Origin of the sequence: Aquidulcibacter paucihalophilus (assembly GCF_002105465.1) — a bacterium.
In the GTDB taxonomy this organism is placed as follows: domain Bacteria; phylum Pseudomonadota; class Alphaproteobacteria; order Caulobacterales; family Aquidulcibacteraceae; genus Aquidulcibacter; species Aquidulcibacter paucihalophilus.
In genome coordinates this window covers 1-43,973 of the sequence record NZ_NCSQ01000012.1, presented here as the reverse complement: position 1 = coordinate 43,973, position 43,973 = coordinate 1, and the positions used below count along the sequence as shown (strand labels likewise).

Below are 43,973 nucleotides of genomic sequence, written 5' to 3'. Positions count from 1 at the left end.
TCACAACCCCATTTCTGTGCCATAGGTGCTGACGGGGAACAACCTGTGGTTACCTGAAGAAAAAGCGGTAGAGGGCAGAAATTTGATTCGCTGCCCTTGTTTCGTGACTTGCCCACAGAACTTATTGTATAGATAAAATTTATTGAAAAAAGTTATTTAATCGATTTGCTTTTGCTGAAAACGCCCCTATATGGCCCTCATGCCGTTGCGATGATGAAACGGCCTTGGAGAAGAATAATGTTAACTGTTGGCGATACCCTCCCAGAATTCACCGTCACCGGCGTAAAGCCTGGCTTCAAAGCTCATGAAGAAAATGGCGAAAGCGCTTTCTTCGAAATCAACCAGAACAGCTTCGAAGGTAAGTGGAAGCTGATCTATTTTTATCCCAAGGATTTCACCTTCGTTTGCCCAACCGAAATCGTTGGTTTTGACAAATTGGTGGGCGAATTTGCCGACCGCGACTGTGTGGTGCTTGGCGGTTCGACCGACAATGAGTTCTGCAAACTGGCTTGGCGCCGTGAGCACCCAGATTTGGCCAACATGAAGCAATATGCATTTGCTGACACCAAGGGCACCTTGGTTGACGGCTTGGGCGTTCGTGAAAAGGACGCTGGCGTTGCTTTGCGCGCCACCTTCTTGGTCGACCCAAACAATGTCATCCAGCACGCTTCGGTCAATAATTTGAACGTCGGTCGCAACCCAGACGAAATCCTGCGCTTGCTCGACGGTTTCCAAACTGACGAATTGTGCCCCTGCAACCGCCCAGCCGGCGGCGCAGTGCTCTAATTCAGTTTTACGGCGCGTCGGATGGTGGGCTAGCCTGTCCATCTGACGCCCTTTTTGTATCTACCTCCCCGCAACTTGCTGCCCCAAGGATTGTTGCCATGACGCTCGAACACTTGCGCGAACTCATTCCCGACTATGCAAAAGACATCCGCTTGAACCTCGGTTCATTGACCAATGAAACAACCTTGACCGACCAGCAAAAGTGGGGGGCCTTTTTGGCTTCTGCGGTTGCGATTGGTCAGCCCCAAGTCGTCAAAGCGTTTGAAGCCGAAGCGGCTGCGCGCTTGACCCCTCAAGCAATGGATGCGGCGCGTGCGGCGGCCGCCATCATGGCGATGAACAATGTCTATTATCGCTCACTCCACTTGCTCTCCAATCACGAGTATCAAACCTTGCGGGCTGGTCTGCGCATGAATGTGCTCGCCAATCCAGGCGTTGAGAAAGTTGACTTTGAATTGTGGAGCCTCGCGGTTTCGGCCATCAATGGATGCGGCATGTGCCTCGACAGCCATGAAGTGGAATTGAAGAAGCACGCTGTTCCGGCCCTCAACATCCAAGCTGCTTTGCGCATTGCCTCGGTTGTCGCGGCAGCAAGTGCCGTTCTGCGCTCGATCCACTAAGCGCACGTCTCCACTTCTGTTTAAGGGCGCGCTGGCTTGAGGCTGGCGCGCCTTTTTTGCTCCTAAAAGTCGAAGCTGATCTGATCGCTTTTGGGCGTCGTCTTCTTGCGCGCTTTGGCTCTGGCTTCGCTGACTTGTTTAATGCCAGACTTGCGGCTGCCATGCTGTTCCTGGATGACATGGGCCAGTGCCCGGTGGCCATCGCCTTTGCGGACACGGTGGATTTCAGCCCGCGCAAACGCCCCTGCCGCAACATGGTCAACCAAGCGGGCAGGATAGGATGGTGGAAGGTCCTCGGCGGCTGCCTTCCAAGGTTCATGGATCAAAGCCGGTGGCAAATGGGCAAGCTCGGGCACCCAACGTCGTATGAAATTGCCATCTGGGTCCTGATCGAGCGATTGTTTGACGGGATTATAGATACGCGGTGTGTTGATGCCGGTGGTACCCGATTGCATTTGCGCTTGGCTATAATGAATGCCGGGTTCAAAATCAGTGAATTGTCGGGCTAGTAGCGTTGCCGGCAGCCGCCAGTCCAGCCACAGGTGGTAGCTCGCAAAGCTCATGACCATGGCGCGCATGCGAAAGTTCAGCCATCCGGTCGCGGCCAGCGACCGCATACAGGCATCGACAAAGGGAAAGCCCGTCCGCCCCTCAATCCACGCTTGGGCTAGGTCCGCCTCTCCCGGTCGCGTAGGCCGCAGGCCATCATAGGCGCAGTGCATATTGCGCAACTCGATCTCCGGTTCATCCTCGAGCTTTTGGATGAAGTGGCAGTGCCAATGCAGGCGCGCCAAAAAGGAGGAGAGGGAAGCCGCATAGACTTTGTCCCCGGTTGCCAAGTGGCGGGCCTGGGCGCGACTGGCAGCTTGATAGGCCTCCCGCATCGACAGCGTGCCAAAGGCTAAATGGGGCGAGAGGCGCGAGCAGGCTTCCGCGCCCTCTGCCGGGTTAGACATCGCCTTACGGTAGGTGCGCCCGCGCGCGGTCAGAAAGCTTTTCAAGAGCCCGATGGCCTCGCGACGTCCACCTTTTTGCCGCTGTGGGCATGGATCAGGGGCAATGCCCAAGTTCTCTGCCTCGGGGAAGGCTGCACTTTGATGGTCAAGCAGGTTTAGGGCGTCGGGTGCGTCCACGGGCGGTGCTGCCATCATGGCATCCCAGCGCTTAGCCCAACCAGTGCGCGTACTGGGGCCGCGCCACACGCCATGCTGGCGATGTTCGATCACAGAAACGCCGGCACGCTTCGCCCAAGCCCGCACCGCTTTATCGCGCTGATAGGTCCATAACACGCCTGTTTCCTCATGCGCATGAATGGCGGATATGCCATAAAGGCCATGCAAGCGGGCAAAGACCTCGCACGCCGCACCCACCTCCACAACCAGACCCGCCCCACGCGCCTGTAGCGCTTCATTCAAGTCTGCCAAGCATTCACCCAAAAAGGCAAAGTGACGGCCCGATAGCTCCGGCTGGGCCCAAAGCTCTGGTTCGACAATATAAAGCGGGAGGACGCGATTGCCGCTTTGGTGGGCAGTGCGCAAAGGCGCATGGTCGTGGACGCGCAAATCGCGCTTAAACCAGACGATATCGATCATATCCGACCCAAATCACGCACCAGATTGGGCAATTTCTCTTTCAGCTTAAAAAAGCCGCCCGTGGCCAAAGGCCAGGTCCGGCTATCCCAAGACCGGCGCAGCCGCACAAGTCTTATACCATGCTCTGCCAAAGCACGTTTTAGGTCGGCCAAATGCCAAGCAATCGGGCCCACCGGCGCATAGGGCGTCGCAATCTCTGTCACGCCCAAACCGACTGCCCACGTAAGCGCCTCTTCGAGGCTAGCCATAAGTGGGGCGGCGACATCAAACTTCGCCTCGAGGCGGGTGCACGCATCTTGCTCGGCCCGGTGCAGAAACTTATTCTTGGGCCCATCCACAGGGCCAATTTCAGGCGCGCGCAACAGCCCTGCCCCAACCACCTTGGCTGTCAGGGGTAAGGATTCTGGGTGCAGGTCGTCGCTGTGTAGCAACAGCCCAACCCGATCTTCAAACAGGACCTCGCCAACGGGCAGGGCACTTGGGCCTGTTTCCAAAAAGGGCTCGCTTAAGGGCACGGCTGTTTCGGCCAATTGACCCAGAGGGTTGAAGCGACCCAAGGTATGGGTCTCAATATTGCTGGCGCGCGCCACATAATGCTTGCCCTTTGTGTGCAAGCCCGCCACCCATCGCCACGACAACGTGTTGGAAGCGACATCGGCGTCCAGCAAATGCTTGAAAAAGAAGTCTGCCCCCAATTGCCAAGGCAAATCGAGGGTAAAGATCCAAATGCTGGCAAACCACATGCGGGCATGATTGTGCAGCCAGCCCAAAGTTGTCAGCTCACGCACCCAGGCGTCAAAGCAAGCAATGCCCGTCTCACCTACTTTGGCGCGCCGAAGCCGCTCGGCAAGGGCACCATCTTCTGCCACCACCTGTTTGAGGGCGAGGCGGTCTTGGTTAAAGCGCGTCAGCACCTGTGGCCGCATCTCCAGCCAGCCCTTCCAATAGCTGCGCCAATAGACTTCTTGGATGAATTTCTCCGCCTTCACAAAGCCATGCGTGGCCATCACGCGGGTCACGACTTCTTCTTCCGTGATCACACGGCGGGCCAGCCATGGCGACAAGGCTGAGACATTGGAGCGGTCATCTGGGCCCAAATCGGTGTTGCGCGTGCGGCTATAGGCCTGTCCGGCGGCTGGCAAAAACGCCTCCAGCCGCATCAACCCAGCCGCCCGTGTGCCTGTCCAATGAATTCGCCTTAAGGCTTGCGGTGCGGGGTCAAAGGGTAAAGACGACATGGGGTAAGATACGCAACAGGAGAAAGGATAGATCAGATCGCTTTCTTTGACAGATTGTTTATCCTAACCCAACTGTCGCGTCATGCGCCAAAAGGTCCATCGCGCTCGGTCCTTCTGCCGGATCTTACTTCCCACAATAATCGCTCTCGCTGGCATTGGCTTGAAATACTGGCTTCAAAATTTGGCGGACATCAGGTGGGTTCATGTTTAGCGCCACATCTAGGGCACGACCGGGCTCAAACAGCCCATTGTCGCCACACACTAAGACATCCGGCATAACTGGCCCACTTGTTCGTTGGCCAGAGACATCTAAGAATTCAGCCGAGGGCGAAGCAAACACAAGCTGGCTATTCTCGAGCCGAAAGAAGGCGATTTCACCAAGTTCGCTGGTGGAGCTCGAGGTCGGTGCCCCAATCAACTCGCCTAGTTTGAAAAACTGGATCGCGCGCGCAAGCTGTGTCGCCGACGAGCCCGTATTGTGATCTATCAAGATACGCACGCGATTGGAGGGTAAAATGGAAGTGACTTTGGGCAGTCCATTGCTTCCAAAAAGGCGCGTCTCACCCATCGGGATGGAATCTAGGGCAGCGACACCGTCTGCGCCTAAGATGGCTCGTCGCCAGGGTGCAAAGCGCAAAAGAGGGGGAACGAATTCGGCTAGGCCATCCTCATAAGCTTTGGACCTCTTCCAGCGCTTTCCCCCACTCATAGGGACATCTGTCCCTGTCAAAACTTTGAGTAATCCGACGGATAGGCGTCCAGCACCGCCACGATTGCCACGCAGATCGACGATGAGGCTCGTGACTTTGCCCTGGGCGATTCCCGCTTGGAGCTCAGACATCAACGCCTCCCACTCACCCACAAAACGCTGATCCAAAGTCTCGATGTCTAGCCGGGCGATAGTCTTCTCGATCAAGAGCGAAAAGGGCGCTTGACTGGTTTGGGTTTGGCTTGTTGGCTGGGACTGGCTTGCAAGCGGGTGTTCGCGCCGGGACATGGCCACCCCTTCGATCACTTCCTGTGACCCGTCGCGAAAGACAATGGTGAACGGCCCATCAATCCCCCAGAGCCACAACATTTCTGCGCCCCCTTCTCGGACACGCTGGGGAAGACGCAGCGGATTGAAGCGACCATAACTGCCCTTTACCCAATCGACGAAGTCGGTTGCGGCTCGACCATTAATGGTCTGCACTGGACGGTTGTCGATCAAGAGTGCGTCGTCAGGTGCGAGTGCGACCGACCTGTTGAGTCTGCGGCCGCCACGATCAGCATCCAAGTTCCAATTTTCAAACGGAAACAGCAGATAGATATGCGAAGAGCTGTAGCTGCCAGCAAGCTCCATCGTGATAGCCGCCATCTGTCGCCGCGATAGCGTTGCGGGAAGAGATGAGGCGGCTCGGCTTAGAAAGGCGTTCGTCTCGTCTTGAGCCGGGATTAAAGCTCCGTCCGGGACCATTGCTCGAATTGTTTGGTCGAGTGATCTCAGATCTTCCAGCGCTGCGCCGCGACTTATTTGTGCTTGAACAACCTTTGTGGGGGCGTCCAATAAGATCGGTCCACGGGGTGCCTTTGCCATAGCCACCCCGGCTACAGCCCACACACTCAAGCCAATGACGGCAATCCTTATACCCCTAATCATTGAAGTCTCCGAACTCGATCATGCGCTCAGGTAGCGGTGACCAGCCGGATTGGTCTTGTAAAAAACGACATTGGAGCTGCCGCGATCACGATCATGCTTGGGCGTGGCACCGCTCCACAAGCGATAGGCCGAAGTAAAGTGGGCCTGATCATAAAAGCCATGCTCCAAGGCGATCTCAACCAAAGATTTGGCGCTGTTAAGTACGTCACCGCGTGCCGCCTGTAAGCGGCGCAATTGCATTGCCGCAGCTCGTGTGAGGCCAGTTTGGGCGCGGGCAATTCTTTGCTTTTGCCGCAGGGATAACTCGCGATTGAAGGCCGCGTCATGTTCTGCGCTTGGTACTTGTCGTGCAAACACCTCCGCGGCATGGCTATCTGAAATCAAGACCAGCTTCTGGGCGATTTTAGACAAAGGGAGGTCAATGCGGTCTAGGCTTTGGGGTGATAAAGACACCACGGCCACTGGTCCGTTGGCCCTGATCTGGCAGGTTGCCGCAAACCGATGTGGCCCTGCGATCACGGGCCCAGTTATGGCGGCTTCGCCCGGTCGCTGGAACGAGGCGGTTACACCTGATAAAGGGATGAATGCTTGAACCCCACCTTGTGCGACAACAGAAAAAACGGGTCCCGAAACTGCTGATCGATCCGGTCTCAAAACCAAATAGCTTGCCATATCTGTCAGCAAAGCCCCTGAAATTTTGGTCCATTAGACCTGTTTCCATAAAGTAGATGAGGGCATTGCCAGAATGTCAACTCCCTGCTGAGCTCGCAGCCCGAGACGGCCTCTGACTTGCAAGGATGTTGGCTTGAAAAGCGGCACTTTAAGGATAAATCGCGGTAGTGGCCTGACCACGCCCAAGAACGGACCTGAACATGAAAGAATTCATCCTGCTGATGCATGCCGATGCGACCGCGAGTGAGCGGGAAGCCGATTGGGAGGGCTATATTGGTCGCTTAATGGAAGAAGGCATATTGCAAGGCGGCAGTTCGATCGGCGAGGGGCAAGCCTTCCGTAAACAAGGGGGCCCCGCCGCCCGAACCCACCCGCTTGCAGGCTATCTCAGAATCAAAGCCAGAGACTTTGAGGCCGCCAGCGCCTGCCTTTCGGGTAATCCAACCTATGAGGCGGGCGGCACAGTCGAGATTCGGGAATTGGTGGTTTCTTAGAGAAACTGGTGCGTTTCTGTAACTGCAGTGATTACCTTAAAGTGATAGCTGTTGAAAAGTAATTGACCGCTCTTCTCCTTATGGTAGTGCGGAATTATGACTTTTTTTACGAAATTGATTCCGACCCTCTCGATTTTTTCGAGCCTTTTAATCCCCGCAGCCGCTTTTGCGACTGAGCCTGTCTCCCAAGCACCAGCGCCTTTGGGCCAACCCGCTGCCTCTCCTGTCGCCAGCGTGGCCTCCATTCCCGCTGGCACGTCCATGGATATTGAAATCACCGATATGCTGTCGACCAAGACCAGTAAAGTCGGCGATAAATTCGCGCTCAAGCTTGCCCAGCCCCTTAAAATTGGCGACACGATTGTCATTCCAGCAGGCACTACGGGCATGGGTGAAGTCATTGATGTTGGTAAGCCCGGCATTGGCGGCAAACCCGGTAAGCTGGTGATTGCCGGGCGCTATTTGACTTTCAATGGAGCCAATATCGCCATTCGCGGCCTGCAGTTACGCCCTCTTGGGGGTGAAGACCGCAGCAATGTCGTCATGGCTACCAGCTTTGTCCCTTATGTGGGCATGGCCAGCTTTCTAATCACAGGTGGGCATGTCGAGATACCGGCTGGTTCTTGGGCCATCGCCAAACTTACAGCGCCATTTGTACCGCCGGTGGCAGCCCCCGCACCCTGAGTGAGCCGAAATCATCGTCAGATATAAACGTCTTTTTCCTCATCATAGCTCTTGGAGATTTTTGCTATGAAATCTGTAGATACGACTAAGCCTCTTTTTGACATGCGGGGCCTCGTCGCCACCGTCAGTTTAATGGCCTTCTCCATGTCTGGTTCGTCCGCCTTTGCGCAAGCCGCCACGGCGACACCGCCTGCTGAACCTGCCCCAGCTGCTGCTCCACCAGTTTCAGAAGCCCCGCCCGCACCTCCGGCGGCAGAGCCTGCACCGACGCCACCAGCTGAAGCCGCGCCTGCACCTGCACCAGAAGCGCCTGCGCAGCCCGTCGTTGCCTTCCCAGGGCCAAACCCAATCATGGCCCCCCCTGAGGGCAAGGGCCAAGTCGTGTTCTTCCGGCAGTCAAAATTGACCGGCGCGGCCCTTAGCTTCTCGATCCGCGAAGGCGATACAGGCATCGGTAAGTTGCAAAACGGCAGCTATTTTGTGCATGTGGTCGATCCAGGCCCGCGCGAATTCAACATCCAATCGGAAGTCACAGACACGCTGCGCCTAGAGATCGAGCCCGGCGAGACCTATTTTGTGGTTCAGTCCATCACCATGGGCATTATGATTGGCCGTCCAATCTTGACGCCATCGGATGCGCAAACCTTCCAAAACAAGAAGATGAAAGTCACGACGGCTGTCGCGACTGACCGCAAGCCGCGCAAGTAATCTTTTGAGGTGCCGATCTAAGGCGACGTGAACGCAGGGCGCATTCCAGAACCGGGATGCGCCCTTTGCTTTTGGCGGGCGCTGCTCCCGCATATAGGCCTTCCAGATGGAAGACCCTTCTCAAAGACGCCCTCCCGCACCGTGTTTTCCGGCCCCTAAAACCTGTGCCGTTAAGTCCAAGGAGGCTCCGCTCTTCGCAGCGCTGCGGCGGGCATGACATGGTTTTGATGGTTTTTGTCTGCTAGCGTTTTGGCACCCCTGCTGGTTCCCCAACCGGTGGCTTTAGGTAGAAGACAAAGCGGTCTTGATGAAGAAAACACTGTCATTGGACAGCAGTATCAACCCTATCCTAGGATTTACGTGATAACAGAGGCGTGAAATTCAGAGCGCGATGTGCCCTGAAACACGGAGCCCGAATTGAAGATAACCACCATCTCTGCTGACGCTCTGACCGACGGCCAGATCGCGCGGTGGGCGGACCTGCAAAAGCAGACGCAGGAATTCGGGTCGCCCTTGGTCGGGCCCTATTTTGCACACTTGGTTCAGAAGCATCGTGGCGATGTGCATGTGGCGATTGCCTCACAAGATGGCCGCGACGTGGCGTTTTTTGCATTCCATCGCGCCAGTCATGGCTATGTGCGCCCCGTTGGCGCGCCTTTTTCGGATTATCAAGCCGTCGTCAGCGAGCCGGGCGTTGCGCTTGATGGCACCGCATTTTTGGCCGAAGCGGGCATCGCGCGCATGGCTGTATCGGGTTTGATGGACCCGCATGGATTGTTTGCCGGTTCTGTCCTTGAGCCGGTTCTGGGCTATCGCATCCGAATACATGATGGTGGCGCGGCTAAAATGGAGCGCCTGCGCCAAGCCAATCCCAAATGGGCGAAGAATTTGCGTCGCTTGGCCAATAAAATGGACCGCGAATTGGGGCCGATCCGGTTTGTCACGGGCGATCAGAACCCCGATGCACTTGAGGCGGTTTTGCAGCTCAAAGTCGATCAATATCGTGAGTCAGGCCTTACCGACGTCCTGCGCCCTGTTTGGGTAAAGGCGATGATGAACGATCTGTTTAGCCGCACAGATCCCGCCTTTGGTGGTTGTTTGATGACGCTTTATGCCGGGGATTACATGGTCTCTGGGCAATTTGGCGTACGCCAAGGTGGCTGGTTCCACCCGTGGATTGCCTCTTCATGTCCCAAGGCGCACCCCTATTCGCCGGGCATTGTGTTTCTAGGCCAGATGATCCGCTTTGCCGAGAATATTGGCATTGACACCATTGATTTGGCCCAAGGGCATAGCAATTACAAATCGCAGTTTTCGCGTAACCCGGTGACGGTTCAGGCCGGCCAAATCGGGCGGCGCGCCATTCCGGCTTCTGCTATGGGGCAAGGCCCAATCGGCATGATCCAAAAGCGCCTGGACTTGATCGCCAGTGTCGAGCCAGACTTGGCAGGGCGTTTGCATGCAGGCTGGGCTGCCGTAGCCTCTGCCCCGCGTCGCCTCATGGCGCGGGGCAAGGCGCAACAACCAGATAGAGTGTCCTCGGATGACTAAACCAGCTTCGAATATTTCTTGGCCAAATGATGTGTCTCAACGCTTTGGGCGTGAGACCCTTGTGGTACAGCATGAGTTGCACACCCGACCCATGTTTTCCGATGCCGGTCTTGCAAAGTTATTGGATACCTATCCGCGCGAGAAGCTGGGTGTGTTCACCATGGGCCATGACCCGGTGGACTGGCAGTCTTGGCGGGTTGGCAAGGCTGGTGACATGAGTGGCGCAGAGTTGCTGCAGGCCGTGGAAGATGGCCGGATTTGGCTGAATTTGCGTGCCGCCAATGCGCATCTGCCTGAATATGCTGCTTTATGTGACGAGATTTTCCGCGACAAAGAGGCCAATGTGGCCGGCCTGAAGACCATGAAGCGCGACCTTGGCGTCTTGATCTCCTCACCCAATGCGCAGGTCTTTTATCATCTCGACTCCCCGCTTGTTTCGCTCTGGCAAATTCGCGGCACCAAGCAAGTGCGCGTCTATCCGCCAAAAGCCCCCTATGCACGGCCTGAACAGATTGAAGCCGTCGTGTTGCGTGAAACCGATGAGCAAATCCCATTTGATTTGGCTTGGGACCAAGATGCCCAAGATGTGACGCTGGAACCGGGTATGATGGTGACGTGGCCGCAAAACGCCCCCCATCGCATCGTCAATGGGCCGATGGTCAATGTCTCGCTATCGGTCGAATTCATGACCCCAGCAGCCTTGCTGCGAGCGAACGTCATTTATGCCAATGGGGTGCTGCGCCGCAGACTTCAGATGAAGCCGGAGATTCAAGCAGGTCTTGATCCCCGAGCACTGGGTAAGCTTGCTCTGGCCCGGGCCTTTAAGGCCATCCAGATTCAAAAGGCCCATGAGCATAAATTGACGCCCAGTTTTGACTTGCGCGAAGCGATCCCCGGTGTGCGCGAAAAGGCCGATGCTTAGCTTAGTTTAGCTGGCGGTTAAGAAGCGGTACGCCCCCTCAAACTCGCGCGCCCAAAAGCCTTCAGAATGGGTGCCATCTTCGACAATGCGCGAGCGTATGTCCCGCTCCGGCCGATAGCCGACGGCGACCAAGGCTTCGACCATGGCAGGTTGATCCTTGGCGAAAATGCCCTTGGGTTCATCGCCCACCTTTTCATCGCGACCGCTCACCAGAAATACACGCGCGCCGGGTCGATAGGGCTTTTTGGTCCGAGCTAATTGATCCAAACGAGGCTCAAGCCATAAAGGTGTCGAGAAAGCCCCCACGCGGCCAAACACATCCGGCCGCATGATGCCGGCATAGAGCGAAACGGTCGCGCCAGAGCTTGATCCCATGATGAGGGTTGATGCGGGCCCCGCTAATGTGCGGAAGCGGCGGTCCATGATCGGCTTTAACGTGTCGATCAAAAAGCGAAGATAGGCATCGGCCTGACCGGGCAAGCCCGACCAAGGCAGACGGGGATGATATTCTGCCGTGCGGTTCCTGCCGCCATTGTCGATCCCCACCACGATTGCGCCTGGATCACCAGAGGCCGCCAGTCGATTGAGGGTTTCGTCTACCTGCCACTCGCCAGCATAAGAGGTTGCGCGATCAAACAGATTTTGCCCGTCCTGCATATAAATCACGCGATAGCGACGACGGGAGGCCTGATAATCGGGCGGCAGATAGATCCAGATGCGCCGTGTCCGCCCTAAACTGGGCATCGCCATCGCTTCGTCGAGGATGGTTACATTGCCGCTTCGGGTCGTTTCGGCTCCTTGGCTCTGTGCAATCGATGGCACTGCGAGGCAAGCTGCAAGGCTGTTTCCAATCATATGTCGTCGACACAGATGATCAACGTAAGTTGATCCAATCAGCCTCTGTTTCATTTGGTAGATCACCATTCCTGTGCTAGTTACTCGCCTGATCGACGAAACTGGTACTGCCGTCGCATGGTCCTTTTTGCCCGCTTTTGCAACAAGTCCATGCGTGCTTCCATTGTTCTAAGACGCCGAATGCTGTGCCGGATAACGCACGGTCACTATGGCTGTAAGCATGCGAAGCGGCCAAACTATGAGAAAGGGTCCCACAATGGCGACCGGAGTTGTTAAGTGGTTCAACGCAACCAAGGGCTATGGCTTTATTCAACCTGATGCAGGCGGCGGCGACGTGTTCGTGCACATCAGCGCGGTTGAGCAATCTGGCTTGAACGGCCTCAATGACGGCCAAAAAGTCAGCTATGAGCTGAAGACTGAGCGTGGTAAGACCGCTGCGACTGAATTGCAATTGATCTAATCGATTTGCATTGTCACATTTTAGGGGCAGGGACTTGAGTCTCTGCCCTTTTTGCTGGCTGAAGCTTAGTCCTCGCCCACCCGGCCTCGCAGCTTTTTGACCGTGCTGCGAATGGCCTTGCCTTCTAGACGTTTCTCGCGCGCCGCACGGCTTGGCCGGGTCTTTTTGCGGGGCGGGGGAGGTGGCACACTGGCGCGATTAATCAGGCTTTGCAGCCGTTCGCGCGCATCTTGGCGGTTGCGCTCTTGGGTGCGAAAAGTCTGGGCCAAGAGTATGATGACCCCATCCTTGGTTGCCCGTGATCCTGCAAGCTGGATCAGGCGGTCGCGCACCTCTTCTGGGAAAGACAAGCTCGCCGCCGCATCAAAGCGCAATTCAACGGCCGTGGAAACCTTATTGACATTTTGGCCGCCGGGGCCAGAAGCGCGCACAAAGCTCTCGCTGATTTCGTCCTCATCAAAGGGATAAAGCGTCGGTGGGGTCATCGGCAGACCCTAGACCCACGCATAATTGAAACTGATCGACACCCGCTTAGACTTCGCCCGATTAAGCACCACTTCGTGGCGCAACCAACTCTCCCACAAAATCACTTCGCCAATTTGCGGGGTCAGAAACACAAAGGGTTGTAAGTCTTGGGCCGCTTCGGGCAAGCGGGTTGGGGCGGCCATCATCATCGCAAGACGTGGGTCTTCGAGCTTGAGAGCTGACGCCCCATCTGGCAGCGTGACATAGAAGGTCCCTGATATGACGCTGTGGGGGTGGATATGGCCGGTATGGACCCCGCCCGGTGGCAGTACATTGACCCAGAGGCTATCAAGCTTCACCTTGCCACCGGCCAAATCAAAGCCAACCTCCTTCGCAAAGGCCGCAGCATGCTTGTCGAGCAGACGCTTGAGCTCGCCAAAGGCACTGATCCGGGTCGGCAAATCATGGAGCGAGGCATAGGAGGTATAGCCCTTATAGCCGTTCTCGCGACACCAACGCCGCCCGGCTGCATCCTCTTGCTCCAGCATATCGCAAGCTTCAGCCAAGTCTTGCCGCAACCCGTCTGGCGCGCCCCCCCCTAGGGGTGCACGATATAGTCGCGTGGCGAAAAGAGAGAGGGTCTGAGCCATGGCTGCTCTTAGCCTGAACAGGCTAGGAAGGGAAGTTTGCAGGAGGACAGTTACGCCGACAGCACCCAAGCTAATCTTTGATTAGCCCAAGGCACTGATTTGTTTCTCGGCTTGACCGATGGATGCAATCGGGCAGCTTACGCCGCACTAAATGGAGTAGCTGGGCAATTCTGGCTGTACCTGCCTGACGCCGAAATCAAGGCGTAGGACACCAATCCGCCAAGGCCACCTACTGCGGCAAGGCCAATCCGTGTGCACGTCGGCGGGCAGGTCGAAGGGTGGTTCTCCAGCTTTGAGAAAGCGGATATTTGGGCAAGCGGCCGTTTGCCTTCTAACCCGAATTTGGTTCGCGTCGTGTGTGCAAAACCCCCATTTTCGCCCCTTTGGCTTGCGGGGTAAGCGCCAGATTTTTCCTACGTCAAGCTGGCGCAGAAGCGTTGGATGCGGCGGCAGGCTTCTTCCAAGGTCTCGGTCGCGGTAGCGTAAGAGATACGGAAAGCGGGGCTGCCGCCAAAGGCTGCGCCATGCACGACGGCTACACCTTCAGCTTCGAGAAGTTCGCGCGCGAAATCCTCATCATTTCCAATCACCGCACCAGACGCCGTGGCCTTGCCAATCAGGCCAGCGCAAGATGGATAGACATAAAAGGCACCTTCAGGCTTAGGGCAAGAAAGGCCCGCGGCTTGGTTTAGCATGGAGACAACCAGATCGCGGCGATCTTGAAAGACTTTGTTGCGGGTTGGCAAAAAGTCTTGCGGGCCATTGAGGGCTTCGACAGCGGCATATTGGCTGATGGAGGTGGGGTTAGAAGTCGATTGGCTCATGATCCCTGCCATGCCTTTGATCAGCCATACAGGTCCTGCCGCATAGCCAATGCGCCAGCCCGTCATCGCATAGGCTTTGGAGACCCCATTCATCGTCAAAGTGCGGTCATAAAGCGCCGGTTCAACCGCGGCGATGGTGGCAAATTCAAACCCGTCATAGAGCAAATGCTCATACATATCGTCGGTCAGGATCATCACATGGGGGTGGCGTAACAACACGTCTGCCAAAGCGCGCAAATGGGCTGCGCTATAGGCAGCACCGGTTGGGTTGGACGGCGAATTGAGGATCAACCATTTGGTTGACGGCGTGATGGCGGCTTCGAGCTTTTCCGCTGACAGGCGGAAGCCTTCCTCGGCGGTGGCTTCCACGATCACGGGCGTCGCACCCGTCAGGTGGACAATGTCAGGATAGCTCACCCAATAAGGGGCAGGCACAATGACTTCATCGCCGGGGTTCAAAGTGGCCATGAAGGCGTTATAGATGATCGGCTTGCCGCCTGGGGCAACGCTGACTTGCTCTGGCGTGTAGGTCAGATTGTTTTCCCGCTTGAACTTGGCGCAAATGGCCGCCTTCAGCTCAGGTATGCCGTCAACATTGGTATATTTCGTTTTGCCCGCGCGGATCGCGGCAATGGCAGCTTCCTTGATATTGTCCGGCGTATCAAAATCGGGCTCACCAGCCCCTAGGCCAATCGTATCGCGCCCTGCCGCTTTCAATTCGCGCTCCTTTTGGGTCACCGCCATAGTGGGCGATGGCTTGATGCGGGTAAGGGCGGCAGACTTAAACGGGGTCATTGGGAAACATCCTGTGGATGGGCAGAAAGGCAGGCCTCTTTTACGGCGCTCTCCCGTGCGTGCAAGGGCAAGCGATGCGTCTTTTCAGCATGAGCGGTCTGCAGCGCGGGCCAGCCGGTCGGCAATCGCCTCGCCAAGGCCTGTCTTGGGGACGGGGGCGATCACAATGGCTGCGGGGCTTAGGGCGTCGGCGGCGCGCAGCATGGCAAACAAGTTCGCCGCCGCTTCGGTAAGTTCTCCGGTAGGCGACAGGTTGAAGGCTGCCCCTTCATAGCCCGAACCAAAGCCGATCATGACCTCGCCCGGTTGAGCGCTGGTTGCATTCAAGCGAACCGGTGCCTGTGGCGCATAGTGACGCAAGATCATGCCGGGGGAGGCGGGGGCCGCTTTGGCTGAAGCGTCAGCGGTCAGAAGTGGGCCTACAACCGCTTCTAACGCTTCCCGCGTCAGACCGCCCAGACGCAACAGAGTTGCTTGATCTCCCGATACCGCCACGACTGCGCTTTCAAGCCCCACGGCACTGGGCCCGCCATCCAGCACCAAAGCCAGCTTATCGCCAAATTCCGCGCGCACATGATCGGCAGTTGTGGGAGAGGGCCTGCCAGAAATATTGGCCGAAGGGGCAGCCACAGGCTTACCAAAGGCGCGCAGGACCTCTTGCATCAAAGGATGCGATGGCACCCGCAGGGCAAGGGTATCAAGGCCCGCACATGCCAGATCGCACACCGCACAATCACGCTGTCTCGGCACCACAAGGCTCAAAGGTCCGGGCCAAAAAGCATGCGCCATCTTTCGGGCAAGCGGGGAAAAAACCCCCAGCGCTTCTGCCGCTTCAAGGCTTGCCACATGGGAGATCAGTGGATTGAAATGCGGGCGACCCTTGGCAGCGTAAATCTTGGCCACGGCTTCAGGCTGGGTAGCGTCGGCGCCTAGTCCATAGACGGTCTCGGTTGGTAGGCCCACCAAATCACCGCGCGCGAGGGCGGCGGCGGCTGAAGCTGCGGGTTCCAAAGGCGTCTGTTCCATGGCCTGTCCTGTGACAGCTTGAGCTCAAAAGTCAAAAAGCCGACGCAGCGCCAATTTATCGTTCACGAAAAGGTAACGCTCACATCAATTTGATTAAACCGACCTTGTGACACCTGTCTGCCGCCGACATATGCAGCCCGACAGCACTGAATGGAGGTCGTCATCATGAAAAGTATCGCTTACCTAGCCGCCTTAACATCCGTCGCCGTGTTGGCCGCTGCAGCGCCTGCGCAGGCCCGCGATGGTAAAATGAAGTGCGCTGCTGCGACCCCAGCCCAAGTTGAGGGTCTGTTCTCGCAATTCAACGCGGCCTGGGCAACCAAAGACCCAGCCAAAGTGACCCCCTTGTTCGCCAAGGACGCTGTCTTGTTGGCAACCGTCTCCAACACCCCACGCACCACGCCAGAAGCAATCAACGATTATTTCGTTGGTTTCTTGAAGAACAGCCCAGTCGGCACCATCCAGACCAGCACCGTGCAAGTTGGCTGTAACATTGCAACCCGTTTGGGCACTTGGGATGTGGCGTTGACGAACCCAGAAACCAAAGCCGTGACCGTGGTGAAGGCACGCTATTCCTTCATTTACAAGATTGAAAACGGTGCGTGGAAAATCTACCACTTGCATTCGTCAATGATGCCAGAGCCAACCAAGTAAGTTTGGCTTGGTGGGTCAACAAGGTGAGGCTGGAGCTCTCGGGCTCCAGCCTTTTTTCTTGGCTATTTCCGTGTAGCGCGCACAGCGACATTGACGACTGTTTCGCGCGCAACCCATTCAGCACTCGCATCAGACTCAAGGCCCAGTTTCAACGCCATACGGTCTAGTTTGACCTGGCCAGACATGGTGGCGACATTGCCTGAAATCGCGACGGTAAAGGGTAAGGGAACCCGGTAATTCATACCTTTGACGGTTAAGATGCCATCGGCAACATACCGGCCTGGCCCCACAGAGCGGATCGATTGGGTGACATAGCGGGCGGTGGGGAATTTGCGCGCGTCAAACCAATCCGCCGTAGCCAGATTATCATCGGGCTCTTTCACGCCGGTCAAAGCGCTGCCCGTCATGATCGTGATTACGGCTTGGCTGCCGGCCAAATTAGTGGGATCAAACTTAATGTCGCCCGACCACTGACGGAAGGTACCATTGACGGCATTGCCGGCCCATTTGGTGGAAAAGGCAATGCGGCTCTGGCGGGGATCAATCGTCCAACCGGCTGCTGCCGCTGCTTTGCTGGCGGGTGCCTTCTTGGCTGGTTGCGCGTCGGCGAAACTAAGGGGCACACTTAAGGCTGCGAGCGCCACACTGGCGACCGTGAGAACCTTTAACATGGGTTTGTTCCTTGCTTATTTCGGCCGCATAAAGGGGAGCATGCGGGCCATCACATCATCTTCATTGATAAACATATGTTTGAGTGCGGCACCCACATGGATGACAAACAGAACAATCACCCCCCACGCAGCCACACTATGGCCCGCTTTGGCCATTTCGTTCAGTTCCTTGCGGAAAGGCAGATCCGCTAAAGGCAAGCGGGGCCACTCAAACAAGCCCCACCAATGGGTCGCGATATTGTAAGGTGAGGTGGAGATAATCACCCACCCACCCAAAGGAATGCCAATCATTAAGGCATAAAGGGCGATGTGGGTGAACTTGGCGGCGGCGACTTCCCACCCCTTCATACCTTCCGGCAGAGGGGGTGGGGGATTGGCAAGCCGCCAAAACAGACGAAATAGCGAGAGCAAGAGAATGGTCAGACCTGCACTCTTATGTACTTGGAAAGCCTCAAACTTTTCAGGGCCTTTGAGGTCTTCCATCGCCCAGCCACCCAAGATTTGCACCAGGATTGCCGCAGCGATCACCCAGTGCAACACGATGGCCACAATTGTGTAGGATTGGCTTTCTTTAGCCCCTGACCAAGTCTCGCCCGCCATGATTTAGTCCTTCTTCAGAAACTCAGCTTCGATGATCAGATCTACTTGATCACCAATTCCAAAATTAATCCAGTTGTTCATGCCCCATTCGGAACGTTTAATAGAGCCAGTCGCAGAGAAGCCCACATTTTGAACACCGCGGAAGGGGCTCTTGCGGCCGGTGTTGTATTTCACGTTCAAAGTAACTGGCTTGGTTACGCCAGCAACAGTCAAATCGCCGGTCATCGTGCCCGTGGTGGCAGAGGTGGCGGTCAGCTTGGTGGATTTGAAGGTGATGGTGGGGTTTGTCTCGGCCTTGAAGACTTGCTTGGCGATTTCCGCGTCAAACTTGGGTAGACCCGTATTCACCGAGGTCGCATCAATCGTAATGTCAGCGCTCGATGCAGTTGGGTTTTGTGGGTTGAAGTTAATGGTACCCGAAATCTTGTCAAAGCGGGCCGTATAGGTCGACAGGCCGCTGTGATCGAGGCGCCAGTGGACCGACGTATGGGTGGGTTCAACTTCATAAATGCCAGCAGGCTGTGCCGCGAGATTGGCAGCTCTTGCTGCGTCTGGGGCTGGTGTCGCAGCAGTCGCCGTCATGGCGGCGAAGGCGAGCAAAGTGGCAGGGGCGGCGAGTGCGAGAATAAACGTGCGACGCATGTCAAATGTCCTTTTAGCTGATTGTCTTGGTCAGCTTGCATCATGGCAAACCGTCTGACACTGCGTTAGATAGTGCGTATCGGCAGTCTTGCCGAGTGGCAAAACCCAAAATATCTGAAACAGTCCGTTGCTTGGATTGATGAAGTTCGTCACTGAGTAGCTAACAACCGCCTCTGGGAAAACGTTCCATGACCTATACTGCCCCCGTTCGCGACATCCGCTTTTCGCTGGAAGAGATTGCTGGGCTTTCGGCCTTGCGCGAACAGGGCATGTTTGTAGAGGCGAGCTCGGATCTGGTTGAGCAAATCTTGGTAGAGGCGGGCAAGCTTGCCAGCGATGTTTTGGCCCCACTCAATGCGCCCGGGGATCGGGCGGGCACCCAGCTTCAGGCCGATGGGACGGTGGTTTCACCAGAAGGTTTTGCCGAAGCCTATCAGCAATTTGTTGAAGGTGCCTGGCTGTCGGTGCCGTTTGATCCGGCGATTGGTGGAATGGGCCTGCCCAAAGGCGTGGCTTTGGCCGTGCATGAAATGGTGCATGCCGCGAATATGAGTTTTGGGCTTTGCCCGATGCTGACTTTGGGGGCGGTCGAAGCGCTGTCGGCCCACGGCACCGCCGAACAGCAGGCGCTTTATCTGCCCAAGCTGGTTACTGGCCAATGGTCTGGCACGATGAATTTGACCGAGCCGCAAGCAGGCTCTGATGTTGGGGCGCTGACCAGCCGCGCTGTGCCGCAGGAGGATGGCACGTATAAGATTTTCGGCCAGAAGATTTACATCACTTGGGGTGAGCATGAGATGGCCGAGAATATCGTCCATCTGGTTCTGGCGCGCCTGCCCGATGCGCCCGCGGGCGTAAAGGGCATTTCGCTTTTCCTCGTGCCGAAATTTATCCCCGATTCAGACGGCAATCCCGGTATCCAGAATGATGTGCGCTGTATCGGGCTTGAGCACAAAATGGGTATTCATGCCTCTCCTACCTGCACCATGTCCTATGGGGATCAGGGTGGGGCAATCGGGTGGATCATCGGAGAGCCCAATAAGGGCTTGAGCTATATGTTCACCATGATGAATTCGGCGCGCCTCAATGTGGGCTTACAAGGCGTCGCGATCGCCGATGCCGCGTTCCAAAAGGCCTATGCGTATGCGATGGACCGCAAACAAGGTCGTGCGGAGGGTTGGACCGAGGCGGGGCCCAGCCCGATCTTCCACCATGCCGATGTTCGCCGCATGTTGATGACGATGAAGGCGAAAGTCTCTGCCGCCCGCTCTATCTGCCACATGACGGCTTTGGCCGCAGATGTTTCCCAACTGGGGCCAACCCCCGAAGCGCGGAAACTTGCCAAAGCTCGTGAGGAATTATTGACCCCCATCGCCAAAGGCTGGTCCACCGATATGGGGGTGGAAGTGGCTTCCTTGGGTGTGCAAATTCATGGCGGCATGGGCTTTGTCGAAGAAGGCGGTGCCGCCCAATTTTACCGTGATGCCCGGATTGCTGCGATTTATGAGGGCACTAATGGCATCCAAGCCATTGATTTGGTTAGCCGTAAGCTGACGATGGATGGCGGCGCACCCATTGCCGCTTTGATCGAAGAAATGCGCGCGACGGCCCTGGCTTGCGAGCAAGCCGGCAATGAGCAAGTTAAATGGATTGGCAAGCGGTTGAGCGAAGCCGTCGATATTTTCTCTGATGCCGCCAATTGGCTGATCCGCGCCCAATCTGGCAATGCTAAGCGCGATGCTTTGGCCGGGGCAACGCCCTTCTTGAAACTTGCTGGCGACGTTACCGGTGGCTGGACATTGGCAAAAGGCGCGCTGGCGGCTCTTGGCCACCTTAAGGCCAAGTCAGGCGATGCAGCCTATATGACAGCGCGCATCTCGCTTGCAGGCTTTTTTGCCGAAAACGTGCTGGCGCAAGTGCCGGGCCTCTTGGCTTCGGTCACCGCAGGATCGGACGTTTTGTTTGAACCCGAAATGGATGCTTTGGCCGGCTGATTAGGCTGCAGCCTTTGCCCCAAGCTTGCTGGGGTCTTGTACATAGAGACCGCGGCTGCCGGCCACTGGCTTAAAGCTATCGGTGACACCTAGAACGGTTTCTGCCGCGCCAAGCAGCAGATAGCCCGGGCCTTCGACCTGTTGGGCCATGCGTTCGAGCACCATTTTCTTGGTTGGCATGTCGAAGTAAATCAATACGTTACGGCAAAAAATCACATCGAATTTGCCAAGGGCCCGGAAGTCGTCGAGCAAATTCATCGTCCGGTAGCGGATATTGGTTTTCAGCCGGTCATCGATCTTCCACGCATCGCCTTCCTTCTTGAAATGCTTCAAAAGCATTTGCACGGGCAGGCCGCGTTGGACTTCGAACTGGGTGTACATGCCGGCTTTGGCCTTCTCCAAGCAGCGCTCAGAAATGTCGGTGCCGAGGATCTCCAACTTACAGCCACCCAGTTTCGGGCCCATAGCTTCTGCGATCATCGCCAAGGAATAGGGTTCTTGACCGGTAGAAGCCGCCGCACACCACACTTTGATCGTGCCGCCCCGCTTGCGGGCGACTAATTCTGGCAGGATCGACTGCTCGAAAATGTCAAACGGAGTCTTATCGCGGAAGAAGAAGGTTTCGTTCGTGGTCATGGCGTCGACCACTGCATCAATAAGCTTCGCATCACGACGGACGCGGATGGCGCTGATCAGATCATCGATCGAAGCAAAGCCGTCTTTGCGTGCAATTGGGGCCAGACGGCTTTCAACCAAATAGGTCTTATCGGCTGACAGGACTAAGCCTGAACGTTCCCGCACCATGGTCGAAACAAACTCAAAATCGGCGGGCTTCATACACTTACTCCACGCATAACGTTCAAGATCGCCGGAGCAATCTGTTGAATTGGCTTACAGGCTGTAGCAAGGCCTGCGCGGGCGATGGCACCGGGCATACCCCAGACTACGCTGGTTTCTTCATCTTGGGCGATCAGTTGCGCCCCTTTGCTGACCAAAGGCTTGGCCCCAAGCAGGCCATCCTGACCCATGCCAGTTAGAACAACGGCCAAAGCTTTTTCGCCATAGGTCTCTGCCGCCGACCGGAACATGGGATCGACTGCCGGGCGGCAGAAGTTTTCGGGCGGGGCGTCGCTCAAGCTAATGCGGGTGACAGTCAGGTTACGGCTGATGATCATGTGGCGATCACCGGGTGCAATGTAGAAGACGCCGGGCTGGGCTTGCAGGCCATCCGTTGCTTCCACAACCGTCGCTTTGGTCTGCTTGGTCAAATGGTCAGCCAGAATCTTGGTGAACATCGGCGGCATATGCTGGGTAATGAAGACCGGCACGCGGACTTTGCCGACCAAACCTTCAATCACTTCCCGCAGTGCTTCTGGGCCGCCTGTGGATGAGCCGATAAAGATGGCTTCCGGGATAACTTTTTGTGTCACCGCGCGCAGCGTGGGGCCGGCAGGTGCGGGAGGGCGTCCCGCAGAGGAACTTGCTGCCGCAGCGCCATAGGCGGGGCTAGGGTTGGCAGCGGAGACCGCCCGCGCACCCAGACTGCGAACCTTTGCCAAAAGCTCCCGCTTATAGTCGGCCGCGCCTGCCAATTGGCTCGCATCGGGTTTGGGAATATAGTCAGATGCCCCTGCAGCCAAGGCTTTGATGGTCACTTCCGCGCCGCGCTGGGTCAGGGTAGACGCCATAATCACACGGGCATTTGGCGCGACTCTGCGGATGGCTGGCAGGGCCGTAACCCCGTCCATCACCGGCATTTCGATGTCGAGAATGATCAGGTCAGGCTTGTGCTTCTCGGCGTGATCAACGCCATCCTTGCCATTAACAGCGGCACCAACAACCTCAATATCAGCCTCCCCCGACAGCCAGCGGGTCACAAGTCCGCGGATCACCGCGGAATCGTCAACAACCAGCACCCGGATTTTGCGGGCGGGGGCTTGGCCAGTTAGGGGGTGGGCGGAGGACAGGCTCATACGGGCGCGACCAAACCGACTTCAGCAAATTTGGACTGCACAATCTCGCTGTCAAACGGCTTCATAATGTACTCGTTTGCGCCCGACTCAATGGCTTGGGCGATGGCGCTAATGTCATTTTCGGTGGTGCAAAAGACCACAACTGGCCGGTCACCACCTGGGTCCGCACGCAGATGACGCAGGAAGTCAATGCCGTTCATGACGGGCATATTCCAGTCGAGCAAAATCGCGTCAGGCATCGAACTGCGGCAGAAGGACAAAGCTTCTGATCCGTCGCCCGCTTCTTCGACGCGGAACGACAAGTCTTCTAGAATACGGCGCGCGACTTTGCGGATTACGCGGCTATCATCGACAACAAGGCAGGTCTTCATGATCTCATTTCCTGTTTCAGGCGGTGGCGACACAGAGGAGTTGGTCGATATTCAAAGTCATCAATAGGCGGCCATCCAATCGATAAACGCCTTGGCTGACATCTTTCCAATTCGGGTTTAGATTGACTGGATTGGGCTCAAAGTCAGAGTCTGACAGACGCAGGACTTCGCCAACGGAATCCACAAGAATGCCGTAAGCTTCGCCCTGATATTCAACGCCCACCGCCATCATTCCGGCAAAGCCTTGCGGCCGGGAGGGCAGGCCAAGACGGCAGCGTGCGTCAATTGCGGTTACGATACGCCCGCGCAAATTCAACACGCCCGCAATTTCCGGGCGGGCACCAGGAACTGGGGTTAAGCCTTTGAGGGAAAAAACATCTTGGATGTCAGTAACCTCAACGCCGAACAATTGGTCAGCGACATGAACGGTCACAAACTCCTTGGTTCCAGCCTTGGCTAAAGCCAATTCGCTTTCTTGGCGCGAAGCAAGGGCGGTCATGCGGCAATCTCCAATTTGGCGGCGTGTTCGATAGCGGCAATCAGGCTCTCCCGGTCTGACTTGCGGACGAGGGAGGCAAAGCCTGTCGCGTCTGCATCCGGCGAACCCGAAAGGGCCACAATGCTGGTGCCAGCCAAGCGATCATCGCTCAACAAGCGACGGGCAGAGGCGACATCGACGTCAATGTCGGTCAACACCGCGGCGGGCTTACGATATTCAGCGCAGACCAAAGCGGCAGAGACTGTCTCAACGGCTTCCACTTCATAACCAGCCGAGCGCAACAGCGGCGACAACAGGTTGCGGAAGAACGGATTACGCTCCACCAAAACAATATGTTTGGCAGGCTTATTGACGCCTGGATCGTCCCAATTGGTCAAAGCAAGGTTCAAATAGTGGCTGACGTCGAGAACTTCGGTCGCTTTGCCCTTGATGACGGCCACGCCTAGGAGGCCAGGGCGGTCGGCAGCCATTTCAATATCGAGGGCTTCTTCGACAATGTCGACAATCTTGTCGACAGCCATACCTGCTGCCAAGCCATTATAGGTAAAGACCAAAACAGGCTGAATGCCGGTGGTGGCAATCGGGGCATAAGGGTCGGCCGCCACGATTGGCATCAACTCGCCACGATACTGCACCAAGGTGCGGCCATCGCCTTGCTCGAAGCTGGTCGCATCCAATTCCTCAAGGCGCGTCACCAAGGAGAGCGGCACGGCCTTTGGTTGTTCACCACCGGCTTGGAAGACGATCATGGACGTGGTTTCAGGGCGCTGGCCGCGCTTTTTCTGAACCGCTTCAACAACTTCTTCAACGACTTCTTCGGCCTGTCCAACGCGGCGATACACAGCACCTGGGTCAATAATCATGATTACAGAGCCATCGCCTAGAATGGTTGCGCCTGAGAAGGTGCCCACATCTGCCAAGGCTTTAGAGAGCGGCTTCACCACAATTTCTTCGGTGTCGAACACTTCATCGACGACCACGCCAAACAATTGACCCGAGTGCTGCATCACCACAACAAAGGCTGAATGCGACTCGTCAATGACCGGGTCACGTGGCGGCACGCCCAAGACTTCAGAGAGATCAACCAGCGGCAACAAGCGGTCTCGCAAGCGCAGAACGCGCGCGGAATTGAGGATTTCGACTTTGTGCTCGGAAGCCCCGCCCGCACCGACCAATTCGACAATCGACAATTGCGGGATGGCAAAGCGTTGCTGGCGCGAACCCACGACCAGAGCCGATACAATTGCCAAGGTCAGCGGGATTTTGATGAAGAATTTGGTGCCCCGACCCTCGGTGGATTGCAGATCAATCGTCCCGCCAATCAGTTCAATATTGGTGCGCACCACATCCATGCCGACCCCGCGGCCAGAAATGCTGGTGACCGCAGCTGCGGTTGAAAACCCAGGGGCAAAGATAAAGCGATGGATTTGCGCGTCCGACATGGTCCACGCTTGCTCTTCGCTAACAAGGCCATTTTTGATAGCTTTATCGCGAATCCGCGATGTCGACAGACCTGCGCCGTCATCGGAAACTTCGATCACAATATGACCGCCTTCATGATAGGCGTTCAGGCGGATCGTTCCCGTCTCCGATTTCCCCGCCGCAACGCGTGAGGCCGGCGCTTCGAGACCATGATCACACGAATTGCGGATCATATGGGTCAGAGGGTCTTTAATCAGCTCCAAGACTTGGCGATCCAATTCGGTCGCCTCCCCATCCATGACGAGGTCGATCTTCTTGTTCAGATCGCGAGCCGCATCGCGCACAATCCGGGGAAGCTTCTTCCACGCTGAGCCAATCGGCTGCATGCGCGTCTTCATCACGCTGTCTTGCAACTCAGCCGTCACCGCAGATAAGCGCTGCAGCGGGCCCTTAAACTCGCTATCGGTGGCGTTGCGCACCATTTGCATGAGCTGGTTGCGCGTCAGCACCAGCTCGGAAACCATGGTCATCAGGGTTTCAAGCACTTCCACATTGACGCGAATGGTTTGGTTGGACGAGACCGTGCCACCTTTGGCGGCTGCATCATCATCTTCGTCCTTAATCGCGCGCATTTCTGGGGCGGCACGGCGCTCCACTGCGGGGGCGGCAGACGCTGTGACTTCGGCATTTGCAGCGGCGGGGGCAGGTGCGGCGGCAACAGGCTCTAGGTCATCGTCTGGCGTTGCAGCCAAGAATGCTGCTTCAAGTTCGGCCAAAGAGACTTCGCCGGGGCGGAGTTCGCGGCCGAGGTCTGGATCCCAGCGAAGACCAGAAGCTGAAACGGGGGCGGGTTCTGGGGCGGGGGCAGCAGCAACAGGCGCTGGCTCGGGGGCAGGTGCGGCGGCTTCCACTGGGGCAGCAGCGCTCGGGGCAGGATGGCCTTCTGCGGCCAATTCCAAAGCCCCAATCAAAGCGCTATCGTCACCCTCGGGCTCCACGCCCGTGGCTTCAAGCTCTGCCAAAATTTCTTTGATGCGGTCGATGCTTTCCAAGACCAATTGCACTTGGTCGGGTGTTGCCACCAAAGTTCCGTCACGGAATTTGCCTAAGAGGGTTTCACCCGCATGGGCAACAAATTGCAGACGTGGCAAACCTAAAAAGCCACACGTTCCCTTAATCGTATGAACCAGTCGGAAAATACTGTTAAGTGTATCACCGTCCGTAGGATCGGCTTCAAAAACAACAAGCTGAGTATCGACGGTTTCGAGGAATTCATTTGTCTCGGTTATGAATTCGCCAAGTAGTTCATCCATAAAACTAGCCCTTTGCCGACGCGTTGAATTTGACGCTTGACGTCAATCATCTGCACACAATGACGGCGGACGGTTAAGACAGGACTAAATTTTGAGCAGAAGTGCAGTATTATGCCGCTATACGAGCAATTAGTTCAACGCGTTCTTCACTTTCGCGGGCGGCCAGTTCGGCACGCGCGCCTGATGCGGTGATAAAGGCGAGATAGGGCTGGACAGAGCGCCCATCAAAACCCCCTTCCGGCATCTCGCCGGCTAAGCCCGCACGCACGGCGGGCTTCAAGCTGGCGCGCGGGCCAGTGGCAATGACATTCATGGTCAATTTGTCGTCTTCTTGCCCACCCGTGACTTCCAATTGCCCGCCACGGGGCAAGCAATCAAGGCCAACAAGGATCAGATTCATCAGGATTCTTGCGGCCGCCCGTGGTGCTGTCTGTACCGGCAGTGTCCAAACCAAAGCGGGCTTTTGGCTTTCAATAAAGCGGCGAGCTAATTCTTTGAGTTCACCTAAATCCGCCGTGCCAGGCCCGGTTGTACCAGCGCCAAAAGTGGCGCGCATAAACTCTAGCTTCACTGCCGCTTGTCCGGCCGAGTTGCGGATAAGCTCCATCGCTTGCTCGCGCATATCTGCACCGTGGTCATCATCCAAAATGTCTAGCGCCGTTGTGAGCGCCGAGATGGGCGACACAAGGTCGTGGCAAATACGTGAAGAAATTAGCGCAACGAGAGTGGAGGCATCCATAAGCATAGACCCTCTCTGCCCCGATTCGGTAACTTGCGGTCAGAAGAGCGCATTAGATGGCACAAGTTCGTGTTTTTGGCCCAGTTCAGCAGCCACAATATCTGGTGTTATCAACATGTAGAGGGGAGCCCATATTTGTGGAAAACCCTATCACTAGCCCTTGTGTTAAAAAGTCGTGAAGCTACTATGGGTGGGCACACAGATAGTCGGCCTTGAGGGCTGGGCACAAGATATGGGGATATTCATGACCAACGGCTGGACAGATGATCGCGTCACCCTACTCAAGAAGTTGTGGACAGATGGGCTGTCGGCCAGTCAAATTGCAAAGCAATTGGGCGGTGTGACGCGCAATGCCGTCATTGGTAAAGTGCATCGCTTGGGCCTTGCCGGTCGGGCGGCACCATCGCGTCCCATTAAGCGCATTCCTGTGCCAACCGCGCGTCCGCGTCCAGTGTTGGTGGTGCCGCCACATGTCGCAGCCAAGGTCGAGTCTGCCGTAAAGGCTTTGGCCCCGGCAGCCCCCGCTCCAATCGTCAAGCCAGTCGCCAAGCCAGTCCCACCCCCGCAAAAGCGTGGCGACCTCATTGGCGTTCTGCAATTGGGCGCCAATATGTGCAAATGGCCCATCGGCGACCCCGGCGATCCTGACTTTGGTTTCTGTGGCGCGCAATGCAGCTCTGGTGCCGTTTATTGCACCGAACATGCGGCGATCGCCTTCCAACCCGCGCTCAGCCGTCGCCAAAGCGGCAGCAAAGAAGATCGCGCGGCGTCAGAAGTCCGCCGCCTTGCCCGCTTGGCCAATTTCTAGGTCATCTAGCTTTGACTACAGGCGTGTAGCGCTCTCGCCAGAGGGCGCTACTTTTTTTTAGCACCATGCGCCCAAAGCACGCGCTGGCAACCGCGAGTCCGGTCGCGGTGAAGGCTCGGTTCCTCGAAGAAACCAAAAAAAGCCGCGCCCTCAAGTGAGGGCGCGGCTCTTGTGTGTCGATGGCATCGCTAAATCTTAGTCTTCAAGCAGACGACGGGCGATCACTTGGGCTTGGATTTCGCCAGCACCTTCAAAGATATTGAGGATACGCGCATCGGCCAATACCCGGCTGACGGGATATTCCAGCGCAAAGCCGTTGCCGCCGTGGATTTGAAGCGCATTGTCCGCCGCTGCCCAGGCCACACGTGCGGCCAACAGCTTGGCCATGCCTGCTTCCAGATCACAGCGCTTGTCTTCATCCTTTTGGCGGGCTGCAAAATAGGTGAGTTGGCGTGCGCCCAAGATTTCGGCGGCCATTTGTACCAATTTGTTGTGCACGCGCGGGAACACAAAGATTGCGTCGCCAAATTGCTGCCGGTCGAGTGCATAGGCCAAGCCCAGATCAAGCGCATTTTGTGCCACGCCAATGGCGCGGGCGGCGGTTTGGATGCGCGCACTTTCAAACGTGGCCATCAAATGCTTGAAGCCCATGCCCTCGACACCACCGAGCAGGTTTTCAGCAGGTACTTTGAACGCATCAAAGCCCAGCTCATATTCCTTCATACCGCGATAGCCCAAGACCTCAATTTCGCCCCCGGTCATGCCCTCCGCAGGGAAGGGGTTTTCATCGGTGCCGCGCGGTTTGGGGGCCAAAAACATGGAGAGGCCCGAGAAATTGGTGGTTTCTGGCTTGGTCCGCGCCAACAAAGTCATCATGTCGGCCCGGGCTGCATGGGTGATCCAGGTTTTGTTGCCCGTAATCTCCCAATGGCTACCTTTATTCTCGCCACGTGTGCGCAGCGCTCCAAGGTCTGAGCCAGTGTTCGGTTCGGTAAAGACAGCGGTTGGCAGGGTCTCAGCCGAGGCAATTCGGGGCAGCCAATAATTCTTTTGTGCATCGGTGCCGCCGGTCAGAATAAGCTCTGCCGCGATTTCAGAGCGGGTGCCCAGTGAACCCACGCCAATATAGGCACGCGACAATTCTTCCGAGACAACGCACATCGCCGTCTTGCCCATGCCAGAGCCGCCAAACGCCTCAGGAATGGTTAGGCCAAAAACCCCAAGCTCTGCCATCTCTGTCAGGACCGACATGGGGATCAATTCATCGCGCAAGTGCCAGCCATGCGCGAATGGGGCGACCTTTTCCTGGCCAAAGCGGCGGAACGTGTCGCGCACCATTTCATAAGTCTCATCCAGACCGGTGACTTCAATCGTGCCCTTACCTTGGGCTTGGGCGACAAGATCCGCCGTCCGGGTTTTGAGGTCTTGGGTGGCTGCTGCCAGTAGGGCCGCCGTAGCCGGACCAGACAGGGCCTCCTCCACACTGGCTTCAAGACCCAGCTCAGCCGGGCGGATGGTTTCGCCCTGATTCATGGAAATCCCGCCTTTAAGGTCTCCCAGATAGCTGGCAAACAACAGGCAGGAGAGAGCAGATTCTGTCTCGCCGAACAGGCCTTCGTCTTGCAGTTTAAGTGCCCAATTGGCGACTTCGCGCAGGGTCTCCACATAGGTCGCGATCCACGCAAGCCCGTGTACGATATGCTGCTCTTGGTCGATTAGCTTGCGGTCAATCTTGCCTGCTGGGGCCACGCGCTTGCGCACAAAAGCCAAAGCCGCCGTTTTGATCGGTGCAAGGGCTGCCGCACTTTCCGCCAAAAGGGCAGGAACGGTCTGAGGGGATAGGTCCAAAGCAAGCGTTGGCATGGCAGCGTTCATGGTAAGACTCTCTGATTTCGCATCTGCAGCATGACATAGCGCACACGCGGCAGAAGGCAAAGGCTAAATTTAGCCCTATCTGCGCAGTATTTTTCTAATTTGAGAGCTAACATCCCCAAATTGGGGATATCATTTTCCAGAAGAGCGCGGTCTGCCGTAAAAATAACCCTGTTGGCCGATCACGCCGATCTCGCGCAGGGCCTCTGCCTCTTCGGCCGTCTCGACCCGTTCAGCCACCGTTTCCATGCCAAGGCCGCGCGCCAATTGGTCGATCGCCACGACAAAGGCGCGACTATCTTCTCGCGATTCAATGTTCTTCACATAGGCACCGTCGATTTTGATTTCGTCCAGTGGCAGAGCGCGGATCGAGCGGAAAGACGTATGGCCTTCGCCAAAATCATCGAGGGCCAAGCGGGCGCCCGCAGAGCGAACAGATTGGCCAAAACGCGCTGCCGCGTCCAAATCATGAATGGCAATGGACTCGGTTATCTCCACCGTCAAACGGTCAGAGATCGACCGATTATAGGCCAAGATGTCGAGATAATCGCGACAGGCTGAGGAATCCGCAATTGTCCCGGCCGAGACATTAATCGCCAGCTTGATCGTATCTTCCCGTGTCAGAGCGCTGAGCGCGAGATTGAGGGTCTCAATATCTAATTCCCCGACCAAGCCAGCTCGCTCTGCCGCCGGAATAAAGTCGATGGGCGCGACAACCCGTCCATCGACTTGGATCAGTCGAGACAAACATTCCCACCGCACCACTTGATTGTCAGCGGTGGAGATGATGGGCTGGCGGAACAGGCACATGCGATTGTCCGCTAGCGCAGACCTCAGCATAAGTGTTTCAGGGTCATTGGCCGCCCGTGGTTTCGGCGGCACATATTCTGGAGCAAGCGCCATAATCTCGCGGAACACGATGATCTGGTGGGCCACGTTAGCAATTACTTCCAGATTGCTGGGACGTCGGATCGTTACCGGATGGCCGCGGCGCATCGCTTGGAAAGCGGCCCCTTCGACCGCTAAGTCCAATTCATCAAAATGACTGGGCGGCCTGTCCACTTGCAGGAAGACCGCCGCCTTGACGGGATCTACCCACGACAAGCCGCCTGTCGCGTCAATCTTGCAGGCTGTCGCGTGCAAGAGGCTCAACGCATCTTCCGCCGGGCTTAGTGTGGCGTGTTGCAAGGGCTCAAGATGGATCGAATGGACCATTCGAATACCTCTGACCTATTTCCCCTCAAAAGAGAAGTCCTAAAATGCCCCGTAGCAGGCCCTATCGTTTGGGGCGTCCGCCCGCGCGTTCTGCCGCCTTTGCAGAGACTTGGCTGGGGAGAGGCACAAAATCGAGGGCCGTTTCAATTGCCGCCAAGGGCGCTTCAGGCGGTGTTATCCAAGGAAGGCCAGTCTTTTTAACGCTTGCACTTGTTGCTTCCAGGTCAGACGGCTTCAGATTGCCGGTGATGGCGGACAAAGCGATGGTCGCAGCTTGCAGGTCGCGCACGGCCCGGGCTTGGGCCAATTGGGCTTCCAACAATTCCTGCTGTTGGATCAGCACGTCCAAAGTGGTCCGCAGCCCAACCGATTGTTCAAGCTCTGCCCCTTCAAAGGCAATCTGGGCCGCCTTGACTTGTTCAGCTGAGGCGGTCACCGCAATACGGGCCACGCGGGCTTGGTGCCACGCATTGGTGGTGCGCTCTGAAATCTGGCGCTCTCCATCTACAGCAGAAAAGCGCGCGGCATTGGCATTACCCAAAGCCTCGGTAATGCGGGAACTGGCAAGGCCACCGGTGAAGATGGGCACCGATAGACGCGCTGTCACAGACGTATTGCCACTGCGATTGCCGTCAAAGCTTGAATCAACGGCCCAAGCTTGGCTGGCTTGGATGGTGATTTTGGGACGGTTCTCGGCCTCAATCACTTTGGCCCCCGCCATGGCAATCGTCTCGCCCAAGCGGATCGCTGCAAGATCAGGATTATTGGCCCGTGCTAGAACAAGCGCTTGATCAAGGCTGGCTGGCCCTGCAACTTCCTTGATTTCAGGCGTGAGTTCGGTGGGTGCTTGGCCGATGAGGCGTTCAATGGCCGACCGGCTGGCATCAACGGCTGCTTCGGCGGCGGCCAAAGCGGTTTTGCTCGCCGCTTGGCGGGCTTCAACTTGGGCGACATCGGTCTTTGTCACGTCGCCAACTTCAAAGCGCACACGGACGGCTTCTAGCTGACGGTTCAAGGCCGCCAAATTCTGGCGACGAATTTCAACGGTTCGAATGTCGCGGCGCAGGTCTGCATAGGCGATGACCACATCCCGCATCACGGCCAGTTCGCTGGCTGCTAAACGTGCATCGGCTTGGGCGATTTGGGCGTCAGCCAAGCTCATCGCTGCCTTTACCCGACCCGCCAGCCAGATCGGTTGGGAAGCCGAAATGCCATAGGTCGTCGGCGTTGTCTCATTGGCCAAGCGGCTTGAGATCACGCCGGTTGAGCTGATGGATCGGGTCCAGGATTCTTGTTGTCCATAGGTGGCCTCGCCCCCAATCTGCATCCGTCTTTGCGCAACGGCTTGGACACGGCGCTGGCCAAGGGCGCGTAGATTGGCGCGCTGGCTTTCAAGGCCTGGATTGGTTTGCAAGGCCAGTGTGACGGCTTCGGGCAATGATTGTGCGAAAGCTGGGCTGGTCATCACAGCTAAAATGGCCAAGGATATGCTGAAGCGGGCGGCGTTTTTTACGGTGTTCATTGTTGGAGCATCTTTGTGTTTGTGCACCACAGCATGTGGCAGGGGAGGGAACTCACGCGGCTGGTTTTTGTGCCTGAGATTAGATTGGTAGTGGCGTGACAAAAGCGCTTGTCATGCTTTAACCTTATTCGATGAACAAAAGAGGGGGGTGGCAGATATCCTTCCGTAAAGTTCACAACTAATTGAGCGCAAAATGACTCGTTTGGCTAGATGGCAATTGACCTTCCGACCGGTGTGGTCACACAATACGGCTGTGCGGGGTTCAAAATGGTTTGTGGAAACAAAGCGAGCCGACGTTGAGACGTCTATTAAGGGCAGATTGTGATCCATGAAGGATGATGCGACTTTGAGCCAAGGCACCCCCCTCAACACGCGGGAAACGGGGGACAATCCCACCCGCTTTAACCTTCGTCGGCGGGATATGATGGGCGGGTTGGTTTGGCCAAGTCTGTGTGCGACGGGCTTGTGCAGTGCTGCAGCAAGTCCTGCTTTAGCCCAAGCCAAAAGCAAAGCGCCGCCTGCTGAGCGCGGCATAAACCCTCTGACCTGGCTCAATCGCGGCCGGGATAGTTTTGATACGGTCTATGAAGCCTCCACGGGCGTGGTTGCGGCACGCCTGCGTGACTTTTCGATTCGCGCGCCGGACGGAAATCTTTGCCAAGCCCGTCTTGCCTATCCGGTGACTGTCTTTGACCGCATGCCTCTGATCCTGTTCTGCCCCGATGCGGGGTGCAAGGGGGCCATGTATGATCCTTTGATCGGTGCTTTGGCGGCGAGCGGCTATTTCGTCATCGCCTTGGACGATCCCCGCGCGGTGAGTCTCAAAGCCAGCGACGGCAGTACGTTGGTGGCGAGTTTGCCAGATCAACGTAAGCCCAGCCTCGCCGAAGCCCGCTTCCTAATGGATATGTCTTCGGAGGCGGCCCAAATATTGGGGCCGCATGCCAATCGGGTGGATGCGTCACGCATTGGCGTGGCAGGCCATGGAGAAGGCGCTTGGATGGCGCTGAATTTGGCGGGTTGGGGGTCTAGCGAGTCCGATGTCGCCATTACCCGCGACGGCCGCGTCATGGCAGCCTTTGTGCTGGCCCCATCGGCTTTAGAAGCCAATAGGCGGATTGTGAATGGCGTTGCCGACGGTGGCGCCTTGGCCCTTTTGGCCGGTCCGAAGGGCACTTTGCCACAAGCTTTGCCCGGCAGTGGTCTGATCGCCCTTGGTTTGCCTGCACGGTCGGCCACCTTTGGCGGCTTGATTGGAAATCCGGCCGTGGAGCGACGTAAAGGTTCGCGGCAAGTGATGGAACAAAAGCCATTGGCCGCAGCCGTTGCAGCCGCCTCGATCTTCTTTGATTGGGGCCTGAAACGACAGGGAGACCGCAAACGCACCTTGCTTGGCCTGAATGGTCGGGTCGTTGAAGGGCTGGCTCAACCCTTGCAGCTCAGCCGCGCTTAGATTGCTGATTGGGTGCGCAGCTGCCTCAGCCCCCTGTTAAATTCGCCCGCGTAAAGCTCATTAAGTCGATCAGAACTGCAAAATTTCTGCGGGCCTAGTGCGAAAGCAAGACAATGCCCTTAAATAAGCGGGTCTCAACCCAATGGGAAAAATTTATAGACCAAGGTTGATGGGGAGGCTTTAGGCCAATGAGTGATGATGCAAATGCCACCAAAACACCCGTAACCGATACGGTGTCCGCGGAAGCCGTGCTGCCCGAGATCAAGGTTGAGTCGAAAGATTTAGTTCGTATCCGTGGCCAATTGTCCTTGGATGACCGGGCTTCAATCGCCACCTTTGGCGATAATGCCCAGCGCAATGTCGTGGCCTATGCCGACCGGATCCTGGCCCAAACGCAAAATCGTGAGTTGGGCGATACGGGCCGTCTGTTGACTGACATCATCGCGAAAGCCAAAGGCCTAGACCCGGCCGCCATGCAGAAGAAAGGCTTCTTCGGCAAGTTATTTGGCGGTGCGCGCGCCGAGATTGAAAAGTTTAAAGGCAAGTTCGAAGACGTCGCCAGCCAGATCGACGCCATTGCGATCCAATTGGAAAAGCGCAAGGACGGCTTGCGGCGCGATATTGCCGTCTTGGATGATTTGCACGAGCAGACAGCCGCCTCTATCGCCCAGCTCAGCGCCTATATTGAGGCGGGTGAGGCGTTTGCCGCCGAAATCAAAGCAACCCGCTTGCCAGAGCTTAAGACCATTGCCGATGAGGCTTTGTTGACCGGTGATGGCATGATTGAAGCCCAAGCCTATCGCGATGCCCAACAAGCGATGGAGCGGCTTGAGAAGCGGATCTTCTATTTGAAGCAAGCCCGCCAAATCGGCATTCAGCAATTGCCGCAAATCCGGATTGTACAAGCTGGCGATGAGACTTTGGTGGAGAGCTTACAGGCTTCCACCCGCCTGACCATCCCCTTGTGGAAGCAAAAGATGGTGCTGCTCTTGGGGCTGCGCCGTCAAGAAGATGCTTTGGCCATGCAAAAGGCGGTCACCGATGCTACCAATGAAATGCTGCGCCAGACCTCGTCTATGATGAAGGATCAGGCGATTGCGATTGAAGAGCAGTCCCAGCGCGGCATTGTTGACCTTGAAACCTTGGAACAGGCCAATCGCGACTTGATCGATACGATTTCGGGCGTCCTTTCCACGCAAGAAGAAGGCCGCCAGAAGCGCGCCATGGTCGAAAAGCGCATGGATGAAATGACCCAAGAATTGCGGCAGGCTTTGGTACAAGGACGCGTGTCCTAATTCATGGCCCGTCGCCGCTCGAAAGACTGGTTAAAGGAAGAGTTCAACGTTCGGATTCGTTCGCCGCAATCCTTGGGCGTGCTTGCTTTCTGGTTCCTGATCTGGGCTATTTGCGACTTTAACCCTTGGGTCGGTATCGGCTTGTTCTTTGCAGCGGGCGGGTCGATTGGCCTTTTCGGCGGCAAGCGCGACACGGTTGATGACCTGTGGGGCTATGACGATGATGAGGAGGATGATGACGACGGCGAGGATGACAGGCCGCGTCGTCAAGGTGGCGAATCGGAGGCTGCCGCCCGGGCGCGTACCAATGGCGAGGCTTTGCCCGCACCCGAAGCCCCACCAAAACTGCATCAAGCCGTTATTGAAGACGCTAAACCCGCCTTGGTGCGCCTAGAAGCGGCCGCCAGCGTGGCCGAAGGCGAATTGGGTGCCCGCCTGCGCAATATGGTCGCTCGTGTGAAAGAGGTGGAGATGGGTCTGCGGCAGGATCCCTCGAAATTGTCTGACGTTCAACGCCTCTTCACCTATTATCTGCCCGCAACGGCAGATTTATTGAGCGCGCGCGGCGCAGTAGCCGGTGGGGCCGATCCTGCGCGTTTGGCTGAGATTGATGCGATGATTGGCAAGCTTGATCTTGCCTATACCGACTTTGCCAGCCGTCTTCGGGGCCACGATGCCCGCAGCCTCGAGATTGATTTGCGCTTGCTCGATCAATCCTTGGACGATGAATTCGCACACAAGACAAAGGGTTAAGAGATGGCCCAGCCGCCGTCTGACTCACAAAGGCCGCGCCGGAATGGGGCAGGAACCTCGTGGTGGGTCATTTTTGGCTCCTTAGCTGCTTCGTTAGCGATTGGCGGCGCGCTGCTTGTTGAACTGCGCTCTGGTCCGATTGTGGCGGGGTTGGTGGCCCTGTCGCTTTACGGCTTTCTCACGGTGGCGCTGCCCAAGCTTATCCAGCGCAAAGTGATACCAGACGAGCCCAGCCCCCCCGAACTCGACCCAGACGATAGCGATCCCCGCCACGCCCTCATGGTCGAGGCCCACCAGCATATCTTGGCCATCCGCGCCGCCATCCCCGCCGTGCCACTTCCGGTCGCCCAAGTCCTCGACGCTTTGGTCCGTCATGGCTTGACCATTTTGGATACGGTGGCGAGCCAACCAGAAAAGCTGAACCCCATTCTGCGCTTCTTCACCTATTATCTGCCCGCCACGGCCGATCTGGTATCTGACCGGCTGAAACTAGAAGCCCATGCTGGCCAAGCCCGCTTGGCCGAAATCGACCACACATTGGGCCGCTTGCAAGAGGCTTTCGCCAGCTTTGAACGCGCGGTGGTGGAACCCGACCTCGCCTCTGTCGATCTCGACATCGAACTCCTCGATCGCGCCTTGAAGGATGATTTGGCACCTCGGTGAGGGGGCATCGCCTGCAGGAAGGTGTATGCCTATAGCCCTGCACCCACCTGCCCAAAAACCCCGGCAAAGCTACACGTCAACCGCGCCCAAAATTGCCGGTAAAAGACCCGGGAACTTCGCATTAATCTCGTCACACCGAAGCGTATGTATGACCGAGACCCCCTTGCGAGTGGCCCGTACCACGCCAGCCGCTCTCAATTTGGCATAATGCTGCGACATGGTGGCTTTAGGAAGGTCTGGTGGGGCCGCTGCATTGCAAGACAAGCCCGTACCCTCACACGCCCGATCCGCCGCCAGTGCACGCACGATGGCACGCCGCGCCGGGTCTGCCAGCGCGTAGAGGACAGCATCAAGGGTCACATCTTTCATGTCGGGGTGAATGAAGTTTTGCATCGCTTCTTATAGCGCATTTTCTCTCAGGCAGCGCAACCAATGACTTTAAACTTTCTATGTCCACGGTTCAGAATTTCAATTGTTCGGATTTATTGAATTAACGAACTCTGCCTCTTACCTGCGAGCTATCGGGCGGATGGACCGCCTGGAGTGACGACGACATGACACAGAAATTGAATGGAAAAACCGCATTGGTAACAGGTGCTTCGCGCGGCATTGGTGCAGAAGCTGCCAAACGCTTGGCCCAAGATGGGGCCTTTGTTGTGCTCCATTATGGCAAGAATGCTGCAGCAGCGGAGACGGTCTTGGCGGAGATCCGTCAGGCGGGCGGCGAAGGCGCTTTAGTTCAAGCCGACCTTGCTCAGGCGGATGAGGTTATCAAGCTTGCCGCTCAGACAAAAGAGATCCTTCACGCCGCTACAGGGAAAACCACGCTCGACATCCTGGTCAATAATGCGGGGATCGCACATTTCAGTGGCTTTGCTGAAACAGCTGTTGCCACCTTGACGGAAACATTCGCGGTCAATGTTGTCGCGCCCTTCCTTTTGACCCAAAACTTGGTCGAGGTGATCCCGGATGGTGGTCGTGTTGTGTTTGTCACCTCTGTCGTGTCCAAGACCTATTTTGCCGGGATTCCGGCTTATGCGGCCAGCAAGGGCGCGGTGGATACACTGATCGTACATCTGGCTGCGGAATTGGGCCTGAAAGGCATTCGCGTTTCCGGTGTTGCGCCCGGCGCGATCCACACCGACATGAGCGCGTGGCTCGGCTCTGACGAGGGCAAGGCAACAGCCAACAATATGCAAGCCCTGCAGCGTACCGGTCAACCAGAGGACATCGCCAATGTGATTGCCTTTCTTGCCGGGCCCGATGGTGCTTGGCTTACCGGCACAATCGTGAACGCGTCGGGCGGCACAAAACTTTAGCCGTGGCCGCTAGACCTGTGGTGCATGCCAGCGATGGCATGCACCCTGCCGCGAAAATCAAAGATAGCCTCCACCCCGAAAGTAAAACGCCCCCCTGCTTGGGCAGGAGGGCGCTTTTATAAAAACGTCAATGGCACCAACAGCGCGTTAGGTGCGCGGTGCCATGACCATGGTCATTTGTTTGCCTTCGAGGCGGGGTTCGCTTTCGACCTTGGCAATGGTTTCAAAGTCGCGCTTAACCCGCATCAACAGGTCCACGCCCAAATGCTGGTGCGCCATTTCGCGGCCACGAAAGCGCAGGGTGACTTTGACCTTGTCACCTTCTTCGAAGAAGCGTGCCATGGCGCGGGCTTTGACGTCATAATCATGATCGTCAATCATCGGGCGGAGCTTGATTTCCTTCAGCTCAACAACCTTCTGACGCTTGCGCGCTTCGTTCTTCTTCTTCTGCTCTTGGAATTTGAATTTTCCATAATCGAGGATCTTCACCACGGGCGGGTTTGCAGTTCCTGCGATTTCTACGAGGTCCAGCCCAGCCTCTGCTGCGGCATCAAGCGCTGCAGCTAAAGGCATCTCGCCTTGCTTTTCGCCGTTCTCGTCAATCAGAAGGACGCGCGGTGCGCGGATCTCTTCATTGATGCGGGGGCCGTCTTTAGTGGGCGTTGCAGCCATAGGGCGTCTGATGTTCGTCTCTCCATAATTTACGCGGTTGGGTTCCGCAAATGCCTTCGGCTCGGCTTTCACCGAGCACATCTAGATAATGGATGTAAATGAACAATCCTTCAAGGCGTCATGATGTTTGTGCTTCAAGAATTGTCGGCGTCACCGCGCGGGCGGCGGCCAAAACATCTTGAACGCGGATGGTATCAAAGTTGCGCGCGACCAAGCCAACGGTGGCTGAGCCGCGAGGTGCTGCTTTGCGCACGCTGGTTTCATTGGGATTGATAATGGCCAAAGTTGGCGCACCCGCAGCGGCTGCGATGATGGCCATATCGCCTTCAGAGCCCACGGCTAGGATGGATTTCCTTGCTAAACCAATATATTGGAACACGTCGAGCCGCGCTACAAGATCGAGCGCCTTTGGCGCAATCGCGCGAATCTCAACCGCCAGCTCCACAGCCGCCGGCCCACCGACCAAGACAGGCTGGATCCCACGGGCCTCAAGCGCCAAGGCCAATTCGCCATAACGCGCCGTCGGCCAGCGCTTGGAAGGCTCTGCGGCCGGGCCTTCTGGGGCCAGAAAGGCAAAAGGCTCACCAATGCCATGGTGGCGTGGGGTCAACTTGGTCTGGTCTTTCACCACTGATTCGACCCAATCTAGGTCAGGTACGGGCGACAGGCCCGGCGCAAAACCCTCTTTGGGGCCCACGCCGCAGGTCATGAGTTGTTCGGCATGCCGGTCGAGCCGATGCAGGGTTAGGCGGGTGCGGTCAACATGGGGGTGTGAGCAGCCAACAGCGCCCCCTGACCACTTCGGTTGAAATGGCCAAAGCAGCTTAAACAAGGCCTCGCTCTCGGCGCTATTGGTCAAGTCATAGACCATGGAATAGCGCTCTTGATGCAGCGACCAGATGAATTTGGCTTTGTCGATCAGCTTGGATTGCGGCCAGCGCACGTCAACCCGATCAACATAAGGGGATTTGGACAGAAAACGCACATTGCCACGTTGGGTCAGCACGGTGATCTCAGCATGGCGATGATGCTCACGCAGCATAGCAAGCGGGGCAAGTGCCAATACCGCATCGCCTAAACTCCCCAAAACAATAACTAAGATGCGCTCCGGGTTCACGTCTGTTCCTGTCACTTCTATGGTTCGATCAGCCGCTGGTACAGCGAAACTGTGGCAGATTGTAGGGCGCGGGTGGTGAAGCGTTCCCGCACGCGTGCGGCCCCCGCTAAACCCATCGCCGCTCTTTCAGCCGGTGACAGCGCCAAGAGTCGGCCCATACAATCTGCCAAGGCTTTACCATCCCCGGCAGGGCTCAGAAACCCCGTTACCCGGTCTTCCACAGTTTCGCGCGCACCGCCCAGGTCTGACGCGATGACGGGCAGGCCCATCGCTTGCGCTTCTGCCGCTGTGCGGCCAAAAGCTTCGGGCTCTGTGGATGGGGTGACCGCAAAATCAGCCAAGGAAAAGGCTGCTGGCATATCATGGCAATGGCCCACCAGATGGACATGGCCTTCCAGCCCCAAGCGGCGAATATCTTGCCCAAGCTCTGCCCGATAGGTGTCGCGGCCTTGTGGGTCGCCCACCATCAAACAATCGATCTCTCGCCCGTCGCGCTTTAAGTGCCCCAAGGCTTCCAGCATCACCCTGTGGCCCTTCCAAGCTGTCAAACGCGCGGGCAGGATGGCGCGTGGGCGTGGGCTTTCGAGGGCAATCCCCCATTGGGCTGCCAGTTCTTCGCGGCGCTTGACGGTCACCGCTTTTGGGTCAAACGCCGCCACATCAACCCCGCGATAAATCACCTCAATCTTGTCGGGGTTGACTTTATGCTCGGCCAGAACGTGGTCGCGTGTATAGCCAGAATTGGCGATCACACGGTCGCCGCGCGCCATCACGCTATTGTACCAACGTTTAAGGCTCGATTTGGCATTATAAATGCCGTGATAGGTCGTCACAAACGGCGTCTTCGTGCGCCGTGCGGCTATTAGAGCACTCCAAGCCGGCGCGCGCGAGCGGGCATGAACCAGATCGACCTTTTCCTGCTCGATGATTTGGGCAAGCTTGCCGGCATTAGACACAAAAACCGTCCAAGGATTTTTGGAATTGGCCTCGCCATGAAGGTGCTTCGCGCCCAGTGCTTCCAAATCAGGCACCAATCTGCCGCCCGCACTGAAAACCAAAGCCCGGCCACCGGCCTCGACAATGGCACTGGCGACTTCCAAGGTCGTGCGCTCTACCCCGCCAGTGGCCATTTCAGGCACAACTTGCAAGAAGGTTTTGTTCTGAAGAGACGCTAAAGGGGGGAGGGGTGGGGACAAAATTCGCCTATTCCAGTAATTCCAGCCAAGGTGTTCTTGCGTTTAGCGGAGAGCCAGCTAATTGCCTACCCGAGCGCGCCATAATAAGTCGCGATCGTAAACAAATTCAGGGAGTTTCCAATCATGCACTTAGACGATTCTATCGCAGCTATCGTAACCGGCGGCGCTTCTGGTTTGGGCGAAGCCACCGCACGTGCCCTGCGGGCGCACGGTGTTAAAGTCGCGCTGTTTGATATGAATGTGGCGCGCGGCACCGAAGTCGCTGCCGAAATTGGCGCAACCTTCTGTGAGGTCAATGTGACGTCAGAAGAAAGTGTGGATGCAGGCTTTGCCAAAGCGCGCGCAGCCAATGGGCAAGAGCGTATCCTCGTCAATTGCGCGGGCACGGGCAATGCCATCAAGACCGCCAGTCGCGACAAAAAGACTGGTGACATCAAGCACTTCCCACTTGATGCTTTCAATATGATCATCCAGATCAATCTGGTTGGCACTTTCCGCTGTATCGCCAAATCGGCGGCAGGCATGTTGACGCTTGATCCGCTGGAGGATGGAGAGCGCGGTGCCATCGTGAACACCGCTTCGGTTGCCGCTGAAGATGGTCAAATGGGTCAAGCCGCGTATTCGGCTTCCAAGGGTGGCGTTGTGGGCATGACCTTGCCCATCGCGCGCGATTTGATGAGCGAAGGCATTCGCGTCAACACCATTTTGCCCGGCATTTTCAATACGCCTTTGATGAATGCCGCCCCTGATGCGGTAAAGGACGCCTTGGCCATGAGCGTGCCATTCCCCAAGCGCTTGGGCTTGCCGCATGAATATGCGCAATTGGCTTTGACCATGATCACCAATGGCTATTTCAATGGCGAAGACGTCCGCTTGGACGGCGCCATCCGTATGGCCCCACGCTAAGCGACTTGGGCACCTGCAGGGTCCTGCGCTCTGCGGGTGCCGCCTATTTTACGCGGCGAACCGCTTGGGCCTCTATTTCGATCAGGGGGCCCGGGCCACCGACAAGACCTGCCACCTGAATGGTGGCGCGCGCGGGCTTATTGGGCTGGGTTGGTGTACCGAAATAGCGTTTATAGGCTGCCATCATGCCAGCAAAATCCATCGCCCCATTCTGGGCCGGATCGCCTGCTAGATAGACGCGCATCATCACCACATCGCCTAGGCCCAGTTTTTGGACAGCCAGAGCCTCTTCCAGCCGTTTGAACACCAAATCGGCTTGTGCTTCGGTAGTGCCGCCATAGCGCGCGGTTGACCCTGCAGGGCCTGCTTGGTCATGGTGGGGCGGCAGGAGGCCGCTGATGTAAATCGTCTCAAAGCCGGCGGGCACCACAACCGATTGGGCGATAAAGGCCCCCTCGGGCACATAGCGTGTGACCTCGTCTGCGCCCGCGGGGGCTGCGAGGGTAAGCGTGAGTGCGACGGCGAGGGCGTGGATGGCGGGGTAGATACGCATGATTTGAAACCTTACCAAAAAAGGATGAATTACCCGGGAGTAACCTATGGCCACGGGATGCATGGCCTGAAAGCGCGTCACGCACGAGCGTACCCCTCGCGCAGCCTGCAACAGCGCCCTTTTAATCGCTCGCTTAGCCCTAAAGGATGAATTACGGAGGAGTAACTTGCCGGTGCCTCCCATCCGTGTCCAGCCCAATCCGGCCATTTTGCTGTGATGGCCTTGCTGAATGGCCCATTAGCCTCAATGATGGCGAAAGCCTGCACAATCAGGCAGCAGAACAAAAACACCCTGTGGGAGCACGACCGCCATGACACTTGAAATCCTCGCAACCGACCTGCAATTTCCAGAAGGCCCAGTGGTGTTTGATGATGGCTCTGTTGTGTTTGTTGAGATTAAGTCGGGCAATCTCACCCGCTATTGGCATGGCAAGACCGAAGTCATTGCCCATCTTGGCGGCGGGCCAAACGGGGCTGCCCTTGGCCCGGATGGGGCGATGTATATTTGCAATAATGGCGGCTTTGCCTGGTCAGACTTTGGTGGCCTCATGGTGCCAGGCCATGAGCCGCCCGATTATTCGGGTGGGCGGATAGAGCGGGTAGATCTTGCGACTGGCAAAATCGAGCGCCTGTTTGATACCATTGATGGTCATGCCCTGCGTGGCCCCAATGACCTTGTGTTTGATCGCCATGGCGGCTTTTACTTCACCGACCATGGCAAAAGCCACCACCGCCACCGCGATTATGGCGGCCTCTTTTATGTGACGCCCGGTGCCGCCTCTGCTCATGAACTCGATCACGGCTATACCTCGCCCAATGGCGTCGGCCTCAGCCCGGATGGCAAGACCGTCTATATGGCTGACACGATGGAAGGCAGGCTTTATGCCTTTGACGTCGTAGGACCCGGCCAAATCGCTCCCGTGAGCCCCTTCCGCGCCGGCCGCGTGGTAGGCCGTGTCGACCAATGGACCTTGTTTGATAGTTTGGCGGTCGAAGCCGATGGCACTGTGGCGATCGCGACTTTGATCAATCCCGGCATTACCCGCATGGACCCCGCAACCGGTGCGCACAGCCTTGTGCCGACCGACGATCTGATGACCACCAATATCGCCTTTGGCGGGCCGGATATGCGCGACGCCTATATCACCCTGTCCTCCACCGGTCGTTTGGCAAAAATGCGCTGGGACAGGCCCGGATTGCGGCTGAATTATCAGGGGTGAGGGTGAACCGGGTGCAGCCCGACAAGACCGCACCGCCTCACTCACCGCCGCTAAGGTCATGGTTTTCTACTTGGACAGCCTTTGCCACAGGCTTTGCCTATGCAAAGGCCGTATCGAGTTTGGGCGCGCAAGATGGGGCGTCAAGGGGCGCGCTTCGCGCGTCGACGAAGTCGATTTCACCCCTTGACCCCGCATCTTGCGCAGGAACAATTTTCGGGCGGCTTCAAGGCAAGCACAGCTTGGCTTGAACCGTTCCAAAGCAGAAGAAGCTCAAACGGCGTCACCAAAGGTCTAGATGTTGCGCGTAAAGCGGTCCTGCACAAAACTCTACCCACACCATTGTCATCCCGGACGGCGTCAGCCGATCCGGGACCTCCAAGCGCAAAGCCCCATGGGGTCCCCGCTCTTCGCTGATGCTCCGACGGGGATGACATCGTTTAGTTAAGTCAGCCACTAAAACGCGGTGTCATCCCGGACGGCGTCAGCCGATCCGGGACCTCCAAGCGCAATGCCCCATGGGGTCCCCGCTCTTCGCTGATGCTCCGACGGGG

44 protein-coding genes are annotated in these 43,973 nt (G+C 56.9%); 18 read left to right on the top strand and 26 right to left on the bottom strand.

Annotated elements, in window-relative coordinates; all coding sequences use genetic code 11:
* The first annotated feature begins 237 nt into the window (after nt 1-237).
* Nucleotides 238-786 carry a peroxiredoxin gene (locus B7364_RS00655; RefSeq protein WP_085338010.1) on the top strand — a complete coding sequence of 183 codons (549 nt, stop codon included), beginning with the start codon at nt 238-240 and terminating at the stop codon, nt 784-786.
* Nucleotides 787-884: 98 nt separating this feature from the next.
* Nucleotides 885-1,406 carry a carboxymuconolactone decarboxylase family protein gene (locus B7364_RS00650; RefSeq protein WP_085338009.1) on the top strand — a complete coding sequence of 174 codons (522 nt, stop codon included), beginning with the start codon at nt 885-887 and terminating at the stop codon, nt 1,404-1,406.
* A 62-nt stretch (nt 1,407-1,468) separates the two neighbouring features.
* Here B7364_RS00650 and B7364_RS00645 read toward each other — a convergent pair whose 3' ends face one another.
* The 4 genes from B7364_RS00645 to B7364_RS00630 form a co-directional block, all read right to left on the bottom strand.
* Nucleotides 1,469-2,998, bottom strand: a complete 1,530-nt coding sequence (locus B7364_RS00645) for an FAD-binding domain-containing protein (protein WP_085338008.1) — start codon at nt 2,996-2,998, stop codon at nt 1,469-1,471.
* The gene (locus B7364_RS00640; protein WP_085338007.1) at nt 2,995-4,236 is read right to left on the bottom strand and encodes an FAD-binding domain-containing protein; all 1,242 of its coding nucleotides are present in this window, start codon (nt 4,234-4,236) and stop codon (nt 2,995-2,997) included. Before B7364_RS00640 ends, B7364_RS00645 begins: the two co-directional genes overlap by 4 nt.
* Nucleotides 4,237-4,360: 124 nt before the next feature.
* Entirely contained in the window at nt 4,361-5,875 is a 1,515-nt protein-coding gene (locus tag B7364_RS00635; RefSeq protein ID WP_085338006.1) for a S41 family peptidase, read from the bottom strand.
* 18 nt (nt 5,876-5,893) lie between these two features.
* Nucleotides 5,894-6,547, bottom strand: coding sequence for a helix-turn-helix domain-containing protein (locus B7364_RS00630; protein ID WP_085338005.1), 654 nt, complete (start codon nt 6,545-6,547; stop codon nt 5,894-5,896).
* A 200-nt stretch (nt 6,548-6,747) separates the two neighbouring features.
* On the opposite strand from B7364_RS00630, the gene B7364_RS00625 reads away from it, so the two are divergent.
* The 5 genes from B7364_RS00625 (at nt 6,748) to B7364_RS00600 (ending at nt 10,906) form a co-directional block, all read left to right on the top strand.
* Nucleotides 6,748-7,041, top strand: a complete 294-nt coding sequence (locus tag B7364_RS00625) for a YciI family protein (RefSeq protein ID WP_085338004.1) — start codon at nt 6,748-6,750, stop codon at nt 7,039-7,041.
* Between the two features lie 96 nt (nt 7,042-7,137).
* A complete protein-coding gene (locus B7364_RS00615) occupies nt 7,138-7,725 on the top strand; it encodes a hypothetical protein (RefSeq protein WP_157893388.1) in 588 nt (195 codons plus the stop codon).
* Nucleotides 7,726-7,791: 66 nt separating this feature from the next.
* The gene (locus B7364_RS00610) at nt 7,792-8,433 is read left to right on the top strand and encodes a DUF2846 domain-containing protein (RefSeq protein ID WP_085338001.1); all 642 of its coding nucleotides are present in this window, start codon (nt 7,792-7,794) and stop codon (nt 8,431-8,433) included.
* A gap of 417 nt (nt 8,434-8,850) precedes the next feature.
* Complete coding sequence (locus B7364_RS00605) at nt 8,851-9,984, top strand: GNAT family N-acetyltransferase (RefSeq protein WP_085338000.1); 1,134 nt, start codon at nt 8,851-8,853, stop codon at nt 9,982-9,984.
* Nucleotides 9,977-10,906: a hypothetical protein gene (locus B7364_RS00600; protein ID WP_085337999.1), complete on the top strand. Its 930-nt coding sequence runs from the start codon at nt 9,977-9,979 to the stop codon at nt 10,904-10,906. Before B7364_RS00605 ends, B7364_RS00600 begins: the two co-directional genes overlap by 8 nt.
* Nucleotides 10,907-10,912: 6 nt before the next feature.
* On the opposite strand, the gene B7364_RS00595 is transcribed toward B7364_RS00600, so the two are convergent.
* Complete coding sequence (locus B7364_RS00595) at nt 10,913-11,761, bottom strand: alpha/beta hydrolase (protein ID WP_157893387.1); 849 nt, start codon at nt 11,759-11,761, stop codon at nt 10,913-10,915.
* A gap of 256 nt (nt 11,762-12,017) precedes the next feature.
* Here B7364_RS00595 and B7364_RS00590 point away from each other — a divergent pair, with 256 nt between their 5' ends.
* Nucleotides 12,018-12,221, top strand: coding sequence for a cold-shock protein (locus B7364_RS00590; protein WP_085337997.1), 204 nt, complete (start codon nt 12,018-12,020; stop codon nt 12,219-12,221).
* Nucleotides 12,222-12,286: 65 nt separating this feature from the next.
* On the opposite strand, the gene arfB is transcribed toward B7364_RS00590, so the two are convergent.
* The 4 genes from arfB to B7364_RS00570 form a co-directional block, all read right to left on the bottom strand.
* Complete coding sequence (gene arfB, locus B7364_RS00585; RefSeq protein ID WP_085337996.1) at nt 12,287-12,706, bottom strand: alternative ribosome rescue aminoacyl-tRNA hydrolase ArfB; 420 nt, start codon at nt 12,704-12,706, stop codon at nt 12,287-12,289.
* Nucleotides 12,707-12,715: 9 nt separating this feature from the next.
* On the bottom strand, nt 12,716-13,336 hold the full coding sequence (locus B7364_RS00580; protein WP_085337995.1) for a TIGR02466 family protein: 621 nt from the start codon (nt 13,334-13,336) through the stop codon (nt 12,716-12,718).
* Nucleotides 13,337-13,749: 413 nt separating this feature from the next.
* Nucleotides 13,750-14,955, bottom strand: a complete 1,206-nt coding sequence (locus tag B7364_RS00575; RefSeq protein WP_085337994.1) for a pyridoxal phosphate-dependent aminotransferase — start codon at nt 14,953-14,955, stop codon at nt 13,750-13,752.
* A gap of 84 nt (nt 14,956-15,039) precedes the next feature.
* Entirely contained in the window at nt 15,040-15,981 is a 942-nt protein-coding gene (locus B7364_RS00570) for an L-threonylcarbamoyladenylate synthase (RefSeq protein WP_085337993.1), read from the bottom strand.
* A 165-nt stretch (nt 15,982-16,146) separates the two neighbouring features.
* On the opposite strand from B7364_RS00570, the gene B7364_RS00565 reads away from it, so the two are divergent.
* On the top strand, nt 16,147-16,635 hold the full coding sequence (locus tag B7364_RS00565; RefSeq protein WP_198533983.1) for an SgcJ/EcaC family oxidoreductase: 489 nt from the start codon (nt 16,147-16,149) through the stop codon (nt 16,633-16,635).
* A gap of 62 nt (nt 16,636-16,697) precedes the next feature.
* On the opposite strand, the gene B7364_RS00560 is transcribed toward B7364_RS00565, so the two are convergent.
* The 3 genes from B7364_RS00560 to B7364_RS00550 are packed head-to-tail and all read right to left on the bottom strand — an operon-like array spanning nt 16,698 to nt 18,548.
* Nucleotides 16,698-17,306 carry a YceI family protein gene (locus tag B7364_RS00560; RefSeq protein ID WP_085337992.1) on the bottom strand — a complete coding sequence of 203 codons (609 nt, stop codon included), beginning with the start codon at nt 17,304-17,306 and terminating at the stop codon, nt 16,698-16,700.
* Between the two features lie 15 nt (nt 17,307-17,321).
* On the bottom strand, nt 17,322-17,906 hold the full coding sequence (locus B7364_RS00555) for a cytochrome b (protein ID WP_085337991.1): 585 nt from the start codon (nt 17,904-17,906) through the stop codon (nt 17,322-17,324).
* Between the two features lie 3 nt (nt 17,907-17,909).
* Complete coding sequence (locus B7364_RS00550; RefSeq protein WP_085337990.1) at nt 17,910-18,548, bottom strand: YceI family protein; 639 nt, start codon at nt 18,546-18,548, stop codon at nt 17,910-17,912.
* Nucleotides 18,549-18,736: 188 nt separating this feature from the next.
* On the opposite strand from B7364_RS00550, the gene B7364_RS00545 reads away from it, so the two are divergent.
* Complete coding sequence (locus B7364_RS00545) at nt 18,737-20,542, top strand: acyl-CoA dehydrogenase (protein WP_085337989.1); 1,806 nt, start codon at nt 18,737-18,739, stop codon at nt 20,540-20,542.
* On the opposite strand, the gene B7364_RS00540 is transcribed toward B7364_RS00545, so the two are convergent.
* The 6 genes from B7364_RS00540 to B7364_RS00515 form a co-directional block, all read right to left on the bottom strand.
* Nucleotides 20,543-21,379 (bottom strand): CheR family methyltransferase, encoded by an 837-nt coding sequence (locus B7364_RS00540; RefSeq protein ID WP_085337988.1) that lies wholly within the window; start codon nt 21,377-21,379, stop codon nt 20,543-20,545.
* On the bottom strand, nt 21,376-22,515 hold the full coding sequence (locus B7364_RS00535; RefSeq protein ID WP_085337987.1) for a protein-glutamate methylesterase/protein-glutamine glutaminase: 1,140 nt from the start codon (nt 22,513-22,515) through the stop codon (nt 21,376-21,378). Before B7364_RS00535 ends, B7364_RS00540 begins: the two co-directional genes overlap by 4 nt.
* Nucleotides 22,512-22,886 (bottom strand): response regulator, encoded by a 375-nt coding sequence (locus B7364_RS00530; protein WP_085338012.1) that lies wholly within the window; start codon nt 22,884-22,886, stop codon nt 22,512-22,514. Before B7364_RS00530 ends, B7364_RS00535 begins: the two co-directional genes overlap by 4 nt.
* A 16-nt stretch (nt 22,887-22,902) precedes the next feature.
* A complete protein-coding gene (locus B7364_RS00525) occupies nt 22,903-23,385 on the bottom strand; it encodes a chemotaxis protein CheW (protein WP_085337986.1) in 483 nt (160 codons plus the stop codon).
* Entirely contained in the window at nt 23,382-26,120 is a 2,739-nt protein-coding gene (locus B7364_RS00520; protein ID WP_085337985.1) for a hybrid sensor histidine kinase/response regulator, read from the bottom strand. Before B7364_RS00520 ends, B7364_RS00525 begins: the two co-directional genes overlap by 4 nt.
* 109 nt (nt 26,121-26,229) lie before the next feature.
* Complete coding sequence (locus B7364_RS00515; RefSeq protein ID WP_157893386.1) at nt 26,230-26,859, bottom strand: histidine phosphotransferase family protein; 630 nt, start codon at nt 26,857-26,859, stop codon at nt 26,230-26,232.
* 244 nt (nt 26,860-27,103) lie between these two features.
* Between B7364_RS00515 and B7364_RS00510 the strand changes: the two genes are divergently transcribed.
* Nucleotides 27,104-27,667 carry a GcrA family cell cycle regulator gene (locus tag B7364_RS00510; protein ID WP_085337983.1) on the top strand — a complete coding sequence of 188 codons (564 nt, stop codon included), beginning with the start codon at nt 27,104-27,106 and terminating at the stop codon, nt 27,665-27,667.
* Between the two features lie 195 nt (nt 27,668-27,862).
* On the opposite strand, the gene B7364_RS00505 is transcribed toward B7364_RS00510, so the two are convergent.
* The 3 genes from B7364_RS00505 to B7364_RS00495 form a co-directional block, all read right to left on the bottom strand.
* A complete protein-coding gene (locus B7364_RS00505; protein WP_085337982.1) occupies nt 27,863-29,542 on the bottom strand; it encodes an acyl-CoA dehydrogenase family protein in 1,680 nt (559 codons plus the stop codon).
* A 129-nt stretch (nt 29,543-29,671) separates the two neighbouring features.
* Nucleotides 29,672-30,754 (bottom strand): EAL domain-containing protein, encoded by a 1,083-nt coding sequence (locus B7364_RS00500; protein WP_085337981.1) that lies wholly within the window; start codon nt 30,752-30,754, stop codon nt 29,672-29,674.
* Nucleotides 30,755-30,815: 61 nt separating this feature from the next.
* Complete coding sequence (locus B7364_RS00495; RefSeq protein ID WP_085337980.1) at nt 30,816-32,276, bottom strand: TolC family outer membrane protein; 1,461 nt, start codon at nt 32,274-32,276, stop codon at nt 30,816-30,818.
* 328 nt (nt 32,277-32,604) lie between these two features.
* Between B7364_RS00495 and B7364_RS00490 the strand changes: the two genes are divergently transcribed.
* The 4 genes from B7364_RS00490 (at nt 32,605) to B7364_RS00475 (ending at nt 36,440) form a co-directional block, all read left to right on the top strand.
* Nucleotides 32,605-33,729, top strand: a complete 1,125-nt coding sequence (locus tag B7364_RS00490; RefSeq protein ID WP_085337979.1) for an alpha/beta hydrolase — start codon at nt 32,605-32,607, stop codon at nt 33,727-33,729.
* Nucleotides 33,730-33,917: 188 nt separating this feature from the next.
* A complete protein-coding gene (locus B7364_RS00485; RefSeq protein ID WP_085337978.1) occupies nt 33,918-35,024 on the top strand; it encodes a toxic anion resistance protein in 1,107 nt (368 codons plus the stop codon).
* A 3-nt stretch (nt 35,025-35,027) separates the two neighbouring features.
* Nucleotides 35,028-35,777, top strand: coding sequence for a hypothetical protein (locus B7364_RS00480; RefSeq protein WP_085337977.1), 750 nt, complete (start codon nt 35,028-35,030; stop codon nt 35,775-35,777).
* Between the two features lie 3 nt (nt 35,778-35,780).
* Nucleotides 35,781-36,440: a 5-bromo-4-chloroindolyl phosphate hydrolysis family protein gene (locus tag B7364_RS00475; RefSeq protein ID WP_085337976.1), complete on the top strand. Its 660-nt coding sequence runs from the start codon at nt 35,781-35,783 to the stop codon at nt 36,438-36,440.
* Between the two features lie 69 nt (nt 36,441-36,509).
* On the opposite strand, the gene B7364_RS00470 is transcribed toward B7364_RS00475, so the two are convergent.
* A complete protein-coding gene (locus B7364_RS00470; RefSeq protein ID WP_085337975.1) occupies nt 36,510-36,833 on the bottom strand; it encodes an ArsR/SmtB family transcription factor in 324 nt (107 codons plus the stop codon).
* 161 nt (nt 36,834-36,994) lie between these two features.
* On the opposite strand from B7364_RS00470, the gene B7364_RS00465 reads away from it, so the two are divergent.
* Nucleotides 36,995-37,759 (top strand): SDR family NAD(P)-dependent oxidoreductase, encoded by a 765-nt coding sequence (locus B7364_RS00465; RefSeq protein ID WP_085337974.1) that lies wholly within the window; start codon nt 36,995-36,997, stop codon nt 37,757-37,759.
* Nucleotides 37,760-37,906: 147 nt separating this feature from the next.
* Here the strand turns inward: B7364_RS00465 and infC are convergent, their stop codons facing one another.
* From infC to B7364_RS00450, 3 genes are all read right to left on the bottom strand, one after another.
* Nucleotides 37,907-38,431, bottom strand: coding sequence for a translation initiation factor IF-3 (gene infC, locus B7364_RS00460; protein ID WP_085338011.1), 525 nt, complete (start codon nt 38,429-38,431; stop codon nt 37,907-37,909).
* A 118-nt stretch (nt 38,432-38,549) separates the two neighbouring features.
* Nucleotides 38,550-39,548: a glycosyltransferase family 9 protein gene (locus B7364_RS00455; RefSeq protein WP_157893385.1), complete on the bottom strand. Its 999-nt coding sequence runs from the start codon at nt 39,546-39,548 to the stop codon at nt 38,550-38,552.
* 17 nt (nt 39,549-39,565) lie between these two features.
* On the bottom strand, nt 39,566-40,744 hold the full coding sequence (locus tag B7364_RS00450; protein WP_232780761.1) for a glycosyltransferase family 4 protein: 1,179 nt from the start codon (nt 40,742-40,744) through the stop codon (nt 39,566-39,568).
* Nucleotides 40,745-40,867: 123 nt separating this feature from the next.
* Here B7364_RS00450 and B7364_RS00445 point away from each other — a divergent pair, with 123 nt between their 5' ends.
* A complete protein-coding gene (locus tag B7364_RS00445) occupies nt 40,868-41,650 on the top strand; it encodes an SDR family NAD(P)-dependent oxidoreductase (protein WP_085337971.1) in 783 nt (260 codons plus the stop codon).
* Between the two features lie 43 nt (nt 41,651-41,693).
* On the opposite strand, the gene B7364_RS00440 is transcribed toward B7364_RS00445, so the two are convergent.
* Nucleotides 41,694-42,203, bottom strand: coding sequence for a RidA family protein (locus tag B7364_RS00440; RefSeq protein ID WP_085337970.1), 510 nt, complete (start codon nt 42,201-42,203; stop codon nt 41,694-41,696).
* A 310-nt stretch (nt 42,204-42,513) separates the two neighbouring features.
* Here B7364_RS00440 and B7364_RS00435 point away from each other — a divergent pair, with 310 nt between their 5' ends.
* The gene (locus B7364_RS00435; protein ID WP_085337969.1) at nt 42,514-43,422 is read left to right on the top strand and encodes an SMP-30/gluconolactonase/LRE family protein; all 909 of its coding nucleotides are present in this window, start codon (nt 42,514-42,516) and stop codon (nt 43,420-43,422) included.
* The last annotated feature ends 551 nt before the right edge of the window (nt 43,423-43,973 follow it).

Bases quoted from the DNA above. Each gene is read 5' to 3' on its own strand.
- B7364_RS00655 (WP_085338010.1), top strand. From the start codon at position 238: ATGTTAACTGTTGGCGATACCCTCCCAGAATTCACCGTCACCGGCGTA.
- B7364_RS00635 (WP_085338006.1), bottom strand. From the start codon at position 5,875: ATGATTAGGGGTATAAGGATTGCCGTCATTGGCTTGAGTGTGTGGGCT.
- B7364_RS00495 (WP_085337980.1), bottom strand. From the start codon at position 32,276: ATGAACACCGTAAAAAACGCCGCCCGCTTCAGCATATCCTTGGCCATT.
- B7364_RS00550 (WP_085337990.1), bottom strand. From the start codon at position 18,548: ATGCGTCGCACGTTTATTCTCGCACTCGCCGCCCCTGCCACTTTGCTC.
- B7364_RS00445 (WP_085337971.1), top strand. From the start codon at position 40,868: ATGCACTTAGACGATTCTATCGCAGCTATCGTAACCGGCGGCGCTTCT.
- B7364_RS00580 (WP_085337995.1), bottom strand. From the start codon at position 13,336: ATGGCTCAGACCCTCTCTCTTTTCGCCACGCGACTATATCGTGCACCC.
- B7364_RS00560 (WP_085337992.1), bottom strand. From the start codon at position 17,306: ATGTTAAAGGTTCTCACGGTCGCCAGTGTGGCGCTCGCAGCCTTAAGT.
- B7364_RS00575 (WP_085337994.1), bottom strand. From the start codon at position 14,955: ATGACCCCGTTTAAGTCTGCCGCCCTTACCCGCATCAAGCCATCGCCC.
- B7364_RS00565 (WP_198533983.1), top strand. From the start codon at position 16,147: ATGAAAAGTATCGCTTACCTAGCCGCCTTAACATCCGTCGCCGTGTTG.
- B7364_RS00640 (WP_085338007.1), bottom strand. From the start codon at position 4,236: ATGTCGTCTTTACCCTTTGACCCCGCACCGCAAGCCTTAAGGCGAATT.
- B7364_RS00610 (WP_085338001.1), top strand. From the start codon at position 7,792: ATGAAATCTGTAGATACGACTAAGCCTCTTTTTGACATGCGGGGCCTC.
- B7364_RS00440 (WP_085337970.1), bottom strand. From the start codon at position 42,203: ATGCGTATCTACCCCGCCATCCACGCCCTCGCCGTCGCACTCACGCTT.
- B7364_RS00555 (WP_085337991.1), bottom strand. From the start codon at position 17,906: ATGGCGGGCGAGACTTGGTCAGGGGCTAAAGAAAGCCAATCCTACACA.
- B7364_RS00645 (WP_085338008.1), bottom strand. From the start codon at position 2,998: ATGATCGATATCGTCTGGTTTAAGCGCGATTTGCGCGTCCACGACCAT.
- B7364_RS00595 (WP_157893387.1), bottom strand. From the start codon at position 11,761: ATGATTGGAAACAGCCTTGCAGCTTGCCTCGCAGTGCCATCGATTGCA.
- B7364_RS00615 (WP_157893388.1), top strand. From the start codon at position 7,138: ATGACTTTTTTTACGAAATTGATTCCGACCCTCTCGATTTTTTCGAGC.
- B7364_RS00465 (WP_085337974.1), top strand. From the start codon at position 36,995: ATGACACAGAAATTGAATGGAAAAACCGCATTGGTAACAGGTGCTTCG.
- B7364_RS00500 (WP_085337981.1), bottom strand. From the start codon at position 30,754: ATGGTCCATTCGATCCATCTTGAGCCCTTGCAACACGCCACACTAAGC.
- B7364_RS00480 (WP_085337977.1), top strand. From the start codon at position 35,028: ATGGCCCGTCGCCGCTCGAAAGACTGGTTAAAGGAAGAGTTCAACGTT.
- B7364_RS00435 (WP_085337969.1), top strand. From the start codon at position 42,514: ATGACACTTGAAATCCTCGCAACCGACCTGCAATTTCCAGAAGGCCCA.
- B7364_RS00520 (WP_085337985.1), bottom strand. From the start codon at position 26,120: ATGGATGAACTACTTGGCGAATTCATAACCGAGACAAATGAATTCCTC.
- B7364_RS00650 (WP_085338009.1), top strand. From the start codon at position 885: ATGACGCTCGAACACTTGCGCGAACTCATTCCCGACTATGCAAAAGAC.
- B7364_RS00570 (WP_085337993.1), bottom strand. From the start codon at position 15,981: ATGGAACAGACGCCTTTGGAACCCGCAGCTTCAGCCGCCGCCGCCCTC.
- B7364_RS00535 (WP_085337987.1), bottom strand. From the start codon at position 22,515: ATGAGCCTGTCCTCCGCCCACCCCCTAACTGGCCAAGCCCCCGCCCGC.
- B7364_RS00505 (WP_085337982.1), bottom strand. From the start codon at position 29,542: ATGAACGCTGCCATGCCAACGCTTGCTTTGGACCTATCCCCTCAGACC.
- B7364_RS00590 (WP_085337997.1), top strand. From the start codon at position 12,018: ATGGCGACCGGAGTTGTTAAGTGGTTCAACGCAACCAAGGGCTATGGC.
- B7364_RS00510 (WP_085337983.1), top strand. From the start codon at position 27,104: ATGACCAACGGCTGGACAGATGATCGCGTCACCCTACTCAAGAAGTTG.
- B7364_RS00490 (WP_085337979.1), top strand. From the start codon at position 32,605: ATGAAGGATGATGCGACTTTGAGCCAAGGCACCCCCCTCAACACGCGG.
- arfB (WP_085337996.1), bottom strand. From the start codon at position 12,706: ATGACCCCACCGACGCTTTATCCCTTTGATGAGGACGAAATCAGCGAG.
- B7364_RS00530 (WP_085338012.1), bottom strand. From the start codon at position 22,886: ATGAAGACCTGCCTTGTTGTCGATGATAGCCGCGTAATCCGCAAAGTC.
- B7364_RS00540 (WP_085337988.1), bottom strand. From the start codon at position 21,379: ATGAAGCCCGCCGATTTTGAGTTTGTTTCGACCATGGTGCGGGAACGT.
- B7364_RS00545 (WP_085337989.1), top strand. From the start codon at position 18,737: ATGACCTATACTGCCCCCGTTCGCGACATCCGCTTTTCGCTGGAAGAG.
- B7364_RS00630 (WP_085338005.1), bottom strand. From the start codon at position 6,547: ATGGCAAGCTATTTGGTTTTGAGACCGGATCGATCAGCAGTTTCGGGA.
- B7364_RS00515 (WP_157893386.1), bottom strand. From the start codon at position 26,859: ATGGATGCCTCCACTCTCGTTGCGCTAATTTCTTCACGTATTTGCCAC.
- infC (WP_085338011.1), bottom strand. From the start codon at position 38,431: ATGGCTGCAACGCCCACTAAAGACGGCCCCCGCATCAATGAAGAGATC.
- B7364_RS00470 (WP_085337975.1), bottom strand. From the start codon at position 36,833: ATGCAAAACTTCATTCACCCCGACATGAAAGATGTGACCCTTGATGCT.
- B7364_RS00600 (WP_085337999.1), top strand. From the start codon at position 9,977: ATGACTAAACCAGCTTCGAATATTTCTTGGCCAAATGATGTGTCTCAA.
- B7364_RS00475 (WP_085337976.1), top strand. From the start codon at position 35,781: ATGGCCCAGCCGCCGTCTGACTCACAAAGGCCGCGCCGGAATGGGGCA.
- B7364_RS00525 (WP_085337986.1), bottom strand. From the start codon at position 23,385: ATGACCGCCCTTGCTTCGCGCCAAGAAAGCGAATTGGCTTTAGCCAAG.
- B7364_RS00625 (WP_085338004.1), top strand. From the start codon at position 6,748: ATGAAAGAATTCATCCTGCTGATGCATGCCGATGCGACCGCGAGTGAG.
- B7364_RS00485 (WP_085337978.1), top strand. From the start codon at position 33,918: ATGAGTGATGATGCAAATGCCACCAAAACACCCGTAACCGATACGGTG.